Source organism: Gordonia jacobaea (assembly GCF_001186365.1).
GTDB lineage: Bacteria > Actinomycetota > Actinomycetes > Mycobacteriales > Mycobacteriaceae > Gordonia > Gordonia jacobaea.
This window is the reverse complement of record NZ_LDTZ01000016.1, coordinates 1-57193: the sequence shown is the minus strand read 5'-3', so window position 1 is coordinate 57193 and position 57193 is coordinate 1. Positions and strand designations below refer to the sequence as shown.

Here is a 57193-nt window from a genome sequence, read left to right as displayed (position 1 = left end):
ACGGGCACGCCGAGAACCCGGACGTCGGAACCCTTGTAGATACCGACGGTCCGCGCGAACGTCGCGTTAATCTTGGTGGTCCCCATCGAGCTGAAGACCCACCACAGCGCACCGGCGACGATCAGCGCGAGAATCAACCCGAGCACGATGATCACGATGTGGCGTGGGGTGAACCAACGTCCGGGACCGGAGGTCTTGGACAGATCCGGGGTGGTCATCCGGTTGCCTCCGTTCCACCGTTGTTCTGGTTCGCCTGCTTGTTGGGCAGGCGCGTCGTGTTCTGCTGCGGCAGCGCAGGCGGCAGGAGGTTGGTCACCACGGACTCGAACCACCGACCGTTGCCGAGCACGTTCGCGTAGAGCCGATAGAACGGCGCCATGTACGTGATCGTGTCCTGAAGGTTCTTGTTCTGCTCCTTGAGCAGATCGTTGACACCCTTCAGCGAGTCGAGCGCCGGGCCGATCTGAGCCTCGTTGTCCCGAACGATCCCACTCAGCGAATCACTCAGTGCCGTCGTCGTTTTCAGCAGCGCCGAGATGTTCTTCTGGCGGTTGTTGAGCTCGTCGAGCAACTGGCCTGCACCCGCGATCAGCTTCACGAACTCCTGGTTGCGATCGGCGAGAATCTTCGACGTGCTCTTGGTCGCCTCGAGAAGCTTCTGCACCTCTTGGTCGCGGCTGGCGATCGTCTGCGACAGACGCGTGACGCCCTCGAGCGCAGGTCCGACATCGCCCGACGTTCCGGAGAACGTGTCGGAGATCGCCTTCATCGACGTCGCGAGCTGATCGGTGTTCAAGGTCTCGACCGAGTCGGCGGCGTCGGAGAACGCCTCGATCACGTCGTAGGGCGACACCGTATCGGTGAGCGCGACACTCGGGTCGGCGATCTTGCTGCCACGGGGATTGAGCGACAGATACTTCTGCCCCAGCACCGTCTTGATCTGGATCGACGCCTGCGTCTGATCGCCGATCCACGTGTTGGTCACGCGGAATTTCACGTCGACGCGGTTTCCGTCGAGCGAGACGTCGCTGACCTCACCGACCTTCACGCCCGCGACGCGCACCTCGGCGCCCTTGCGCAGCCCGGCGGCCTCGGTGAACTTGGCCGTGTACTGGGCACCCGCACCGACGAGCGGCAACGAGGTCAGGTAGAACGCCGACACCGCCATCATGAGCAGGATCAGGATACCGATCGCACCGATACTGACGGGGCTGCGATGCCCACCGAATCGCTTGTGCCCCGGCTTCTTCTGGGCTGTTCCGTCTGCCATGCTCACCCCCCTGGCTGGTTGTCTTTCCAGCAACGGCTTGCCGCGCTGGTGTAAAGGACGTGGTTGATGTACGGAAGCGGGACGAGCGGCTGCGTCAGCAGCGTCGACTTGCCGTTTCCTGCGACGACGTCGATTCCGCACAGATAGAACTGGAACCAGGAACCGAATGTCGCCGCACGGCCGATCTTCTGGAGCTTGATCGGCAGGTTGGTCAGGATCTGCGCGACGTCGTCGCGACGCTTGTTGACCTGGTCGGCCACCTGCTTGAGGCCGGCGATGTCGCCTTGGATGGACGGTCGCGTCGACGTGAGGATCGACGCCGTGACCGCTGTCAGGTTGGAGACCGACGTGATCGCCGAACCGACCGAACCGCGCTGTGCGGCAAGGCCCGTCACCAACTGCTCGGTGTTGTCGAGGAGCGCGGTGAACTGCTCGTCATTACGGTTGACCGTGTCGAGAACCTTGGTCAGGTTGGTGATCAGGTCGCCGATCACGGCGTCCTTGTCGGCGATCGAGTTGGTCAGATCGGCAGTATCGCTGATCAGGCTCGACACGTTGCTCGACTCACCCTGGAAGACCTTGATGATCTCGTCGGAGAGCTTGTTCACGTCTTCGGGCTGAAGCTGGCGGAACAGCGGCTTGAAGCCGTTGAACAGCTGCGTCAGGTTGACCGCGGGATGCGTGTTGTTCTCGTTCGGGTTCGCGCCGAAGGTGTGGCCGGGGTTCACGGTCTGCGACGCATCGCCCGCACCCTTCTCCACCGAGAGGTAACGCAGACCCGTGAGGTTGCGGTACTTGATGTAGATCTGCGCACCCTCGGGCAGCTGGCGGTCGACGTTGAACGAGACCTGTGCCCGGTTCTTGTCGTAGACCTCGACGTTGCTGACCTGCCCCACACGCACACCGGCGATGCGCACGTCGTCGCCCTTGTTGAGCATCGACGCGTCGGAGAACACGGCCTTGTAGTCGTTGTCTGCCCCACCACCGATGTTGGCGATGGTCAGCGCGAGCAGCGCAGTCGCGACCACGGTGACCACAGCGAAGACGATCAGCTTGGTCAACGGCCCCACAATGGACTTCATTTGATGTGCACCTGCGCTCCCTGCAGTGGCGCAGCACCGATCATGGTGGTCCAGGTGGGCACGTCGTCGGGTTCGGTCCCGCTGGCCGCGCCGTAGATCACCTTCAGCTGCGCCCGGTAGGTCGGATCGTCGAACGAGTTCTCGCGGATTGTCCCGACAGGGGTCTTCGTGAACTGCGGTTGCGGCAGCTTCTGGACAGTCGTCGGGCCGGGGTTGCGTGACGGCGGCTGGTACGAGCCGTCGGCGAGGCTACCGCCGGGGTACTGCGGGAACGGGCGGCCGTTGGTCGGCGGGTCGTAGCAGACAGCCGGGGCATCCTGGTCGAAGAACCGCGGCTCGTCCTGGTTGGGCAGATAGCGACCGCGCGGATTGACGAACTGCAGATTCACGCGCACACCGGGATTCTTGGTGCCCTTTCCGACGATCTTCTCCGATTCCGGGATCAGCGTCGCGAAGTTGTGGAAGGCGCAGACGAACGTCGGCGACTGCTTGGCGAGTCCGGTCAGGAACGGCTCCGAGTCGGTGACGAGATCGACGAGGTTGTTGCCGTTCTGCTGCAACCAGTTGGTCGTGTCGGTCGACGCGGTTCCGAGCGTTGCGATCAACGTCCGCAGATCGCCCTGACGATCGACGATCGTCTTGTTGGTCGTGCGGAAGTTGTCGAGCGCGTCGATGACGTCGGGCAACGCCGTCGAATAGGTCTTCGAGAACGACGCGAGGCCCTGCAACGTGCCCTCGAGCGAGTTGAGATTCTTCGGTGTCGACAGACGACCGAAGATGGTGTTGAGCTCTTCGAGCGTCGTACCGATCTGCTCACCGCGACCCGAGAGCGCCTGAGAAAGCGCGGTCAGGGTCACGTTGAGGTCCTGCGGCGGGATCGCGTCGAGGACAGGCAGCAGACGGTCGAGGAGATCCTGGACCTCTTTCGCGTTGCCGCTCGTGTCGGTCTGGATCGTCGCGCCGTTGGCCAGCGTCGGACCCGACGCCTGCTCGGGCACCTGAAGTGCGACGTAGCGCTCACCGAACAGCGTCTTGGGCAGGATGCGCGCGGTGGTGTCAGCAGGCAGTTGCGCGGCCATCTCGGGCTTGAGGCCGAGCGTCACGTTGACCGTGCCATTTCCTGCGGGTTCGATGTCGCGCACCTCGCCGACGAGGACGCCGCGCGCTTTCACGTCAGCATTCGTCGGTAGCGCGTTACCCACGGAGTCGGTCTTCAGCGTGACGTCGGTGAACGTCGTGAAGTCCTTGTTGAATTTCATGATCGTGAGCGTGAAGAACAGTGCGACCACGATGAAGAACACCAGTCCGAGCAACCGGCGACGAATCACTGTCATCGCCTAGCCCCCCACTCTCACAGTCGTCGTCGTCCCCCAGATGGCGAGGCCGAGAAAGAAGTCGAGCACGGCGATGAGGACCAACGCCGCTCGAACCGCGTGTCCGACGGCCACGCCGACACCCGCGGGGCCACCACTTGCGTAGTAGCCGTAATAGCAGTGCACGAGAATGATCACGAACGCGAAGACCAGCACCTTGCCGAACGACCACAACACGTCTTCTGGCGGTAGGAACAGGTTGAAGTAGTGGTCGTACGAGCCGCCGGACTGTCCGTTGAAGACAGTCGTCACCACTCTCGAGGCGAAGTACGCCGATAACAGTCCCAGGACGTACAGCGGGATGACCGCGATGAAGCCTGCGATGACACGCGTCGACACCAGGAACGGGATCGACGGGACGGCCATCGACTCGAGCGCGTCGATCTCTTCGGAGATCCGCATGGCACCGAGCTGGGCCGTGAAACCGCAGCCGACCGTCGCCGACAACGCGAGACCTGCGACCAGCGGCGCGACCTCTCGGGTGTTGACGTACGCCGACAAGAAGCCCGTGAGTACCTGCGAGCCGATCTGGTCGAGCGCGGCGTAGCCCTGCAGACCGACCACGACGCCGGTGAACCCCGACATCAACACCATCACGCCGACGGTGCCGCCGATCACGGCGAGACCGCCGGAACCGAACGCCACTTCGGCGAGAATGCGCAAGACCTCGCGCGTGTAGTGCACCAGGGTGCGCGGAATCCACGCGAGCGTGCGTCCGTAGAAGGACATCTGCTCGCCCGCACCGTCGAGCAGCTTCAGCGGTTTGCCGAGCTGTTTGCGCGCCTCGTACATGTAGTACTCGGGGCGGCTCTTGGCGATAGTCACTCCACCGGCCATGGTCAGCTCCCCTTCGGCGGGACGATCTGCAGGTAGACCGCAGTGATGATCAGGTTGGCCAGGAACAGCAGGAGGAAGGTGATGACGACACTCTGGTTCACCGCGTCACCGACACCCTTGGGTCCGCCCTTCGGGGTGAGTCCCTTGTACGACGCCACGACGCCCGCGATCACACCGAAGATGGCTGCTTTGAGGAGTGAGATCCAGAGGTCGGGAAGCTGGGCCAGCGCACCGAATGACGCGAGATACGCACCCGGCGTTCCGCCCTGGACGACCACGTTGAAGAAGTAGCCACCACCGATACCGACGACGGCGACCAGACCGTTGAGCAGGATCGCAACCAACACCATCGCGAGCACACGAGGTACGACGAGGCGCTGAATGGGGTTGATTCCCAGCACCTCCATCGCGTCGATCTCTTCGCGAATCGTCCGCGATCCGAGGTCGGCGGCAACCGCCGAGCCTGCTGCACCCGCGATCAACAGCGAGGTGACCAGCGGCGAGCCCTGCTGGATGACGACCAGCACCGACGCGGCGCCGGTATACGACTCCGCTCCGAGCTGCTTGATCAGCGAACCGGTCTGCAGAGACACGATGGCGCCGAACGGGATCGCGATGAGGGCAGTCGGCAGGATCGTCACGCTGGCGATGAACCATGCCTGCTGAATGAACTCGCGCCACTGGAATGGGCGCACGAAAGTCTGGCGTGCTACATCGACGAAAAGCTGGACGATATTGCCTGTCTGGGCGAGTGCACCTTCACCGGCCCGCGCGATTCTGTCGACGCCACGCGTGGTGGCATTCGTCATACCTAAGAGCCCCCGCCGTAGTGACGCCCACCCTCGGGACGTTCCGACTCGAGTTGCTGAGTCTTCGCTTCCTCAGGCACAGCCCACTGTTGGGTCTGCGCATCGTCTCCGGCGTAATCGTTTCCGTACCCACCCTGATTACGGTCACCGTGATCGATGACATCGGTGGAGGTGTCGACCATGACGTTTTCGCTACCGACCTGCGCCTCGCCGTCGGTGTCGGACCATTCGACGCCCTGCGTGTTGGCGGCGTGGGCGCGGGATTCCTCGCGGATCTGGTCTTCCTGCTCCATCGACTCACGGATCGCGCGCTGCGCGTTCTCCGGCAACGACGGCAACAACTCCAACACCCGCTCGCGGTGACGGGCCACGGCCTTGCGCTCCGGCATACCCGGATTCGGCTGCACCTGCGGAATGATCTCCGAGAAATCATCCTTCGTACCACCACCACCGATGCCGGCGGCCTGCATAGCCTCTTCCTGCTTCTGCACCGCCTCGTCCTTCTCCTCCGACATACCGATCGGACCAAACCGATCACCGGAGAGGAACTGCTTGACCACCGGCTGCTCCGACGTCAGCAACTGCTCACGTGGCCCGAACATCACCAGTTCCTTACGGAACAACATGCCGATGTTGTCCGGAATCGTGCGGGCGATGTTGATGTTGTGCGTGACGATCAGGATCGTCGCGTCGATCTGAGCGTTGATGTCGATCAGCAACTGGGAGATATAGGCGGTGCGGACCGGGTCGAGGCCCGAGTCCGGCTCATCACACAAAATGATCTGGGGGTCGAGCACCAACGCGCGCGCCAACCCGGCGCGCTTGCGCATACCACCGGAAATCTCACCCGGCAGTTTGTCTTCGGCGCCCGCCAGACCGACCAGATCGATCTTCTCCATCACGATCTTGCGGACATCGTCTTCCTTCTTCTTCGTGTGCTCACGAAGAGGGAACGCGATGTTGTCGTACAAACTCATCGATCCGAACAGCGCGCCGTCCTGGAACAACACGCCGAACAACTTGCGGATCTCGTAGAGCTCCTTGGCCGAACACTGGGTGATATCGGTGCCGTCGATCACCACCGAACCCTGCTCGGGATGCAACAGACCGATCAGCGTCTTCAAGAACACCGACTTACCGGTACCGGACGGCCCCAGCAGTGCAGACACCTCACCCGACGGCAAGGTCAACGTCACATCACGCCAGATGTTCTGAGAACCAAAAGACTTGGTGAGCCCCTCGACGCTGACCTCAACACCCACTACATCCTCCAAGAAACTCGGGTCCCGAAGCGCGGCAGCCAAGGCAACACATCGGACGCAGGCGGCACAACGCAGGTGGACTCAACTGTGGTTGGGGTCACTCTAGCGGACAGTTCCCCCGTAGCCACACCGCCTCTCGGCGGTTCTCAGGTTTGGCCAATTACCGGCCGGTAACCTGACTGCCCAAGAGAGTATCCCATGCCACCGACATAACAAAAGTAGGTCGCCGGTCACATTGCACGGCAACTGTGGGCCAGGCAGAGACAGCAACGAGCCCGGGACAGCAATGCTGTCCCGGGCTCGTATGAAGAGCGTGGCTGGGAGCCCTGAGAGCCCGTCTTACTTGACGGACACCTTGGCGCCGGCCTCTTCGAGCTTGGTCTTGGCGGCCTCGGCGGCCTCCTTGTCGACCTTCTCCAGGATCGGCTTGGGAGCACCCTCGACGAGGTCCTTCGCCTCCTTCAGGCCGAGGCCGGAAACGACCTCACGCACGACCTTGATGACCTGGATCTTCTTGTCGCCGGCACCCTCGAGGATGACGTCGAACTCGTCCTGCTCGGCAGCAGCCTCGGCGCCGGCAGCAGCCGGGGCACCTGCAGCGGCAACGGCGACCGGAGCGGCCGCGGTGACCTCGAAGACCTCTTCGAACTTCTTCACGAAATCGCTGAGCTCCAGCAGGGTCAGTTCCTTGAACTGATCGATGAGCTCGTCAGCGGTGAGCTTCGCCATGGTGGCGTCCTTCCTGTAAGTCCCCACGCGGGGCATCTTGTCTTGTTCAATCCCCGCGCGGGGGAATGCTTGTGTGCTGGCGGATGAGTACCGAAGTACTTATTCGCCTGCGGATTCCTTCTTCTCCTGCAGGGCGGCAGCGAGTCGTGCCACCTGCGACGCCGGCTGATTGAACAGTCCGGCGGCCTTTGCCAAGTTGCCCTTCATGGCACCGGCGAGCTTGGCCAGCAAGACCTCACGGGTCTCAAGGTCGGCGATCGTTTCGATCTCGGCAACGGACAGCGGCTTGCCATCCATGTACCCGCCCTTGATGACCAGAGCCTTGTTGTCCTTGGCGAAGTTCTTGATCGCCTTCGCGGCCACCACCGGCTCACCTTCGATGAAGGCAATCGCGGTCGGGCCGGAGAACAGCTCGTCGAGTCCCTCAACGCCCGCCTCAGCAGCGGCACGCTTCACAAGGGTGTTCTTGGCGACGGAGTAGGTTGCGCCCTCGCCGAGGGAACGTCGCAGATCGGTGATCTGGGTGACGGACAATCCACGGTATTCCGTGACGACCGTCGCCGTTGAGCCCTTGAACTGCTCGGCGATCTCAGCGACTGCTGCGATCTTTTCGGACTTGGCCATACTTCGCCTCCTTCCTCATCACTCGAGTTGGTCAGAGTTCGGACCAGATACCCGCAAGGAGGGGCGAAACGAATAAACGCCCCGGCACGCAGATGGCACGGGGCGTAGCTTCTCGGCAGAGCGCCAGGCGCTCACCACTATTCCTCGTTCTCCCTGCGTGGGCCGCCGACCTCGCGTCTTTCGACGCTGCAGTCGTCCTTCGATCGGAATCGCTCCCGATGACCGACGGTCTCTGGTTGAACCGATACGACGTACATGTACACGTCACACCGAAGTAATAGGCTACCCGACCATGGGGAATGCATCCAAATCGTCCGCAGACGGTGTACCAGAACCCAATGTCCCAGAGCCCAACGCATCTGTTGTCACCGAACCCAACGCACGAGCGGCGATCGCGGCCGACGCCATTCTCGGCCGACATCTGAGGCACGCATGGTGGGTCCCCGGCACCCGCCTCGCGACGATCGCCTGGCCGCTCGGGAGACTACCGCTCGACGTCGTCCGGAGTCGCTTCGGATTCTGGCACTACTGGTGGCACGCACACCTTCTCGACCTCATCGTCGACGCCGCGATCCATCGCCCCACCGACGACATGTCCTACGACCCGCACCTCGCCGACGTCGCCAACCGACTGCTCCGCGGAATCCGGCTGCGCAACCTCGGCCGCTGGACCAACAACTACTACGACGACATGGCCTGGCTGGGCCTGGCGATCGAACGTGCCGACCGCCACCTCGAACTCCACCATCCCAAAGCGCTACGCACCCTGAGTAAACGCATGTACGACGCATGGGAGCCCGAGCGCGGCGGCGGAATCCCGTGGCGCACCGTCGACACCTTCTTCAATGCGCCGGCGAATGGTCCGGCGACCATCCTGCTCGCGCGCACAGGCCACCTCGACCGTGCGCTGGCGATGTGCGACTGGATGGACACCACCCTCGTCGACCCCGACTCCCACCTCGTCATCGATGGCATCAAGCCGCAGGGCGACGGATTCGAACGCGTCACCGCCATCTACACCTACTGTCAGGGCGTCGTACTCGGGTCCGAGGTCGAGGCGGCACGCCGCACCCGTGAGACCGTTCACCTCGACCGCATCGATCGACTCCTGACCGCGGTCGAGGCACACGAGTGCCCCGACGGCGTGATCCGCGGGGCGGGCGGCGGCGACGGCGGATTGTTCATGGGCGTACTCGCGCGCTATCTGGCTCTGGTCGCCACCGATCTCCCTGCCGATCTCCCCGGGGCGGATGAGTTGCGTCGACGCAGCGCTGCACTCGTACTCAGCAGCGCCGACGCCGCGTGGTCCACGCGTGCAGAAGTCGACGACACCGTGGTCTTCAGCGCCGACTGGCACCAGCAGGCGATTCGGCCGACCAGGGGCGGTACCGACGCCGCATTCATCGCGGGAGCGGTCAATTCGTCGTCGGTTCCCGAACGCGATCTGTCGGTTCAACTGTCCGGTTGGATGGTCCTCGAGGCCGCTGCCGCAATAGATCTCGGCCTATCCGAACAAAATGTTCGCCCCTGACCTGCGATTATGGCACTGAGCGCCAAATTGACGCCCCCTAGTTAGCGTTCTGAGACACGACATGCACTATTGTCGAGGTCCGGAGTGATGTGGACCACATTTGGGTGGGGTTGTGGCTGTGCCACAACGCGGTTCGTGTCACTCCTACCGACACGATGAAGTGACGGCATCCGCGGCGGCACGCCCACCGGACAACGACCGGCTGACGCAGGTGCAGTGACCTCAAAGGCAGGCTGATGCACCATGGCGTTTCAGTTGAGACCGACAGCGGACGAGCACGCGGCGACAGAGCGCGCGCGCATCGAGCCATTTCCAGTTGACCCTTCATCACTGCGCCGATCCAGCACCGACACACCCGTCTTCGGCACACTCCCCCTCGGCGATCCCACCGGAGGCGCCAGTGCGATGCGCTGGCGCGAGCAGGTCGACGGCCCGCAGGTCTACCCCCGCGTCTCGATCGACCGCGATGTCACCCTGACGATGAGCGACGGCGTCGAGTTGCGGGCGACGATCGTTCGGCCTGCCACAGGTTTCGGCGAGGTGGTCACGACGCCCTATCCGGCGATCATCAACATCAACCCCTACAACCGCGCCGCGATCGACTTCATCGACACCACGATGCACGCACCCGTCCTCGGAGGTGCCGTGCGCGCGGCTGCGCGATCGGTCGACGCGACAGGCACGGCACTCGAGGGGCTGACCACTCTGACCCAGGTGCTCGCGGGCGGCGTGATCGACGTCTTCGGGATCAATCGAAACCTGGTGCGCAGCGGGTACGCCCAGATCATCGTCGACGTTCGCGGCACCGGCGCCAGCCACGGCAAATGGGAGATCCTCGGGCCGCGTGAACAGCAGGATTCCGTCGAGATCATCGACTGGGTCTCCGAGCAGGAGTGGTGCAACGGCAAGATCGGACTGGCGGGGTGGTCGTACTCGGCCATCAACTCGCTGCAGGCCGCCGACAAGCGGCCACCCCAGCTCGGCGCGGTGTTCGCGGTCGAGGGTTGCGACGACATCGTGCGCGACATCTACATCACCGGCGGCATGCCCTCCGCCTTCATCCCGGCATGGCTGTCGGTGGTGAACATCCTGAAGTGGGTACCGAATCCGTCGACGCTGATGCGAGATGTTCTGCGCGGCAACCACTTCCGTTGGCTTCGTGACCGCGTCGCGTCACCGGCCACCGAAATCCCCTCGCTCCTCTGGGGTTTCCTCACCGCCCGCGACGACCGCATCTTCGACGACCCGTACTTCGACGCCCGCGATCCGCAGGTCGACCGGATCGAGGCGCCGACGCTCACCGTCGGTGCATGGCACGACCTCTTCGGACGCAGTGCCACAGGCATTTACGAGCGCCTCAACCTCGAACCGGGCCGCAAGCAATTGATCGTCGGAGACGGTTATCACTTCGACGTCGGGTCCGGCTACGGCGGCAAGTTCGCGCCACCTCGTCTCGACGTCCTCGAACGCGCGTGGTTCGACCGCTGGCTCAAGGGGCACGCGAACGGCGTCGAACACTACGGACCGGTGACACTGCGCCAGCAGGGCGGCACGTGGACTGCTGGTCAGTCGTTCCCGCGCCAGGGCGTTTCGCCGCGTCGGCTCTACCTCTCCAGCGAGTGTTCTTCCAGCGCAACACATTGCGTGCACGACGGCAGCCTGCAATCCACCCCGTGCTCCGACTACGCCTCGCTACATGTCCGCCCGGATGTTCGCGGCCTCGTCTCACGCGACATGACGCAGGTGACAGCGGGCGCGACGATGGCCCTCGGCAGGCCATTCAACGCCGACGCCCGATTCCAGGAACGCGGTGCACTCTCGTTCACCAGCGCTCCCGTCACCCAGCAGACACCGATCAGCGGTTCGATGAATCTACGGCTCAACGTCGCCACCACCGCACACGAGGCAATCTGGGCCGTCACCGTCAACGACGTCGCGCCGGACGGAACGTCGAAGGTACTGACCAACGGCGCCCTGTCGGCGTCGAATCGGGCGCTCGATCCCAGCAAATCGACCTACGCCTCGGACGGCAGTCTCGTTGGCGCGCACCACTTCTTGTCGCGCAAGCGCAAACTGCCCGTACCGCCCGACGCCCCGGTACGCATCGACGTCGATCTCGTCCCGACCGACGCCGTCCTCGAACCCGGCCATCGGCTACGAGTCGACGTGTACGCGGCAAGTTTCCCGCGTTACCTGACCGTCGTGCCGGACCTGGTCAAGGCGCGCGGCCGCAGGCAACGCCTGATCCTCGACCCTGAGCATCCGAGTCACCTGACTTTCCTTGCAGGCGAAGGGCTCTGAGGCACGTTCGTCGAAGAGGCACGTTCGTCGAACGCCTCACAGACCCGAATCCGCGAACACCACGCGGTAGACGAATTCGGCCTCCGGTCCGAGGACCAGCCCGACCAGTTCGGTCAGTGTCGTCGCGAACTGCCGACCATGGGCCGGGCCGTCCGAATCGTCGAGGTGATGCGCGATCTCGTGGAGCACGACCAATTCACGCAGCGCCCAGCGACCCTCGGCGGAGTCGGGGATGGCGATCTCACGCAGATCCGAGTCCAGGTGCCGCGCGTAGTGCGCCGAGCGGTGTCCGCGGCGCGCCCGCACCGTCACCGGCGTCGACGCGGCGTCGAAACGCTGCGCCACCGACAGCATCGACAGCACGCGACCGACGTAGTCGCGTATGGAGTCGACCGAGGCGAACTGCGCCTCGACGGGCAGGGTGAGTTCCGTGCCCGCGAGCTGCACCGTGTGCGTACCGCCGGCACGCTCGAACAGCCGGAACACCATGCGCTCGGCCTCGTAGAACCGTTCACGTCGGGTGTCACGCGGCGGCACGACGCTCCCCGACCGTTCGCACCCGGCGACCGCACATTCCGGGGCCGACCCCGCCGTGACTAGGCTCGACGAGGTCAGCACTTCGCACCTCGACACGCAGGGAGTCCACGCGATGACGCCGCGCTCGCACACCATCGGGAAGTCTGCCGCGATCGCGATCGTCGGCGCCGCGATCGTCGGGGGTGCACTGACCGGCTGCAATTCGTCGTCGGGTGAGGTCTCCACGGTGTCGGCGCCCTCGACGTCGTACGTCGACAACCCGGTCGACCCCGCCCAGCTCAACCAGGTGCTCGACCGCATCGCCGCCACCGGACTGCCCGTCACCGGCCGTCACGACGCGACCGCCGCGCGGTGTCCGGCGGCCGGATGCAGCAGTGCCGTCGAGTCCGATCAAGTGATCCTCATGCAGTTTCCGAGCACCGGCCGCGCGCAGCTCTACGCGGGCGCACATCCGGGAGATTTCCAAGTCGTCGACCTCGTGCTGACTTTTCCCGCGGGCACCGACGCGGCCCAGAACGAACGCTATACCCAAGCACTGCAGGGCGAGATGCGCTGAGCCGCGCACCCTAACCCTCGAGTGCCCCGCGGGCAGCACCGAACTCGCGATCGGCACCGATCTTCGCCCGACGCCCCGCGCGGTCGCCGGCCTGACGCGCGCCCTCCGAGTACCCGGACGACGCACTCGTCGGCCGCCAGGTGCCGCGCGCCGTCGACTCGGTCTTGTAGAAGCTGCTCACCTCGAGTTCCTTGTCGCGCAACGCAAGTGCGGTCGACGTCGAGCCCGCGGGAAGTTCGCGAGAGTCGTCACGCGCCACCGCCTCCTCCCGTGCGGCGTCGCGCGCCTCGGTCAATCGCACGCCGATCCGCTCGGCGAACGCCGACTGAAAGTTCAACCGTGCGGTGATCGGGGCGAGCGGTTTACGTTCGACAACTCTCCGCGACCGCCAGCCCGTCCCCTTGCGCACCACCCGCGCCGACGTCTCGCCCCGGTAGTCGCCCGACCGCAGGTAACCGTCGCTCGCCGCGACCATCTGGATCAGCAGCGACGTGTAGAGCGCCTCGCACGTGTCGATGTCGGCCTCGTATCCGTACGCCAGCACGAAGGTGTTGTTGCCCGCGACGTCGACCGTCACGTCGTTGGCACGCGCGATCGCGACGAAAAGCTGCACGTACGTGCGTAATCCACGTTTTCCGGTCTCGCCGATCGCGACCTGTCTGGTGATCGGCGTCGTCTTTCGCCGTGCCGCTGGATCGTGCGCACGGGCGACCGCGAGGTCGATCGAGGCCGCCGTCGCCAATCGTTGCGCTGCCTGCATGAAGGTCTCGGCCTCATGCTCGTTGTCGGTGTTCTCGGCCTGCCGCAGCAACCCCGCGATCCGGGTGAGGAGTTTGTCGTCGCGCATACAGATCAGACTAGATCGACTGCCGTTTGGTTCCACTCCGCGCAGGATTTCTCGAATCCCTTGACTTTCCCAGTAGGAAAGTAGACACTACTTTCCTATACGGAAAGTGGCTCACCAGCACTCACGGCCAAAGACCTCCAATCGAGGAGACCCTCATGGACATCACTCCCGACCAGGCGCGTGAGGCGCTCGGGTCCGTCGACGGAGCACGTCGCCGGGTCGCCGACGACCTCGGCCTCCCCCGCAGCTACTGGTGGGCGATGGCCGCCTCATGGATCGTTCTCGGTGTCATCAGCGCATTCGCTCCCCCGTGGGTCACGACCGTCGCCACCATCGCGTTCGGCGCCGCGCACTCGGCGATCGCGTCCCGACTCTTCGACGGCCGACGCGCAAGCACGCATGTACGCCCCGCCCGAAGCGTCGCCGATCGTCGCATCCCGCTGATCGTCATCGGCATACTGCTGACCGCGGTCGCCGTGACCGTCGCGGCAGCACTGGTGCTCGACGCCGACGGCGCACGGCACCCGTCTATCGGGGCGGCCGTGTTCGTGGCGGTGATACTCGGATTCGGCGGACCGCAGATCTTCGACGACATCCGCAGGCGAGTGGGCGCGTGAGCACACCGAAATTCGACGAGCTGATCCACCCGAGCACCCGACTGACGCTCGTCGCGACCCTCGCCGCCGCCGATTGGGCCGATTTCGGCTACCTCAAAGAACGACTGGCCCTGTCCGACTCAGCGCTGTCCAAGCAGCTCGCCACCCTGGAATCCGCAGGCTACGTGAGCACCGAACGTCCGAGCACCGGCCGTCGACGCAGCGTCCGGGCCCGCCTGACTGACGCCGGACGCGAGGCCTTCAACGGCCATGTCGCCGCGCTCCAGGCCATCGTCGGCGGCACGCAACAAGACAGCGTGCAACAGACCAGCACGGAATAGACCACGCCGCGCCCGACCCCGAACTCACCGAGCGGCGCTACAGCCCGAACTTGTCCTGCATCTCCCGCAGCGTCTCGGCGGACTTCATCAGTCCCTCGTGCTCGGCATCGGACATCTTGATCTCGAGTCGGCTGCCCGCGCCGTTGCGGTCGATGAGCGTCGGGAGTGACAGACATACGTCGTCGAGTCCCTCGTACCCGCCCGTGACGGTCGAAATCGGCATCACGCGGTGTTCGTCGTTGAGCACCGCCTCGATGATGCGCGTGGTCGCGAGCCCGATGGCGTAGTTGGTCGCGCCCTTGCCCTCGATGATCTTGTACGCAGCGTGCACCACCTCGTGCTGGATGCGTTCGCGCGCCGGTGCGTCGATGGCCTGGCCGCCAGGCAGGGGCTTCCACTCGAGCAACGGCACCCCGCCGATCGACGCCGAACTCCACAGCGGGATCTCGGAGTCGCCGTGCTCGCCGACGATGTAGCCGTGCACGTTCTGCACCGCGACGCCGACGTGCTGCGCGATGAGGAACCGCAGACGCGACGAGTCGAGCACCGTGCCCGATCCGAACAGCTGATTGCTGGGCAGCCCACTGTATTTCAGCGCCGCATAGGTCACGATGTCGACAGGGTTGGTGACCATGATGTAGATCGCGTTAGGCGCAACCTTGATGGCACCGGGCAGGATGTTCTTCGTCAGATTGATTGTGGCTTCGGCCAATTCGAGCCGCGACTGCCCGGGCTTCTGCTTCGCGCCCGCGGTGAACACGACTACGTCGGCGTCCGCGCAGACCGACACGTCGTCGTCGCCGATGATGTCGGCGCGCGGCACGAATTCGAGTCCGTGCGAAAGGTCGAGGACTTCCGCGGTCACCTTCGACGTGTTGATGTCCATCAGCGCGATCGTGCGCGCGACACCGCGAATCAACGACGCATACGCAATGGCGGTACCCACAGCGCCTGCGCCGATGATGGCCAACTTGCTCGGTCGGGCTTGTCTCACGTTCAACCGCCTGTGTCTCGTGCTGCCCCGAAATCCTGCCCCTGGTGCCGATTATCGTCGGCAGACGCCGCGCCCGCAGCCTGATCGCCGATCATTTCACTCGCCGTCCATACCGCAGTTTCACGACGGGTATGACCATCACACTCATGAATTCGTCGCGATGTCCGTTTCTGGCATGCGAAATCGCCACGGAGAGCTTATGTTCTGCTGGTCTTGCGCATCGCAACGTGGCGTCGCACCATCACTTACCGGGGGAGCTCACCCATGCCTGAAGGCCATGACACCCTTGCCGAGGATCTTTCCGACGACGAGGCCCACCTCGCGAGACTCGGCTACACCCAGGAACTTCACCGCTCGTGGTCCGGTTTCTCGAACTTCGCGATCTCGTTCTCGATCATCTCGATCCTCTCGGGCTGCTTCACGTCGTTCGGACTCGGATGGAACAACGGCGGCCCGGCCGCGATCGCATGGGGCTGGCCGATCGTCTCGATCTTCATCCTGCTGATCGGATTCTGCATGGCCGAGCTCGTCTCGGCATACCCGACGTCGGGCGGAATCTATTGGTGGGCAGCCAAACTCGGCGGCGCCAAGGCCGGCTTCTACACCGGGTGGCTCAACCTCATCGGCCTCGTCGCCATCCTTGCCTCGGTCGCGTATGGCGCAGCCACCTTCCTCGACCTCACCATCGGCACATTCAGCCAGTCGTGGCTCGACGGCTACAGCCTGACCCGAGTGTTCGTCATCTTCCTGATCATCCTGGCGTGCTCAGCCCTGATCAACATCTTCTCCGGTCACCTACTCTCGATGCTCAACAACATCTCGGTCTGGTGGCACGTATTCGGTGCTGCCGCAGTCATTCTCATCCTCTTCCTGCTCCCTGATCAGCACGCGTCCTTCTCCGACGTCTTCGCCAAGACCGTCAACAACAGCGGCATCTTCGAAGGCAAGACGTCGGGCTTCGGCTTCATCCTGTTCGTGCTGCCCATCTCGGCGATCCTCACCCAGTACACGATCACCGGCTACGACGCCTCCGCCCATCTCTCCGAGGAGACCAAGGGTGCGGCCAACGCTGCGGCACAGGGCATTTGGCGTTCCATCGCCTACTCGGCCGTCGGTGGGTGGATCTTGCTGCTCAGCTTCCTGTTCGCCGTCCAAGACGCAGACGGTGTCTCCAAGGGTGGCGGCGCCGTCGCGACGATCTTCACCCAGGCACTCACCTCGAAATGGGCGGGCGTCGTCCTGATCATCTCCACTGCGGGCCAGCTCTTCTGTACCGCCGCGTGCCAGACGAGTGCGTCGCGAATGATGTTCGCGTTCAGCCGCGACGGCGCCGTGCCCGGCCACAAGCTCTGGTCCAAGGTCCGCTCGAATGGCATGCCCGCCAACGCTGTTGTCGTGACAGCTGTCATCGCCGCGATCATCACGCTGCCCGCACTGGTGCCGGTCGACATCAACGGCGCACCCGTACCCGTCGCCTTCTACGCGGTTGTCTCGATCGGCGTCGTCGGGTTGTACCTGTGCTTCGCGGTCCCGATCTACTTCCGCTGGAAGGCGGGAGACTCGTTCGAGGCCGGCTCGTGGACGCTCGGCTCCAAGTACAAGTGGATCGCACCGATCGCTCTCATCGAGATCGCGCTGACCTCGCTCGTCGCCATGTTCCCCACCTCGCTCGGCGGCATGCCGTGGGACGCGAGCTTCGAGTGGAAGTACGTCAACTACACCCCGCTGCTCGTCGGCGGCGCACTGATCCTGCTCTACGGCTACTGGCACCTGTCGGTGAAGAAGTGGTTCACCGGACCGATCAAGCAGGTCGACGCCGCGCCCGTCGACGCCTGAGGCGGTGCGTGATTAGCCTCGAACGTGGCACAGTCACGCCGCGCACGCGGCCCGTCGGAAGAGGACAGCGTTGTCACTTCACGAAATCGAGTTCACGTCGGCCAACGGTCGCGACACCATCTTCGGTTGGGTCTACGAACCCGCGACCAAGACACGAGGCATCATCCACATCGTCCACGGACTAGGTGAGCACTCGCGCCGCTACCTACGGCTCATCACCAAGCTGCTCGACGCCGGGTTCGTCGTCGTCGCCGACGACCACGCCGGACACGGCAAGACGGCCATGACCTCGGGAGTCTGGGCCGACGCCGGAGACGACGCCGACAAGGTCGTGGTGGCTGACGAACGCACCCTGCGCGACAAGGTGCGTGAGCTCTACCCCAACCTGCCCTACGTCGTCTTCGGGCACTCGTGGGGTTCGATGATCGCGCGAGGTCTCGTGTCCGACGACAGCGACTGGCTCAAGGGCCTCATCCTCTGCGGCATCGCCGCCCAGATCCACGGCATCGACGACGTCCTCGACCGCGACGCACTCGCCGCGGAGTCCGACCCGACGTCGACAGCGACGGAGACGTACGCGGGCCAGATGTTCGAGGGATTCACCGCGCGCTTCGGCTCCGACGCCTTCCCCACTGCGTGGGTGGCTCGCGATCCCGGGGTCGTCCGCGACCACGCCCGCGATCCGTTCAACAACTTCGGCGCACCCATGTCCGTGCGATTCATCCGCGGATTCGTCGATCTCTACGACGCCGTCAACGCCGACACCTGGTATCCGACAGTCCGCTCCGACCTGCCCATCCTCATCCTTGCCGGCGACGCCGACCCGGTCGCCAACTTCGGCGAGGGCGCTTATCACGTCGGCAATCGGCTCGCCGCGAGCGGACACGCCGACGTGCGCACCCGCATTTACACCGGCTACCGGCACGAGGTACACAACGAACCACCGATCCGCGACGAGGTCGCCGACGAGATCATCGCCTTCGCCGAGCGCGTCGTCGGATAGGCAGCTCGTCGTCGGATAGGTCCCAACGCAGAAGCCCCCGAACGCCACTGGCGTTCGGGGGCTTCGAAACTGTTGCGCTACAACAGATGACGCTCTCAGTCCTGAGGAGCCTCGGTGAAGTTGCGCGTCACGGCCGGGTCGACCGGGATGCCCGGGCCCGTCGTCGTCGAGACGGTCACCTTCTTGATGTAGCGGCCCTTCGCGGCCGACGGCTTCGCACGCATGATCTCGTCGTACGCAGCGCCGTAGTTCTCGGCGAGCGCGCTCGGCTCGAACGATGCCTTGCCGATGACGAAGTGCAGGTTGGCTGCCTTGTCGACGCGGAAGTTGATCTTGCCGCCCTTGATGTCGTTGATTGCCTTGGTCACGTCGGTGGTGACCGTGCCGGTCTTGGGGTTCGGCATCAGGCCGCGCGGTCCGAGGACACGCGCGATACGGCCGACCTTGGCCATCTGATCAGGGGTGGCGATCGCGGCGTCGAAGTCGAGCCAGCCGCCCTGGATCTTCTCGATCAGGTCCTCGGCGCCGACCTCGTCGGCACCGGCTGCCACGGCCTCGGCGGCCTTGTCGCCTGCGGCGAACACGATCACGCGGGCGGTCTTACCCGTGCCGTGAGGCAGGTTGACGGTGCCTCGAACCATCTGGTCTGCCTTACGCGGGTCGACGCCCAGCCGGATTGCGACCTCGACGGTCGAATCGGTGTTCTTCGACGACGTTTCCTTCGCCAGCTCAGCAGCCTCCAGCGGGCTGTAGAGCTTGTCCTTGTCGACCTTTTCGGCCGCGGCCTTGTAGGCCTTGCTGCTCTTGCTCATTGCTCTGTTCTTTCTCCGTATTGATGATTCGGGTTGGTGGTGTGTGGGCCGAGCCGGCCCTCCCACTCAGCGGCTTTCTAGCCTTCGACGGTCAAACTTGCGCGAGTTCGCAAGCTCACTCGACGGTGATACCCATCGATCGCGCAGTACCGGCGATGATCTTCGCGGCCTGGTCGATGTCGGTGGCGTTGAGGTCTTCGGCCTTGGTCTTGGCAATCTCGCGGACCTGGTCCATCGAGACCTTGCCGACCTTCTTGGTGTGCGGCTCGCCCGAACCCTTCTGCAGACCGGCGGCCTTGAGCAGCAGCTTGGCCGCAGGCGGGGTCTTGAGCTTGAAGTCGAACGAGCGATCTTCGTACACGAAGATCTCAACCGGCACGACGTTGCCACGCTGCGACTCGGTCGCCGCGTTGTACGCCTTGCAGAATTCCATGATGTTCACGCCGTGCTGACCGAGCGCCGGACCCACTGGCGGGGCCGGGTTTGCCTGGCCTGCCTGGATCTGGAGCTTGATGATCCCGGCGAGCTTCTTCTTCTTGGGAGGCATCCTTGTTCCTTGTTTGTTTCTTGCAGATCCACGTCCGCTGGAGGCGTGGAAGCTTGTGTGTTGCTCCGTACGGAGCAGGTATCAGATCTTCTCGGCAGGTATCAGATCTTCTCGACCTGGTTGAAGCCGAGTTCGACGGGCGTCTCGCGACCGAAGATCGACACGAGCACCTTGACCTTGCGCTGCTCGGCGTTGACCTCGCTGATCGACGCGGGAAGCGTCGCGAACGGGCCGTCCATGACGGTGACCGACTCGCCGACCTCGAAGTCGACCTCGACAACCGCCGTTGCGGCCGCTGCGGCCTGCTCGACACTCTCGGCGCCCTTGGCCGTGGCCTTCTTCGCGGGAGTGCGCGGCAGCAGGAACTGCAGCACTTCGTTGAGACTCAACGGCGACGGCTTGCTGGTCATTCCGACGAAGCCCGTGACACCCGGGGTGTTGCGCACCGCGCCCCACGACTCGTCGTTGAGGTCCATGCGCACCAGGATGTAGCCGGGCAGCACCTTGCGGTTGACCTTCTTCTGCTGGCCGTTCTTGATCTCGGTGACCTCTTCGGTCGGGACCTCGACCTGGAAGATGTAATCGCCGACGTCGAGGTTCTGCACACGGGTCTCGAGGTTGGTCTTGACCTTGTTCTCGTAACCGGCATAGCTGTGGATGACGTACCACTCGCCGGGTGCGCGACGCAGTTGCTTGCGCAGTTCCTCGGCGGGGTCGACCTCTTCCTCGGCTTCGACAGCGTCGGCATCAACCGCGGCGTCCTCGGCAGCTTCTGCCTGCTCGACGGCCTCTTCGCCACCGTCGACGGCAGCGGCGTCGTCCTGTGCGGCCTCGACCTGCGCCTCGGTGCCCGGATCGTCGGTCTCGTCCACGGTCGCTTCGCTCCCGGCGTCGGTGACGTCGGTCTCGACCGCGTCGGTCGGGTCGAACTCGTTATCCGGGGTGCTCACTGCAGCCCACGCTCCTCTTTCATGAAGTTGGTCGTCCGTCGGATGACCCGGTCGGGAGCGGGCTCACCTGAGTGAGCCCGAATCAGCCGAGGATCCAGAGAACTAGCTTGGCGAAGCCGATGTCGATCCCGAAGATGAACGCGGTCATCACCACCACGAACACGAGCACGATGATCGTGTACGTGATCGTCTCGCGCCGCGTAGGCCAGATGACCTTCTTCATCTCCGAGACGACCTGCTGCATGAACACCCAGATCCGCACAAACGGATTGCTGCTCTGCTCGGACGCCTTCTTTACCTTGCGTTCCTTGACGGCGACCGCGGATCCACCTTCGGAATCCGCATCACCATCTGTCGTGTCGACGGCACTCGCCGACGAGCGACGACCGCGTCCCGAACGCTTGCCCTTCGGACGAAGATCGTCCGACGACGCATCCGAGGTTGCGGCATCCGCGTCCTCGACGGCGTCGTCGCGGGTCTCGAGCTCCTCCGCTGCCGAATCGGCGGCGTTGGACTGCCCGTCGTTTTTGGCGCGGGCCGCTCGATCTCGCTTGCTCACCTTCGAGGTCCTCTCGTCAACGTGTGCCCTCTCCAGGGCAGGGGCGACAGGACTTGAACCTGCAACCTGCGGTTTTGGAGACCGCTGCTCTGCCAGTTGAGCTACGCCCCTTTGCGACTGCGTCGACTCTTGCGAGTTCTGCAGTCGCCGGTCATGGTCGACCTGCCGGAACCAGCCTACCGATCCGAAATCGATGGGCCGTCGCCGACAAAACCAACGCGCCACCCTATGGGCGGCGCGCAAGTCAAGGGTAAACCTGACACTTCAGTGTAGAACACCCGCCCCGCTTAACCCAAAACACTTCCTGTACCGATCCATCCCGACCTGCGTCGATCCGCGAATTTTTGCGGTTGCCCAGACGCTCGGATTCCGCGCGTCTGGGCAACCGCAAGTTTTCGGCGCCCGGGCAGGAACCTTCGGACATGGAACCTCATGACGACTCACCACGTCCGATATCGCATGACCACGCTCGCGCAGCACCTGTCGACGCACGACGGCGTCATCACTCTCGCACAGGCTCGAGCGCTCGGCGTCAGCAGGCACGCCGTGCAGCGTCGACTCTCCGCGGGCACGTGGGTGCGCGAGGCGGAGGCCACCTTCCGCGCCGTCGACCATCCGCGCACATCGCGAGTCCGAGTCCGGATCGCGGTCGCATCCGTCGGCAAATCCGCGGTGCTCGTCGGGTCGTCGGCCGCATGGTGGCACGGCCTGACCAGTGCTTTTCCGTCGAAGATCAGTGTCGCCACCCAGGTCAAGGGCCGCCACGCCGGTGCGTAGTCGGGCGTGGAGGTCACACATCGCCGTCTGCACGAACCAGACGTCGTCGTGGTCGACGGGCTGCGCGTGGCGTCGGTGGCAACCACCCTGCTCGACGTCGTCGCCGCCGGCGACACCTCGACCGTCGACAACGCACTCCTCACCCACCGCGTCACCATCACCGAACTCGACGACGCGCTACGCCGCTACCCGCGTCGTCGTGGGGCACCCGAGGCCCGACGACTCTTCGACGCACTGCGGTCCGGTGCCAGATCCGAGGCCGAACGCACCACGACCGCACTGTTCGACGCACACGGCATCACCGGGTGGACGGCCAACACAGAGGTCCTCGGGTACCTGCTCGACTTCGTGTTCCGCGACGCGCGACTCATCGTCGAGATCGACGGCTTCGCGTTCCACCGCGACGCCAAGACCTTCCAACGCGACCGGACCAAGCGCAACGCCCTACTCGCCGACGGCTGGCGAATGTTGAACTTCACCTGGGACGACATCACTCGACGCCCCGACGCCACGGCCCGCCAGGTTCTCGACGCCCTCGCCGCAGCGGCTGCCTAGCGGCAACGCCCCCGCCTACTTCCGGTTGCCCAGACGCTCGGATTCCGCACGTCTGGGCAACCGCAACCCCTGCCGCCCTACAGCTCGACGCACCTAACACGACCCCGCGAGGATCTCGACGGCCTCGGCGTAGCGGTCGGGTCCCGCGGCGGCGTAGCTGAGGCGCACGTACGGCCCGGTCGGCTCGGCCGGGAACCACTCGCGGCCGGCCACCACCGACAGCCCACGCGCCAACGCCCGCGCGGCGACGACGTCCGGGTCGGTGGGCACGTCCCCAGCGCCGACGTCGGGCAGCCGAACCCACAGGTGCAAACCGCCCGGCGGTGTCGTGGCCGTCAACGACGGTTCGGCGCGCAGCGCGTCGAGCAAAGCGTCGCGACGCCCGCCGAGTCCGCGTCGCAGCCGCTGCAACGATGTGCGCCATGCGGGCCTGGTCACGACGTCGAGCGCGGCGAGCTGCAGGATCGGCGACACATACAGGTCGGAGAGCGCCAGCGCACTCTCGATGCGCTGCCGCACCGGGCCGCGCGCCATCACCGCGGCGACCCTGATCGACGACGACATGCTCTTCGTCAACGACCTGAGGTAGATGACGTGCCCGTTCTCGTCCGCGGAGACGAGTGTTCGCGGCACGGTGTCGATACCGAAGTCGTGGGCCCAGTCGTCCTCGACGACGAAGGCCCGATGCGCGGCCACGACGTCGAGCACCTCGGCCCGCTGCTGCGCCGACCACTGCTCGCCGGTCGGGTTGGCGTAGTTGGGCTGGGCGTAGAAGACGCGCGCACCCGACGTCGCGAACGCGGTGTCGAGGTCGACGGCGCTCGGTGCGCCCCCGGTGCGCGCGACGGGAACGATCACCAGACCGGCCTGGCGTGCCGCGGCGATCGCACCCCAGTACGTCGGCGACTCCATCACGATCGCCTCACCTGGAGCGGCGATCGCCCGCATCGTCGCGGCGAGCGCGGCCTGCCCGCCCGAAGTGATCACGACGTCGGAGTCACGCCAACCGCCGGCACCGCCCTCGACCCCGGCAAGCTCGCTCACGAACCAGCGACGCAACTCCGGAACGCCCGCGACAGGCGGTCGCGTGAATGCCTCAGCCCTTCGCGACACACGACGCACCGCTGCCGCGACAGGTTCCTGCGGTAGCAGCTCGTCGTCGGGGTAGCCGCCGTGCATGGCGATGGTGTCGTGCGGGACCATCCGCAGCGTCGACCCTGTTGCGGGGATTCCGGAACGTTCCGGCCCGAGCGCTGCGGTTTGCCACCCAATGTCGCGCCTCAGGGCGGAACGTCGAGAAGCGACGAATGTTCCCTCACCAGAACGCGTTTCGACGATGCCGTCGGCAACGAGCGCCGCGAGAGCACGCTGGACCGTAACCGGACCGGCCCCGAACTGCTTGGCCAGCGCACGCGTCGACGGCAGTCGCGATCCCGGCTGCTCACGCTCGGCGAGCAATCTCAGGTATTGCGCGATCCGCGAGCTGCTATCGTCAAACATGAGAGACAATAGTAGCGCTATCGCACCAAGTTCGACGCCGCTATCGCACCAGACACCGTCGAGCGGGCTGGTCTGGGGCTTCGTCGGGGTGGCCGCGTTCTCGTTCTCGGTGCCACTGACCCGTATCGCCGTCGGTTCCGGCGGCGACGCAGGACTCGACCCGCTGCTGGTCGGATGCGGCAGGGCCGTCGTCGCGGCAGCACTTGCCGTCATCGCGCTCGGAGTCACGCGCACCCGCTTCCCCACCGTCCGGCAGTGGCTTCGCCTGCTTCCGGTCGCCGCGGGCGTGGTCGTCGGGTTTCCGCTGTTCACGTCCCTGGCCCTGCGACACTCCGATTCCGGCCACGCCGCGGTGATCGTCGGACTGCTTCCCGCGATGACCGCCGTCGTCGCGGTCACGCTGACCCGCGAACGTCCCGGCGTGCGGTTCTGGATCGGTGCGTCCGCGGGTGCCATCGCAACGGTCACGTTCGCGCTCCTCGCACACGGCGGAGCGTCGTCGAGCGGTATCGACGACGTCTACCTGCTCTGCGCCGTGGTGCTCGGCGCGGTCGGGTACGCCCAGGGCGGCATTCTCGCGCGCGAACTCGGCGCGTGGCAGACGATCTGCTGGGCGCTGGTGCTCGCGCTGCCTGTCATGGCGATGGTCTCTGCCCGCTCGATCCACCTGCAACCGCCGACGGACATCAGCGCGGCGCAGTGGGCGTCGTTCGGATATCTCAGCGCCGTCAGCATGTTCCTCGGGTTCTTCGCCTGGTATCGCGGACTCGCGATCGGGCCGATGACCGTCGTCAGTCAGACGCAACTCGTCCAACCCGTCCTTTCGGTGGCGTGGGGCGCGCTGCTGCTGCACGAGGGGGTTTCGCTCGGGGTCGTAGCCGGTGGCATCGCCGTGATTGCCTGCGCTGCGTTCACTGTCAGGAGTCGATCCCGCGACAGTTCCATGCGCCGCAGCCCGATGTCCCGCCTCACTGTTCGTCGGCTGCGTATCGTGAGCTGATGACACAATCTGCGGGACAACGACGCGGTTTTGCCATCCTCTCGCTCGCCTCGGGCGCTCTCGGCGTGGTGATCGCCATCGTCTCGGCGGGCAAGCAATTCCCCGTCGGACTCATCGCGCTGGTGCTGCTGCTCGTCGCTGCGGGACTGGCCGTCGACGGCTTGTTCAATATCGGGAACCGACGCCTCGCCGAACTGGTCATCGCGGTGATCCTGGCTGTGGTCGCCATCGTCATCGTCGTGCTGCGCAGTTGGTGGTTGCTGATCGGCACGCTCGTCGTCATCGCGCTGTTCGCGATCGCCATCGCGGCGGCGTCGCGAGCGTTCCGCGTCTCGGTGCCGTTGCCCGTCGTCGCACCCCCGAGCGCCCCGGTGCTCATCTACAACCGACGCTCCGGCGACGGCAAAGCCGACCGCCTCCACCTCGCCGACGAAGCGGAACGTCGGGGTTACCGGACCATCGAACTGGTCAAGGGCGACGATCTGCGAGCCCTCGCGGAGGGCGCCATCGCCGACGGCGCCGATGCACTTGCGATGGCGGGCGGCGACGGTTCGCAGGCGGTCGTCGCCGACGTCGCGGCGACGCACGATCTGCCTTACGCATGCATTCCGTCGGGCACCCGCAATCACTTCGCACTCGACCTGGGCGTCGACCGCGACGACGCCGTCGGAGCCCTCGATTCCTTCGTCGAAGGTGGTGAACGTCGCGTCGACCTCGGCGTCGTCAACGGACAGGTCTTCGTCAACAACGTCTCGCTCGGCGTCTACGGCGAGGCCGTCCAACGCGAGAGCTACCGCAACGCCAAAGCCAAAACGCTGCTCGACGTCGCGTCGCAGGTCCTCGGACCCAACGCCGACCAGCCATCGGTCTCCTGGCACGACCCCAACGGCACAGAACACGAGTCCGTCGCCGCAATCATGGTGTCCAACAACCAGTATCGCCTCGGGCACATCATCGGATCGGGTACCCGCCCGAGCATCGAAGACGGACTGCTCGGCGTCGCAGTCATCGCCGACCCGACGTCGCGTCCCGGTTCGACACGGCTACAACATCTGTGGAGCGAATGGGTGGCGCCGACGTTCGAGATCGATTCGGACACCGACCTCAACGCGGGAATCGACGGCGAGGCCGCAACACTGACCGCGCCCGTGCGCTTCGAGATCCGCCACCAGGTGCTGCGCGCCCGCATTGCCCGCCAGCACCCCGGCGCCTCACCGTCGGCCGACGTGCCCGACGGCGCGCTCGACTCGGTGCGCGCCCTCTTCCGCATCGCCCTCGGGCAGCCGGTCCACGTGGCGACCCATCAGGCCGCCTGACCACTCCCGCGCGCCGAGCCCCACCCGCTGGTCGAGCCTGTCGAGACCACCCGCCGGTCGAGCCCCCACCCGCCGGCCGAGCGCATTCTCCGCTGGTCGAGCTTCCCTCGCTGGTCGAGCCTGTCGAGACCACCCCGCCGAGCCGCAGGCGTCAGTTGAACTGCACGTGCGCCTGGGCGCGGCCGAAGATCTTGCGGTCGCCCTGCTTGGCGACGATGCTGATCACGCCGCGTCGAGTCTCCGGGTCGAGCGACTTGATCTTGCCCGTGAAGTCGACGTTCGCGTAGGTGTCGGGATAGACGTACACCGGGCTGGTGAATCGCACGTTGTACTCGTAGACCGCGGCCGGGTCGCCGACGAACTCGGTGATGAAGCTCGCGCCGAGGCCCATCGTCTGCATGCCGTGCGCGACGACAGTCTCGAGTCCGATGACCTTGGCCAGCTCGTCGGAGAAGTGGATCGGGTTGGGATCTCCCGCGACACCCGCATAGTTGACCAGATTTCCGCGCGTGAGGGTCTTGGTCATCGGGGTCAGCTCCTGGCCGACCTCGAGGTCGTCGAAGTTGATCGCCGAGTACGGCTTCGGCGCAACGACCGGGTCCGGATCGTTGTAGCGGTCGAACGGTCCGTGCACGCTACGCGGCAGCGTCGGCTCCTTGTCGACCTTCATCATGACGTGCTCGAGCTCGTCGAGGACCTCGGGATCAGCGTCGACGGCAGCCCGCGCGACAAGGCTGGTGAATGTCGTCATGACCGGCTCGTCGTGCTGATTCCAGATGATGTTCTTGGTGACCATCACGTCCGCGCCACCCATCTGCCGGAACGACTCCAGCGAGACGTCGCAGATCAGTCGGTCGCCCACCTTGATGGGCTGGTGAAAGATCAGTCGCTGGTCGGTCTGCATGATCTGCCACAGGTCGTAGCCGGTGACGATGTCTTCGAAGAGCCGACGCTGCGCGATGATCCCGAGCACCGAGACAAATGTCGGCGCGGCGATCAGGGTGTCGTGACCCATCTCCGCAGCCGCTGCCTCGTCCCAGTGGACGGGATGTGCGTCCTGCACCGCACGAGCGTGCTTGCGGATTTCTTCACGACCGACCTCGTAGTAGTCGTCGACCGTGTAGTTGAAACCGACCATCGACGTGGTGTGCGCCGCTATCTCTTCCGGAGTCAGTTTCACACCGTTCTTCAACGCGTCGATCCGTTCCTGGATCTCGCTATCGGTGATCTGTGACATCGGTGGGACTCCTCACGCTGCACTTGGCTGTACGTCCGACGGACGGAGGGCTGACCGCTCATCGTCGAGACGCATACTCGCTGGCAACTGTACTGAACTTGTTCATCTGAACGACAACTGCGGGCTGCCTCGTGTGAGACAGCCCGCAGTTGCACAAAACTCGTGGGTGCGCATCTCGCGACGACGCACAACGCCGAACTACGCAAACCGGATTCGACGATCCGATCGCGCACCGACAACCTGACTGACACCGTCATCCGACGACGCTCCGGGCCATCGGCCTCAGCGACAAATCAGCGCGACTCTTTGTGCGCCTGGTGCTTGCCGCAGTTCGGGCAGAACTTCTTGATCTCGAGGCGATCGGGATCGTTACGACGGTTCTTCTTGGTGATGTAGTTGCGGTGCTTGCACACCTCGCAGGCCAAGGTGATCTTGGGCCGGACGTCAGTTGAGGAAGCCACTGGGTTCGCCTTCTTTCGGGTGGGTCTGGGTCGTCGGAGCACTAGGCGCCGCCTCGCCCGACCCGGGCCGCGCGACAAGCCTTACGTGTAGCGGTGGAGGGACTCGATCCCTCGACCTCACGATTATGAGTCGTGCGCTCTAACCAGCTGAGCTACACCGCCATGGTGACATGAACGCCGTCAGCGTGGACGCAGTCCTCGCGGTGGCGTTGCGGCGTCGGGCGTTCAAGTCCTACCGAGCCCCCTGACGGAATCGAACCGTCGACCTTTTCCTTACCATGGAAACGCTCTGCCGACTGAGCTAAGGGGGCGTTTCCGGCAGCCCTTGCGGGCGTCCGGAGAGCCTTAACGAGGTTACACACCGATGCGGCGGCTCACCAAATCGCTGCTTTCACAGCTCTCCGATGGACCGCCGACCAGACGTTCACCTCGTTGTGGCAGATGCAGGATTCGAACCTGCGTAGCTTTCGCGACGGATTTACAGTCCGCTCCCATTGGCCGCTCGGGCAATCTGCCGTGCTGTTTCCCACGACCTTCACGACCGTAAGAACAACGCCGAGAAGAATACAACGAACCCCTGTCTTCGACGCAAACCCGCAGGTCAGCCCGACGCCCTACGGCTGGTCGAGCTGCTCCTCGCTGGTCGAGCTTGTCGAGACCACCGCCGGCCGAGCTACCCTCTCGCTGGTCGAGCGCCCCTCCGCTGGTCGAGCCTGTCGAGACCACCCACCGCCGGTCGAGCGCCCGCCGCCGGGTCGAGCCCCAACGGCTGGTCGAGCTTGTCGAGACCACCCACCGCCCGAGCTGCCCCCCGCTGGTCGAGCTGCACCCCGCTGGTCGAGCTTGTCGAGACCACCCCACTCGCCCCGGGCCCGAGCGGCGTCGGGCTACGCTGTGATCCATGGCTGATTCATCGTTCGACGTGGTGAGCAAGATCGACCGCCAGGAGGTCGATAACGCCCTCAACCAGGCCGCGAAGGAACTCTCGCAGCGCTACGACTTCCGCGGCACCAACACCGGCATCGACTGGTCCGGCGAAGAGACGATCGTCATCACCTCCGACGCCGAAGAGCGCGCCCAGGCAGCTCTCGATGTGTTCAAGGAAAAGCTGATCCGCCGCGACATCTCGCTCAAGGCGTTCGACGCCGGCGAGGTCCAGTCGTCGGGCAAGACCTACAAGATCTCGGGCAACCTCGTGCAGGGCATCGACTCCGAGCACGCCAAGAAGATCTCCAAGAAGATCCGCGACGAGGGCCCCAAGGGCGTCAAGGCTCAGATTCAGGGCGACGAACTACGCGTGTCGAGCAAGAAGCGCGACGACCTCCAGTCCGTCATCGCACTCCTCAAGGGCGAGGACTTCGGCATCGCCCTGCAGTTCGTCAACTACCGCTGAGCTGGACAGATGCGCGGGCCCGCCCTCGCTCCGAGCCTCCTCGCTGCGCTCGTCGATTCTCACTCGGCGACCCGCTAGTCAGATGCGCGGGCCCGCTCTCGCTCCGAGCCTCCTCACTACGCTCGTCGATTTTTGACTCGACGACCCGCTAGACCCCCCGGCGCGCCATCTCCTGCAGGCGCCGGATGCGCTCCTCGGTCGGCGGGTGCGTCGAGAACATCTTGGCCATGCGGTCGGTGGCGCGGAACGGACTCTCGATCATCGCGTGGCTCTGCGCGGCGATGTCGGGCTGCGGGGGTAGCGGCGCCACCTGGATGCCGCCGGAGATCTTGGCGAGCGCCGACGCCAGCGCCAACGGATCGTTCGTCAGTTCGGCACCCGACTTGTCGGCCTGAAACTCCCGCGACCTCGACACCGCGAGCTTGATCAACGTCGCAGCGAACGGCCCGAGCAGCGAGATGAGGATCAGCGCGATCGGGTTCGGTCCGTTGTTGCGGTTGCCCGACATCCCGAAGAACATCGCGAAGTTCGCCAGACCGCTGATGATCGCTGCCATCGCGCCCGCGACCGAGCTGATCAGGATGTCGCGGTTGTAGACATGCGAGAGCTCGTGCCCGAGCACCGCGCGCAGTTCCCGTTCGTCGAGGAGCCGCAGGATTCCCGCCGTGCAGCACACCGCCGCGTTCTTCGGGTTACGGCCCGTCGCAAAGGCGTTAGGCGACTCCGTCGGACTGATGTACAGCGCGGGCATCGGCTGCCGCGCCTGCGTCGCGAGCTCGCGCACCACCCGGTACATCACGGGCGCCTCGACCTCCGTCACCGGCTGCGCGTGCATCGCCTTCAGCGACATCTTGGCGCTGTTGAAGTACACGTAGCCGTTCACGGCGATCGCAAGGATCACCGACCCCCACAGAATCGTCGGACTCCGGAAACAGGCACCGATCGCGACGATCAACGCAGACATCGTGCCGAGCAGAAGTGCCGTCTTCACACCGTTTCGCATCAGATCCTCGTTCGAACTCGCCTCCGACGCGATGCCGGGGCTCTCAGTTTCTCAAACGATCCAGGGTCCGGTTGGGTTTCCGTGCGGCGTCGGCGAGTTACCCGGTGCGCGCGATCGTGTAATCGACCAGCGACGTCAACGCGGCATGCGCGGGCCCCTCGGGAAGCGCGCCGAGAACCTGCCCCGCCTCGTCTGCGTATCCGCGCAGCGTCGCGTTGGCCTGGGTCATGCCACGCGACTCGACGAGCAGGCCGAGCGCCTCGGCAACCTCGGCGTCGTCGGTCAGCGGCCTCGCGGCACCACCGTCGACGACGAGCAGCTCGCGCAACCTATTCGACGCCGCATCGTCGTAGGCCAATGCGTAGAGCACCGGCAATGTGTGCACACCCTCACGCAGGTCGGTTCCGGGCGTTTTGCCCGAATCGCCTGTGGCTGAACGGATATCGATGATGTCGTCGGAGAGCTGGAACGCCGTGCCGACGATGTCGCCGAGTCGGGAGAGCCGCTCGACGTCGTCCAAGGTTGCACCGGAGGTCATCGCACCGAACCGTCCGGCAGCCGCGATGAGCGAACCGGTCTTCTCCCACACCACCTTCAAGTAGTGATCGATCGGGTCGACGTCGCGGGCGCCGATGGTCTCGCGCATCTGACCCGTCACCAGCTCGGCGAAGGTCTCGGCGATGATCCGCACCGGGTCGGGCCCCAGCGTCGACACCAGGCGCGACGCGCGGGCGAACAGATAGTCGCCGGAGAGGATCGCGATGCTGTTGGACCACCGCGCATTGGCGCTCTGCGCGCCGCGTCGCATCGGGGCCTCGTCCATCACGTCGTCGTGATAGAGCGTCGCGAGGTGGATCATCTCGACGACCGTCGCGGCCGTGATCACCTCGCTCGCGTCCGGACGCGGCCCGAACTGGGCGGCCAGGATCGCGAACATCGGACGGAAACGCTTGCCACCCGCCTTGGCCAGGTGGCTCGCAGCCTCGGTCATGACGTCGTCGCCGGATGCCAACTCGGACAGCAACAATTCCTCTACCTGGCCCAACGATGTCCGCACCATGCCCGCGAACTCTTCGGAACCCAGATCCAGACCCGCGAAAGTCGACTTCACTCCGCCGAGCCTAGTCGGTGGGCGCGTGTGGCGAGCGTGCCGGGAGGCCACATACTGGTCGAGTGACGAGCCAGATCCCCGAGAGCGCCGACGTCCTCGTCGTCGGCGCGGGACCGGGCGGGTCTGCCGCCGCCGCCCACGCCGCCGCCGCCGGACTCGACGTCGTCCTCCTCGACGCCGCCACCTTCCCCCGCGACAAGACATGCGGCGACGGCCTGACGCCGCGCGCGACCGCCGAGCTCATCGAACTCGGATTCGCCGACCGCCTTGCCGCCAGCCCCCACATCGACGGCCTCGAACTGCACGGCTGGGGAGCCACGCAGCGCGTGCCGTGGCCGGCCGGCCGCTTCCCCGCGTACGGCAGCGCCATCACGCGGATGGAACTCGACGACGAGCTGCGCGCACTCGCCGTCACTCGCGGCGCCCGAATGTTCCAGGGCGCCAAGGCCGTCGACGTCGAGATGTCCGGCGATCGGATCTCAACGGTCACCGTCGACAGCCCGGAACGACAGAACACGATCCGCGTGCGCGAGGTCATCGTCGCCGACGGCGTGCGCTCGACGCTCGGCAAGAAGCTCGGCCGAGAATGGCACCGCGACACCGCATTTGGCGTCGCAGCACGCGCCTACGTGCCATCGACACGCGCCGACGACAACTGGATGGGCTCGCACCTCGAACTACGCGCCCCCGACGGCGAGCTGCTACCCGGCTACGGGTGGCTCTTCCCGCTCGGGAGCGCAGGGGGCGGGCCGGATCAGCACGACACCGCGAACGGCCTGCTGAACGTCGGTGTCGGCGCACTGGCGACGTCGAAACGCCCGGCGCACATGGCGTTACGGCCCATCCTCGACCACTACGCGCGCATGGTCGGCGACGAGTGGCAGATCACCGGGAAGCCTGCTCGCCTGACGTCGGCGCTGCTGCCGATGGGTGGCGCGGTGACGGGTGTGTCCGGACCCAACTGGATGCTCATCGGCGACGCCGCCGCATGCGTCAATCCGCTCAACGGCGAGGGCATCGACTACGCCCTCGAGACCGGCCGCCTCGCCGCCCAGCGCCTCGGCAGCCCCGACCACACCGTGCAGTGGCAGCAGACCCTCGTCGAGCATTACGGTCTGGCGTTCTCGGCCGCTCGACGCCTCGCCGGCGTGCTGACCGTCCCTCGCGCCGTGCCGCTGCTCGGGCGGCCGGGCATTCGGTCGGCAAAGCTGATGTCGCTCGTCGTGCGCGTGATGGGCAACCTCATCACCGACGACGACGCCGATCTGGTCGCCCGGGCCTGGCGTGCCGCAGGCCACGTCTCCACGCGCATCGACGACCGGCCTCCGTTCGCCTGAATCCACCCCGCAACTCCATGTCGAGGCGTCGACCATTGGTTTGAGACGTTTTGCGTGATACGTTCCATTGAGAATGTGTCATGCACCACAACGTCGACAAGGGAGCCCCTCATGCCTCTGCGGACCCTGCCTCTGCGGACACTGCCATCGCGGCTCTCCGGCACCATCTCCGCGCGCCGACGCGAGCGGTACCGTCGCCGCGACGAACTCGCCGCCGTCGATCCCGCCGACGACCCGCGCACGTACGCCCTTGAACTGTCGGGCAAGGAGTTCGTCTGGGCCACGACGCAAGCGCTCAGCTTTGCCCTGTTCCGCACCTACGCGGTGCCGTCGATCGGCGAATTGCTCTACAAGACAGTCCAATTCACCGACGAAACCCAGAAGCGCTACGACGACACGGTGCTACTCCTATCTGCACCCGTCGAGCACGGTTTCGCTCCGGGCAGCCAGCGGCACGCGGCGGTCCGTCGGATCAACCAGATGCACGGCCGCTACGACATCTCCAACGACGACATGCTCTACGTCCTCGCGACGTTCGTCGTCTGTCCACCCCGCTGGATCAATGCCTACGAGTGGCGCACACTCAGCCAACGCGAGATCGACGGGCTCACCAACTACTACCGCCTACTCGGAAAGCACATGGGAATCAAGGACATTCCCGACACCTACGCCGAGTTCGAGTCCCTCATGGACACCTACGAGCAACAGCACTTCGACTTCCGCGAAGGCTCCCGCGCCGTTGCCGACTCGACCCTCGACCTGCTGACCACCTTCATGCCGTACCGACTCCTTCCCGCCCCGCTCGTCCGACGACTCGCCCGCGCACTCATGGACGAACCCCTCCTCGACGCCTTCCACTACCCGCACCCGACACGCGCCGAGCGTGTACTCGTCGCCGCAGGACTCAAAGCCCGCGGCCTGGCAATCCGCTACTTCGCCACACCCCGCACCGAACCGGTCTTCGGCATCGACACCGCCGAGGTCCGCGGCTACCCGAACGGCTACCGCGTCGAGGACCTCGGCACCTTCCCCACGGGATGCCCTGTCGCGCACAAGAGCTCGGCCTAGCGCCCCCCGAATCCGGCCCGCTGACCGGGCCCCGCCCCGCTGATCGAGCTTGTCGAGATCACCCTCCCGCAGCCACACCGACCCGCCGCACGCCCGACCCGGCCCGCTGACCGGGCCCCGCCCCGCTGATCGAGCTTGTCGAGATCACCCACCGCGTGCAGTGGTCTCGACCTGGGTGCTCGCTGCGCTCGCGTCCGCTCGACCAGCGGAGCTGCGGTTTCGCCATCGTGCCCCCGTCCGCTGATCGGGCCCGCGCGACACCTTGCTCGACGCCCGCCAAACCGCCACACCCGCGGCGCGCGTACACAACTCGGTCGTCAGCGCGACGCCAAGACAATAATCTCCTCGGCACCCCGCTCACGTCACGATTGTGTACGCACCCGGCCGCCCTAGGCCTTGCGCGCCGTGCACCCCCAGCGATCTCGCCGGTCAGGTTCTGCCAGCGCACGTCGCTGAGCCCCGCGGCGCTCAAGAGCTGCGCCGAGCAGTGCCCGGCGGCTAAATGTGTGTCGAATCGAAGGATCTGTGTGCTGCAGCACCCACATCTTTCGATAAGACACACATCTACGAGGCCAGCACCCGCGCGCGCCCGAACCCGGCCCGCTGATCGAGGCCCGCGTGACACCTTGCTCGACGCCCGCCAAACTGCCACACCCGCGGCGCGCGTACACAACTCGGTCGTCAGCGCGACGCCAAGACAATAATCTCCTCGGCGCCCCCCTCACGTCACAATTGTGTACGCATCCGGTCGCCCTAGGCCTTGCGGCCCGTGTGCACCGCGGCGATCCCGCCGGTCAGGTTCTGCCAGCGCACGTCGGTGAACCCCGCGGCGCGGATCAGGTCGCCTAACCCGAACTGGTCCGGCCACGCCCGAATCGACTCCGCCAGATACACATACGCCGCCGGATTGCTCGACACCTTGGTCGCCACCACGGGCAGCGCCTTCATCAGATACTCCATGTAGACGGTGCGAAACGGCCCGAAGGTCGGGGTCGAGAACTCGCAGATCGCAAGTCGCCCACCGGGTTTCAGCACACGGCTCAGTTCGGACAGCGCAAGTGGAACGTCCTGCACGTTCCGCAGCCCGAACGAGATCGTCGCGGCGTCAAACGATCCGTCGGCAAACGGCAACGCCAGCGCGTCGGCCGCGACCTTGGGAACGTCGCGGTCGGCGCCCGCCTTCAACATGCCCAGCGAGAAGTCGGCGGCGATGCACGTCGCCCCCGACTCCCCCAGCTCGACGGTCGAGACCGCGGTCCCCGCCGCGAGATCCAGGACAACGTCCGACGGGCCCAGCGCCAGTGCCTTGCGTGTCGCTTTGCGCCACCGACGGTCCTGCGCGAAGGAGAGCACAGTATTCGTGATGTCGTAGCGCTTCGCGACGCCGTCGAACATCGCGGCGACCTCGGCAGGCGCCTTGTCGAGACCTGCGCGGTCGGTGATGGCCATGCCGACCACGCTACTACCCGGCCAACAGCTCCGAATCGGTCAGTCCGCTCTGCCCGGCGATCACCGCGCGGTAGTGCCCGACCAGTTGCTCGCAGATCGCAGGCCAGGTCCGATCGCGCACCGCCGCAAGCCCCGCCCGCCCCATCGCCGCGCGATGCGTGTCGTCGCGCAGCACGTCGATCACCTCGGGCAACTTTGCCGAGTACGACGCCGGCTCGAGCAGATACCCCGTCCGCCACGCCGAGACCAGATCACGCGGCCCACCGGCGTCCGGCCCGACGACCGGCAGCCCGCTGGCCATCGCCTCCTGGATCGCCTGGCAGAACGTCTCGTGCTCGCCCGCATGCGTGAACACGTCGAGGCTCGCGTACGCACGAGCCAACTCGACGCCGCGCAACTCCCCGGTGAACACCGCGTCGGGCAGCAGTCGCGTCAACCTCGCGCGCTCCGGTCCGTCGCCGACGATCACCACCCGCACCGAGTCGTCGTGCGCGAGCGATGCCAACCGCTCGACGTGCTTCTCCGGCGCCAACCGGCCGACGAATCCGACGACCAACCGCTCCCGATCACCCATCCACTCACGACGCAGCGCCTCGTCGCGCCGAGTCGGATTGAACAACTGCGTGTCGACGCCGCGCCCCCACCGATACAGGCGCGGAACACCATGTGCACCAAGCGATTTTAGCGTCGCACTCGACGGAACCAACGTACGGTCACACATCTCGTGCAGACGCTTGGTGTAGCGCCACGCCGCGCGTGAGGCCACGCCGAGCCGGTACGCATCGGCAAAACCCGCGATGTCGGTCTGGAACACCGCGACCGTGGGGATGTCGAGTCGTCGAGCAACCACAGCCGCGGCCCCGCCCACCACGAACGGCGACGCGAGATGCACGACGTCGGGCTGAAAATCACGCAAGGTCCGATACAGCACCGGCGCGGGCACACCCACCGGCAACGACGACACCCGCGGCACCTTCACCGACGGCAACAGATGCACCGGCGTGCGCCGACCCACCAATCGCGGACCACGTTCGACGCCGCGCGCCGAGTCGGGAGCGATCACCACGGCCTCGTGGCCCTGACGTTCGAGGTGGTCGATGACCCGGAGAACCGAGTTCACGACCCCGTTGACCTGCGGAAGGAAACTCTCGGCGGCGATTGCGACGCGCATGCCGCAAGAATCAGCGGCCGAGGTTTCCGGCAACCTCGGCCGACGTGTCGGGTCTCGAAACTCCGCGTGAAGTCTCGGCAGCCGACGACTTGGACATAGCGCCAGTCGAAGACGCCTCGGCCTCGGCCTGCGCACCGGAGCTCTGTGCACCGTCGTCGCCCCGCGCACCACCATCGGCCTGGGCACCGGCACTCCCCGCGTCGACCTCGTCCCGCGCAGCGCCGTCGGCCTGGGCACCAGCGCTCCCCGCGTCGGCCTCGTCGCGCGCGGTGCGCAGCGCGGCGCGGCGTCGGCCCCAGCGTCGGGAGAACTCCGCGACGCCGAGCATCAGCGCCCCGACGACGATCCAGCCCAGCACAGCCACCGACACCGCGGGCACGATCGAGAGCACAGCCGTGCGCCCTGTCGGTTTCGCGAGGTCGGGGTTGGCGGTGCTGTAGTCGACGCGAATCCGCTGTCCCGCGGTCAGCTCCGTCGGATACAGCAGCCCGAGCCGCGGACTGTGCACCGAGCCGTCGGGCGTCTGGAAGTACGCGTTGGCGTGCAGCCTGTCGGCATATACGACGTCGGCGGTGACCGTGGCCTTGTGCTTCTCGATCTCCGCGTCGTTGCGGAAGCACGCGACGATGAGCACCAGGCACATCGCGGTCACAACCATCCCGAGCGTGAGCAACACCTTCTGCACACGTCGCAGGATGGTCGGATTCATGGCTGCCAGGATAACCGCCGGGTCCGACGCCGCTTCCGGCCGCAGCTCCCCGCGCAGAAACTACGTGCTGTGGGCCGTCGACCTGTACCGGTACACCCCGACCACCCCAGGGGTGCACTTTTCTGCGCGCACCCCAGCCAGCCCAGGCCGCACGGCCCAGCCCAAAACCAGGCCCAGCCCAAAACCAGGCCCGACCCCTACCCCGCCACCCGCGCGGCGATGGCGGCGTGGACGTCGCGCAGTCGGCCGCGGTCGGTGACCACCTCGACGACCTCGATGCCCCCGGCGTCGTCCGGCAGCTCCTCGCCAAGCACGGCGGCGAGCTCCGAGAGCGACACCCGACGATGCGCCACCCGCATCCCGGCGCACAGAGCGGCCAGGTCGGTGCGGTGCGGCGTCCCGAAGACCCGCTCGTACGCCCCCGACAACGCGCCGGAGTCGAGCCGCGGATCGCCCTGCTCGAGCAGCCCGAAGATCCCGCCGCCGTCGTCGTTGGCCACGACGATCCGCAGCGACGACGGGCGCGGCTCACCCGGCCCGATGATCAGCCCGGTCGAGTCGTGGATGAACGTCAGGTCGCCCATCAGAGCGACGGTCGACGCCGCGCCCCCGGCCAGCGCAGCGCCGATCGCCGTCGAATTGGTCCCGTCGATCCCCGCGACGCCGCGGTTCGACAGCACGCGCACGCCCTCGGACACCCGACCCGCCAGCGCGACGTCGCGAATCGGATTACTCGCCCCGACCACGAACTGATCACCCGCCGACAACGCCGCGCTCACCACGCGCGCGACGTGCAGCCCGGTCGGCGGCCCCGGCTCGTCGAGCACAGCGTCGACAGCCCCCAGCACGCGCTGCTCCAGGGCGGCGCACTCTTTCAGCCATTCCTCGTGCGGCTCGCCGCTGACCTCCGCGCGCGTCCCGGTCGCGTAGACGTTGCCCGACACGTCCGGCCAGCGCGGCCCCGTGGTCAGCGCATAGACGCGCACCTCCGGGTCGGCCAGCAGCCGCGACACCCCGCGATGCAGCGTCGGACGCCCGCAGATGATCGCCTGCTGCGGCTTGATCGACCCCAGCGCCAGCGGGTGCAGCGGCGTCGCGGCGTGCGGCGCTGTCGGCTCCGCGACGGTCGGCACGCCCGCCAACTCCGGATGCACACCCGACCCGTGCCCCGAGATCACCACGGTGTCCAGCGAGAGATCGATCGGCAGCGGGACGTCGAGCTTGGCCACGGGCGCCTGCGTCCACGGCACGCCGCCAGGTCGTCCGGAGAACGCGCCGAGATCCTCGGACGTACTCGTGACGTCGGGCACCAGCGGCTCGCGCAGCGGAATGTCGAACTGCACGGGCCCGGGATTTCCCGTCCGCGCACCACGCGCAGACGCCAACACACGCCCGACGGCCGAACGCCACTGACTGTTCGCGTCGAGGCCCTCCTCGGCCAGCCCGATGCTGATCGCCGCCCGCACCTGCGTCCCGAAGATCCCGAACTGCTCGACGGTTTGATTGGCGCCAGATCCCAGCAGCTCATACGGCCGATTCGCACTGACAACGACGAGCGGCACCCGCGCGTAGTTCGCCTCGAACACCGCGGGCCCCATGTTGGCGACGGCCGTGCCGCTCGTCATCACGATCGGCACCGGCTGCCTCGACGACACCGCCAACCCCAACGCCAAAAACCCCGCCGACCTCTCGTCGATCCGCACGTGCAGCCGCAGCCGACCCTCCCGATCCGCCAGGTACAGCGCATAGGCGAGCGGCGCGTTGCGCGACCCTGGACACAGCACGGCCTCCCGCACACCTCCGCGGATCATCTCGTCGACGATCACCCGCGCCTGCAACGTCGACGGATTCGGCCCACCCGCCTCCGCAGGCGTGGAACTCGCCGCGCCAGGCATGGAGTTCGTCGACTCTGTCGAGGAATTCATGAGCTCCAGCCTATGTCCGCACCTAAAGTGATCTCCGATACGTGCCGTCGGCTCGACGGAAGGTTGGCAAGTGGGCTTCTACACCGATCACGTTCTGCCGCGCGTCATCAACGTGACGTGCGGGTCGTCGATGCTCGACCCTCTTCGACGCCGCGCATGCACGCCACTCTCTGGCCGGGTCGTCGAGATCGGCTTCGGCTCCGGCCGCAACGTCGGCCTCTACCCGGCCGCCGTCACGTCCGTCGACGCGATCGAACCCTCCGACGTCGCGTGGAACATGGCCGTCGAGCACGTCACCGCCTCGCCCGTCCCCATCCGCCGCGCCGGACTCGATGGCCAGCGCCTCCCCTTCGACAACGACACGTTCGACGCCGCGCTCTCGACCTTCACCCTCTGCACCATCCCCGACGTCGACGCCGCACTCGCCGAGATCGCCCGCGTCGTGCGCCCCGGCGGCACCGTCGTCTTTCTCGAACACGGCACCGCGCCCGACGACGCCGTCCGACGCTGGCAGCGACGCCTCGAACCGATCCAGAAACGCACCGCAGGCGGCTGCCACCTCACCCGCGACATCCCGAAACTGTTGACGGACAACGGTTTCGACCTCACCGCACTCGACCAGTTCTACCAACACGGCGCACCCCGACCCTTCGCCGCACTCAGCCTGGGCAGCGCAACCGCCCCCTGACCCAAACCGCCCCCTCGCTCCACCCGACCGCTCGCTCGCCCCCTCGCTACGCTCGACTAATGACCCGCTGGTTCCTGCTCGCCGCCTTCACGGTCGGCGTCAGTGTCCTGCTGGACCTCATCGACGTCGACGCCGCACCCCTGTTCGCCGGACTGCTCGTCGCCGCACTCCTCGCGATCGTCGGATACGCCCCGCGCCCACGCACGCTCGCCGACACAAGCACCCAAACCGCGGCCGCACCACACCCCGACAGCGCAACAGAACCCGCCGACAAGGCCAAAAACGACGCCACCGACCCGCCGATGGTCCCCCGCGCGGCGATGTTGGCGGCGCAGGGCACGGTCGGCGTCTACATCGGCACCATGGCCGATCCGACGACCATCTCGGGCCTCGGCTCCGCCTGGCTGCCGGTCCTCGTCGTGGGGCTCGGCACGCTCGCGCTATCGGTCGCGGGCGGCGCGCTCCTCGGCCTGCACCGCGACGTCGACGCCCTGACCGGCTCACTCGCTCTGGTGGCCGGCGGGGCGTCGGGTCTCGTCGCGCTGACCCGCGATCTAGGTGGTGACGAGCGCGTCGTCGCGGTCGTCCAGTACGTCCGGGTCGCACTCGTGACCAGCACCATTCCGCTCGTCGCGTCGCTGGTGTTCCACGCGTCGTCGTCGAATGTCGTTGTCGCCCGGCCGACCTGGACAGAACAGGCCGCGGGCGTCGCGCTCCTCGCGATCTGCATCGGGGTCGGCCTCCCGCTCGGAAAACTCATCCACCTCCCCGCAGCGGGCCTCCTCGGCCCGATGGCCCTCGCAACGGCAGCAGAACTCACCGGGATTGCAGGCGACGCCGCCGTTCCCTCGGTCCTGCTCGCCGCCGCATACGCGGTGATCGGCTGGCAGGCGGGCCTCGGGTTCACGCTCCCCCGACTCCGCGCCATCGGCCGCATCCTGCCCGCCGCAGTCGTGCTGATCCTCGCGATCGGCGTCGGCTGCGCGCTGCTCGGCGTGCTCCTCTCCTGGTGGACGGGCGAGTCGATGTTCGACTGCTACCTCGCCACCACCCCGGGCGGTATCTACGCGGTGCTCGCGGCGGCGACTGCCGCGGGCTCCAACGTCGCATTCGTCGTCGCGGCGCAGATCCTGCGCGTACTGCTCATGCTGTTCGTCGCGCCCTTCGCGGCACGCGCGGCCGCCCGCAGGCTCACCCCCTGAAACCCGTGCCTGACCTGCGACGCTGCACCCGTACAACGACGCAGCCCATTGTTACTGTGACTGGAGTCGCATATACATTGAACTCATGACCGGTGAAAGCCAGCCCGAAAACATCCAGTCGTCAGCCTCGACGAGCCCGTCCGTGGCGCCCGATATCCGCGAATTCGACGTCGTCGTCTTCGGCGCCACCGGATTCGTCGGTGAACTCACCGCCCGCTACCTCGCCGAGCATGCTCCCGCCGGAACACGCATCGCGCTCGCGGGGCGTTCTGAGACCAAACTCGCCGACACCCGACGCCGCCTGCCAGACGCCGCTCGCAACTGGCCGCTCATCGTCGCCGACTCGTCGTCGCCCGCATCGCTCGACGCCATGGTCGCCCGCACGCGCGTCATCTGCACCACCGTCGGGCCGTACCTGCGCTACGGCGAGGCACTCGTCGTCGCCGCAGCCAGCGCGGGCACCGACTACGTCGACCTCACCGGCGAGGTCCCCTTCGTGCACTACTCCATCCAGAAAGCCCACGAGATCGCGGAGGCCACCGGCGCACGCATCGTGCATTCGTGCGGATTCGATTCCGTCCCTTCCGATCTCGCCGCTTACGAGCTCTATCGCGGAGTCACCGATGCCGACGCGGGCGAAATGACCGACACCACCATGGTCGTGGCTGCGATGCGCGGCGGCGTCTCGGGCGGAACCATCGACTCGATGCGCGTGATCGCCGAGCAGGCAAAGGATTCCAGCGTCCGACGCCTCCTACTCAACCCACAGGCGCTCTCGGGCGCACCCGCCCAGACCCCGCGAGCCGCGCTGTCGTCGGAGCCGAGCGACATCGGAATCATCAACGCGCACAAGGTCGACGAATCGCTGCGCGGAACCCTCGCACCGTTCTTCATGGCTTCGCACAACACGCGCATAGTTCGACGCTCCAACGCACTCCTCGACGGCGCGTACGGCAAGGACTTCCACTACGCCGAGACCATGTCCGTCGGCGGTGTCCCGGGAGTGTCGACGGTCATCGCGGGCGCCGTCGGTATCGGGTCCGGCGCGTTCCTCGGCGCGATGTCGTTCACCCCGACGCGCGCGCTCCTCGACCGCGTGCTTCCGAAACCGGGCTCCGGTCCCAGCGAAAAGGCGCGGGAGAACGGCTATTTCGTGATCCGCACCTACACGCGCACCACGACCGGTCGACGCTTCCGCTCCACCTTCTCGATGAAGGGCGACCCCGGATACAAGGCCACGGCCGTCATGCTCGGCGAGAGCGCACTGACACTCGCACTGAACCGCCACCAGTTGCCCTCGCGCGCAGGCGTTCTCACACCCGCCGTCGCGATGGGCGACGCACTGATCGACCGACTCCACACCGCGGGCGCGACAATCGAGGTCACCGAACTGCACTGAAGCCAAACACCTGAAGCCAAACAGCTAAAGCAAAACAACTGCACCCCGCCCCAACACCCGCACGGCACCAAATAGCCGCACCGCCGCGCCGACGACCCCTAGATCAGCCGTCGCTTGTGGCGCAGCATCATTCCGTCCGCCTCGTCGAACAGGGTCCGCAGCGTCCTGGCGTCATCCGGCCCACACTGCGCCCACCCGATCGCGACGCCGAAGTGCGGCACTCGTGCACGTAGAAGTTCGACGCGCGATCGGAACTGCGAGACCTCATCCGGTCCGCCGCGCGCAACCAACGCGAACTCGTCGCCTCCAACCCGGGCGGCCAAATCGCCACCGTCGAGCACCCACCTGAACGACTCGCCGATACCGGAGAGGTGACTGTCACCGACGAAGTGTCCGTGAAAGTCGTTGATTCCCTTGAGGTTGTTGACGTCGATGAAGGCGACAATCACATGGTCTCCCGACGCGAGGGCCTCGTCGACAAAGGTCTGTCCGCGCTCGGTCAGTCCTCGACGGTTGAGCAGACCCGTGAGCTCGTCGGTCACCGCCATATGCGCGATGGTCTCGGTGGCCGCCCCGAGGCGACGCTCGGTGCGTCGCCAGGTCAGCGCGATCACGAGCGCGAGCACGTCAGCCTTGAGCAACTGCACGGCTACGACGCCCAGCGGAGCGGCCTGCGGATAGCGCCACGCCAACAGCAGCGCCGCCACATTTAGCCCGACGATCAGCGCGAGCGCGATGCGCGGATACGGGACGAGTGCCCCGATCCCGACGATGACCAGCAGCGTTCCGATCGACGGGTAGGCGACGTGCGTGCAGAGCACGTAAGCGAGAGGATTCGCGGCAACAAGCAGCGCAGCCGCAGTGACCAGCACCGGAGCGGTGCGCGACGTGATCGCCCCCGGCCGCCGCCAGATCATCCACGCGGCAACGCCGAGCACGACGGCCGTGACCGCCGCAACCGATGATGCAGGACGTGCTCCGGGCGTTGTGTCGAGAGTGACCTGCACAAACGTAACCACCGCGAACAGGAGTGCTCCCAGCGCGACGGTGATCGCCAGGCGGTCGTCGACCACCGAATGCCGGTCCATGCCTGTCAATCTCCCTGGTACTCATGACCCCTGGGATATGGACAACCCCCGACGTAGACGCCCCCGACCCTGGTACCTCGAAATGTTACGGCTGACCAGGCTTCAGCTCAATAAATAGCGAATCCAGCTCGGCACACAGACGGTCGCCGTCGTGGAGGGTGCCCTTCACGAAGGCCTTGCGCCCTTCACGCTTGTCGACCCAGGTGCGGCACGTCAGCGGCGTCGACAACGGTGTCAGCGAGCGGTATTGGACCGTCAGATATGCGGTGCGGGTGACCCCGTTGATCGCGAGCGCCGACGCCATGCCGCCGAGATCGTCGAATGCGACCCCCACCTGCCCTCCGTGCGCCGCGTTGTTGCCACCGAGGTGAAACGGCCTGAAGGTGACCTCTGCGACCACTCCGTCGGCGCTCGCCGACGAGATCACGTACGGCGGGAGCGTGATGTTGCCTCGTGCAGGAAGGTCTACGCGGGTTCCCGCGGGAGTGTGCCACTCGTCGACCTGGACCTTCTCCAGTCGTTCGTTGAGGGCGGTTATCTGCTCGAGTAGCTCGTCGGTCTCCGCGCCCTCGGGACTCGCGTAGCGGGCGAGGTCCATGAGCCGTCGGATCTGCTCGTTGAGCTCGGCGTATCGGGGTCCGCCGCGGTCGGTCGTGACCTCGATCCTTGCGCGGAATCCGCCCTCGTGGGGCGACTCCTCTTCGGAGCGGATGTCCCAACCGTCGCGCGTGTCAGATGCCATCTGGCCACCGTATATGGCCGGTCAGCCCTCGTGCTTGTCGGATTCGGAACCGCTTGCGAGCTGGGTCGGACGGGGCGCTTCGCGCCGGTCACGCTGCCTGATCACGGCACCGACCACCAGGGCGACGACCACCGAGATCGTCACCCAGGCGACGATCACAATCGCGATCACCTCGAATGACATGCATCAAGGGTGCCAGATGGGGCTTCGCGAAGGCCACTCATCGGACAACTAAGGTCAATATTCATGACCTCCGGTGAGACCCAGCACGCATCAGACCAGCCCTTCGACCCCAGCCAGTGGACCACAGTCGAAGGCTTCGACGACCTCACCGACATCACCTACCACCGCCACGTCGGCACGAGCCGCGCCGACGGAATCGTGCGCATCGCCTTCAACCGGCCCGAGGTTCGAAACGCGTTCCGCCCCCACAGCGTCGACGAGCTCTACCGCACCCTCGACCACGCTCGACGCAGCCCCGACGTCGGAACAATCCTGCTCACCGGCAACGGCCCGAGCCCCAAGGACGGCGGCTGGGCCTTCTGTTCCGGCGGCGATCAGCGCATCCGTGGACGGTCGGGCTACCAGTACGCGACCAGCCACGACTCCGACGTCACTCGCGCCGACGCCACCGGGGTCGACGAGGCGCGCGTCAAGGCCGAGGGCGGCCGACTGCACATCCTCGAGGTACAACGACTCATCCGCACCATGCCCAAGGTCGTGATCGCCGTGGTCAACGGTTGGGCCGCCGGCGGCGGGCACTCGCTGCACGTCGTCTGCGACCTGACGCTCGCCTCGCGTGAGCACGCCCGCTTCAAGCAGACCGACGCCGACGTCGGCTCGTTCGACGCCGGATACGGCAGCGCCTATCTCGCCAAGCAGGTCGGCCAGAAGTTCGCCCGCGAGATCTTCTTCCTCGGCGAGGCATACGACGCCGAGACCATGCACCGCATGGGCGCGGTCAACCGCGTCGTCGACCACGCCGACCTCGAGCGCACAGCCATCGACTGGGCACGGGCGATCAACGGCAAATCGCCGACGGCCCAGCGCATGTTGAAGTTCGCGTTCAACCTCACCGACGATGGACTGATGGGCCAGCAGGTCTTCGCCGGCGAGGCCACTCGCCTGGCGTACATGACCGACGAGGCCGTCGAGGGCCGAGATGCGTTCTTGGAGAAGCGTTCTCCGGAGTGGGACGCCTTCCCGTACTACTACTGAACCCGCACCCGGAGGACTACTACGGCGCCGACCCGAACGGCTCGGGTGCGCCGAAGTAGATGCCCTGCGCGAACTGGAAACCCAACTCTTCGACGCCGGTGAAGTCGGCGTGGTGCTCGACGCCCTCCGCGACCGTCGAGATGTTCATCGTCTCGGCCATTTCGCAGATTGCGTGCACCACCGCTCGGTCGGTCGGATTGTTTGCGATAGCCGAGATGAGCGCCCGATCGACCTTGACGACGTCGACCGGTAGGTCCCGCACGTATCGCAGCGCCGAGAATCCCGAGCCGAGGTCGTCGATCGAGATGGTGCAGCCGCTCTCGTGTAGTCGTTCGACGGCACGCTGTGCCTCCGTGTCGAAGTCGATGACCTCGTTTTCCTGGACCTCTATCCAGATCTGACCAGGGCCGAGGCCGTACTTGTCGATCTCGGTGACCACGTGATCGACGATCGTCTCGTCGACGAGCTGCTGCCGCGAGAGGTTGATGCTGACGAACGCGTCCGGGCCGCACATCGGTTTGATCGACTCGTGGAGCGCTCGGACAGCCTGAGTCACCCCGTTGCGACCGATGGGCAGGATCGTCGACGTCTGTTCGGCGACGGCGAGGAAGTCGCCGGGCAAGAGCACTCCGTCGGCGGTGATCCACCTCAGCAATGACTCGAACCCGACGGTCGCGCCATCAGCAATCCGCACGATCGGTTGGTAGAACTGTCGGAACTCTGCCTGCGACGAGTTGGTCAGCCTCACCGCGAGGTCGAGGTCGTCTTCAAGCCGCTCATAGATTTCGGGTCCGGCGATTGCCATTCGACGCTGCGATTCCAGAGCAAGGCAGAGCGCGGCGTCGGCCGACCGGACGAGGCTGTCGGCCCCAACGTCTGACGCCGAGGCACCTGACACCGATCCACTCGAGATGCCATAGGCGAAGTCGACGAAGACGCTCACCCCGTCGACTTCGGCCGTCGTGGCGGTGAGGCCCGCCTGTAGAGCGACGAGCAGGGCGTCGACGCCGGGGTCCTGCGGTAGCCGCAGGAGCCATTCGAATCGGTTTCGGGTGTCCAGACCGACGTCGCGCCCCAGCGTTTCCACGAGTTGAGAAACCACCGTGCGCGCTGCCGCCTCGGTCTGCTTACGGCCGAAGACCGCGCACGCCCGGCGCTGCGGATCGGCGAGGATGGCGACGACAATTCCGGGAACGTCATGCCCCCCGTACTTGTCCGCCGCCCTCTCCACGCGTGCAGTTTACGATTATCCAAGCGGGCAGGTGTGAATTGGATCCAAGTACCGCTATTCAAGTTCAATTGATCACCGCTTTGGTCTAGCAAATATAGGGTCTGATCTGCGGTTTTGTCGCCCGAGAATCATGGCTTTCAGCCCTCCATCAAGCGCTTTTTTGTGGCCGTCCGTCCTCGGTTCGAGCCAATCAGGGAAGCCTCGACTAAGGTCGACGACGTCAGATTCCCGGCCGGAGGACTTGCCACGTGACGTCGCCCGACCCAACGGACTCCTGCGTCTCCGAGCCCCGCAGCGGACAGGAGACACCCCGCCGTCGACGACGACTCTCCGGCCGTCTGATCAGTTGGGTGCTCGTGATTGTCGTTGTGGTCGTACTCGCCTTCGACGGGGTCGGTTATCAACTCTTTTATCGGGATCATTCCGACCCGCTACGCAAGGTCGACGCCATCGTCGTGCTCGGCGGCGAACACGACGGCCGCGAAGACTACGGTCTACAACTCGCCCGCGAGGGCTACGCCAACACGGTGCTGATCTCCGACCCCTACCTGAACGACGGCTATCACCGGGGCGGCGCGGAACTGATGGAACGCGTCTGCTCGGCGAGCACCGAATCCATCGAAGTCATCTGCTTCAACCCGGATCCCTCGACGACGCGTGGTGAGGCCATGTTCACGGAGCGGATGGCGAAGGAGCGACACTGGCGCTCGGTCATAGTGGTCAGCTGGCGCTACCACCTCTTCCGCGCCCGCTACATCTTCGGCCAGTGCTTCGCAGGCGACGTCGTCATGCGGTCCGTGCCGCGCGACTACGGCCGGTCGATCCCACTATGGACGGCGACCTTCGCCTACCAGTACGTCGGCTTGGCCAAGGCTGCCGTCCTCGGCTGTTGACGTCGAAGTGCGCGAGTCGGCTCGCGCGAGTTCTGACGTGTAGACCAGAAATACGATGAGCAGCGACAGATCTGCGGTCGACACCGGAATGGTGATCGTCGAAAAGTCGAGCTGCAATGCGACCACCGAGAATCCGATGAATCCGCCGCCGTAGAAACCCCATTCCCAGCGGCGCGAACGCAGGCACTGATAACCGAGGTAGCAGCCGTAAATGAGCATCGCGACAAATGCCAGACCGACCAGAATTCCACCACGATAGACAGCCAGCAGGGGTGCGTTCGCGACGTAGTTGGTGGTGAATGACGTTTCAGGATCGATGAACTCGGCCAGTCCCCAGCCTTTTCCGAAAACCCAGTGCCCGGCGACGGTACTCGGATACTCCTTCAGTGCATCCAGACGCGCACTCGACCCCTCGTCCTGGCTACCGAACGACGAGAACACGCGCTGGCGCAGTTGCGGCACCGCAGCCAGCGCGGCAAAGGTGGCCACACCGAGTCCGACGATGGCAAGCCGCTTGCGATTCGACATCGTCTGGAACATGAGCATGAGCACGACACCGACGATCACCGAGAACAGACCCGCACGGCTCAGCGTGAGCAAAAGCGCCAACGCCAAAATCACACCGAGCACGTTGCGTGCGCGCCCGTCGAACAGGACAACACACATGACCAGCGCTACGAAGAATCCGATTCCGGCGGCATTGGGGTCGATATACGTCCCTGCAAGCCGCTGCGTCGCACCTCCGGAGTGATAGACGAAGCGCAGCGCACTGGGGTCGTAGCCGAATAGCTTGAACGGCTTCATCACTCCCGGATAGACCAGCACCCCTGCTGCGACAATCGCGCAGGCGGCGCTGGCCACCACGTACACGCGACCGAACGTCCGTAGCTGGAGTCGCGGAAGGCGCAGAAGCGCGACGATGAGAATAGTTACCGTGAACCATTTCACATATTGGGCTATGTCGGCGAAACCGACGTAGGTTGCCAACATCGAGATTCCACTGACCACAATGAGAACGATCACGAACCAGTCCATTGTGGTCAGCGAGCGCACCTCGATGGGGTGGATCGCGGTCGCCAATATCACAGCGACAGCGAACGCCAATGTCAACGGAACGTGAACACCAGGTAAATGCGCGACCGGCATGAATCCGAGAACAGCGGCGAATGCCCAGAGAAACCAGGTCGGATGCGCCAGGCCAACGTAGGCACCGACAACGACCAGCAGTAACACGATGACAAGAAATGCGGGTTTGGTTCCCACCATCAACGAACCAAACGCCACCACGGCGGCGCTGAGCACCAACAGGGTGCCGAGGATCCATGAGCGCCTAGCTGATTCCACGAGCCACATAGTGACACACCCGATCGTGTAACACTGCGCTCGTCGCGATCGACCAATGGCTGAGGGCAATCCCACACAGCAATTGCCCAAGAACCATGATCCAATCAACTGTCCATTGTTCGACGGTTGAACGAAGCGCCCGCGCGGCGCTGCCCCAGAGAAGGGAACCGGTCAGGTGCCACTCGGCGATTACTGGCGCATCATTGTGCGGTTTTGGTGGGTTCTCGTAGTGGGAGCGCTGGTTGGGGCTTTCGCGGCTTTCGCTTATAGCACGTGGATCTCTCCCGGAAAATACGAATCCACCGCTCGGTTGTTCGTGACCGCGGAGGGTGGAACGTCAGTCGGCGAGAGCTACCAGAACAACCTGTTCGCCCAGGACCGGGTCAACAGCTACGCAACAATTGCGACGAGCGATCAGGTCGCGCAGCGAGCCGCCGAAACTCTCGGCGGCCAGGTCGGCGCCGGGGACCTTCGTGGGAGCGTAACGGCCGTCCCGGTCAAGGACACCGTGATCCTGACGATCACCGCCTCCGCTGACGACGCGAAGCGAGCTCAGGCGTACGCCCAGGCGATTGCCAATTCCACGACCGCAGTGGTTCAGGAACTCGAGACGTCGCGTCGCGGCGACTCCCCTTCCGCGACAGCGGTTCTCTACGACGACGCGAGCCTCCCGTCATCCAAGAGCGGTCTGTCGTGGTGGCTCTGGCTCATCATCGGAGCGGTTGGCGGATTACTGATCGGCGTGCTCGTCGCCGTGGCGATCGGCATCTACCAACGTCGTCGCATCGACAGCGAGTCCGACATCGCCGATACCACCGAGAAGTCCGGCATTCTCGCCGTGATCCCCACCGACCCGGAGCTCACCGACCATTCGTCATTGGAGCCCGCCACCGGACCGACGTCCGACGCGTACCGCCGCCTCGACGCCAACCTCCGATTCATCGCCTCGGGAAGTACTCGACATCGCACCGCGCCGTCGGCGATCACCGTCGTCGGCCCTACCCGCGGCGTCGGCACGACGACCACCGCGGTGAATCTTGCGTCGTCGTTCGCCGCGCGCGGGAAAACCGTGCTGATCATCGACGCCGACCTCGCCGATCCGACCCTCACCGCCGACCTCGGTCAGTCGCCGACCGAAGGCCTGACGACCGTGGCAGTGGGCGAGGTCTCCCTTCACGATGCGACGCTGAGTCTCCACGACGGCGTCGACCTCCTACCGAGTGGGCCGGTTACGTCTGACCCCTGGGGCGCCATCGGCGGAGACGGCTTCGACGCCGTCGTTCAGTCCGCGATCCATTCCTACGACTACGTGATCATCGATGCCGGCCCGCTGTCCGCGTCGCCGGAGCCCCTCACGATCGCCGCTCGCACCGACGGCGCACTGCTCGTGACTCGACGCGGCGTCACCACGAGGAAGCAACTCCGCACATCGACGAAGGCGATCGAGAGTGTCAACGCTCCGCTGCTCGGCGTCGTGCTCACGTTCACGGCCAAGGTCACTCGCAAGCAGGCTGACAGCGCGGCAACGGACAACAACAGCGGTTCACCGACAAGCGATTTCACCGCCGAGCGGGTGTCGGCATCGAAGGTCGACGCAGCCGAGGTGCACGCGGACTCGTGAGCCCTGCCGCACTAGTCTCGACCTTCATCACGCGCCGTCGCGCAACGTCTGCGCTCGCGGTCGGCCTGGTCTGCGTTCTCGCGATCGCAGTGTCGGGATGCGCACGATCGACCGACGACACCCCGCTGACGCTCTCACCGGCGGCTGCTGCGTACCCCGCGTCACCGCTGCCATCGGCATCGCTGACGACGCCCCGCGACACCGGCAAACCGGGGGCGGTTCTGGCCGTCGAGGATCCGCCCCGCGGACCGATCAAGGCCATCAACAATCGTGACGCCGTCGTCAAGCGAATCGTCTACCGTTCGACTTCCGGAATCGACAACTCCGCAACCGAGGTGTCCGGAATTCTCGTCGTCCCCAAGGGCACCCCGCCCGCAGGCGGCTGGCCACTCGTCGCATTCGGCCACGGCAACTCCGGCATCGAGAGCACCTGCGGCCCTTCCGAATACGCCAATCTACTCGGCAACGACACCATCATCGAGGCGTTCCGACTCAACGGCTATGCCGTTGTCATGTCCGACTACCAGGGCCTCGGGTACGGCAAGGACATCCATCCCTTCCTCAACGCGAAGACGTATGGCAACAACCAGATCGACGCCGTCAGAGCTGCACAGGCGATCGCGCCCGACGTGAGCAATCACTGGGTGTCATTCGGGGTTTCGCTCGGCGGCATGGCGGCGTGGGCTGCCGGAGACCGCCAACCCGACTACGGGAGCGACACCAATCTCGACGCGACCGTCGCATTGGTTCCCGTCGGAGATATGAGGGGCCTCGCCGACCGAGCCGCGCAGGGGACACTGACACGCGATCAATACCCGCTTCTCGTCTATGCACTCGACTCGCTGGCGAAAACATTCCCCGACCGTTTCAACCTCGACGACTACCGCTCCGAGCGGGTCAAGTCGGAGTGGGACACCTTGGTCCAGTGCGTTCCCGATTCCACCGGAGATCTGACGGCTACCCAGCGCGCCCTGAGTGAACTGACACCGCAAGACCTGATGCCCAAGAGCGCTGCTGCCACCACCGCGCTGCGCGATCAACTCGCCGACTACGCCCTGCCCGTAGGCCGCACCAACTCGCCCGTTCTCGTCATGTACGGCACCGATGACCCGCTCATCCCTCCGCAGTGGACGGAGCGGGTCATCGGAAAGTCCTGCGAGGCAGGTGAAAACCTCACAATCGTCAAACGCGTTGGGGATACCCACGCCGGACTCGATTCCGCGCAGGCAATTCCCTGGATGAAGGGCGTATTGAACGGCGACAAACCCGAGAGCAATTGCGACAACCGCCCATGAAATCACCATCGACGCGGACCGTCGGCGAATACGCACATATCCTCCTGCGCGGCGGAATTGTGTTGATCTGTGCCGCAATCGCAGGCGGACTCGCAGGCTGGCTGGCAGCCGAGATGACACCGAAAACCTATGAGTCGCAAGCACGCTTGTTCATCGTTGCCCCCGGTTCGGCAACCGTGTCCGGCGCCCGCACGAGTGGTCTCGCCGGACAGCTACGCGCATCCTCCTATCGTGAACTGGCCACCAGCGACCAACTGTTGATGCGTGTCGCTGCCGCACAGTGGCCGGGTATCGATCCGGGGACTCCCCCTGCCGACCTCCGCGAGCGCGTCGTCGCGTCGATAGAACCGACGAATGCCGTGCTGACCATCACGACAACTGGGGATACACCACAAGCCGCACAACAACTTTCCGCGGCGCTCGCCGGAGAGATGCCCAAGCTGGTTGTCGAAGTCGACAACCTGAATGGCCGCGCACCCTACGAGCTGAAGACGATCGACGCCGCCACCGATATGGGCGTGAGCTCGCCGAAGTTGCTCACCTATATAGGCCTCGGCGCCGCCATTGCCGTCGTGTTCACCGCGGTGGCACTCCTCGCATTCAGCCTGCTACGCAACAAAGTCGACGATGCGCTTGGTGTGTCGAACACCCTCAGAGCGACCCGAGAGTTGGAGAAATCGCAGTGAATCGCCCGACCGTACGCGTGCGGATGTTCGTGAGTTGGTTGGCGCTGGCCATCGCGGTCGCGGCAGCAGTGACCGCCTGCGGCTCCGACGAGCAGTCTGCGACGACATCGCCCGGACGTCCTCCCGGCGTTCCGGTGGAAGTGCCACGCGCCGCCACCACCGGGCCCGGAACGGTGTCGTGGGCGCAAACCATGCCGATCCTCGACCGCCGGATCTCGGCGGCAACGAGTCTCGCTGTGCGCGTGGAGTACTCCTCGACCGATCGCGACAACAATCCGACCGTTGTCACCGGCGGCCTATTCGTGCCGGCAGGCCAGGCACCCCAGGGCGGATGGCCGATCATCGGATTCGGCCATGCGACTGTCGGTGTTCTCAGTGAATGCGGGCCGACGCTGGACTCGAGCCTTCGTGGCGCGGCCGATCTCGTCTACGTTCTGCTTGCCCAGGGATACGCGGTGGCAGTCAGTGACTACCAGGGGCTGGGCACCCCCGGCGACGCAGAACCCACGCACCCGTACCTCGACGCGACAACCGAGGGACACAACATCATCGACTCGGTGCGCGCGATGAGGCAGATGTCGCCGTCGAATACCTCCGACAAGTGGGCGGGATTCGGGGTGTCGCAGGGCGGCCAAGCCGCGTGGGCGTCGAACGTTCTCGCCGCCTCCTACGGTAAAGGCCTCGACCTCGTCGGCAGCGTCGCCATCTCGCCTCCCGCCGACATCTCGAAGCTGTCGGACAAGGCCTGGTCGTCGAATCTGACCAAAGATCAGTACGGGCTGTACCAGTGGTTGCTGTTGGCACTCAAGCACGAGAACCCCGACCTCGACCTCGACAGCTATCGGCGAGGCTCCGCCACCACGAACTGGAACGCGTTGTCGCAGTGCGCAGCCCGCTACAGCCAGGAGCGACAGCAGGCCGCTGATGCACTCACCGATGCAGACCTCCGTCCGGACTCCACCACGAGCCGCGAACAACTCGAACAACTCTTGCGTGAGCGAGGCCTCCCTGAGGGCCTACCCACCGCCCCGATTCTGGTCATGTACGGCGGAAAAGACACCCTGATCGACGCCGACTGGACTACCGCCGTCATAGGCGCGAATTGCTCAGCGGGAGCCAATCTCGTCGTGTCCTTCCAACCCGATCGCGGACATGCCGACGTCGATCCCGGCATTGCCATCTCCTGGCTCGAGCAACGAATGCAAGGATCGAGGACCCCATCGGGATGCACGAATATCTGACGCGACACGTTTCCGCTCTCGTTGTATCGTTGACAAGTGAGTGATCACTCCGCGACAGCACCTGAGGAGTCTGTCGAAAAGAGCGCATCATCAGGTCGTCACCGCATGCCTGAAAACAACACGCACAATCCCCCACAGATGCGGGACCCGCAGGTCACCGAGGCTAAGGACACCACCGAAGCCAAGCCTTTTCGAGCACGAATTCGCGGACTCGACGGTCCCCGCGGAATTGCGTGCATGCTCGTGCTGGCCCAACACGTCGGTGGCCACTATTCTCCGAACACGTTCTTTTCCGGCCACTTGCAGATATTCGGTCAATCCCTGATCTTCTTCTTCGCGCTCTCCGGATTTTTGCTGTATCTGCCCATTCTTCGCCGCCTGTTCACCGGTGGCCAGTCACAGCCTGACGTGGCGTCGTACACCCGACACCGAATACTGCGGGTATTCCCGGCATATCTGGTCATCTTCCTCGTCGCGAGCTATCTCATGCGGGCGGTATATCTGGAGAACGCTGCGGTCGCGGAATCAAGCGGGAAGTTCGCCGGAATCGGGATGATGACCGATCCGGCCATGATCGCGGCCAACCTCACGCTCGTGCAGAGCTACATCCCGTCGATGCTTCAAACGGGCATCAACCCGTCATGGTCGTTGACCATGGAGATCGTGTTCTACGTGGCATTGCCACTCATCGGCCTGCTGGTCTTCACGTTACGACGCCGATATGGGTGGAATCCGCTCTTGCTGGCCCTCATCGGCCCCGTTGTCCTGGTGATTCTGGGTACCGTCGGGAAGTTCTTTGCCCTGTGGCTCGCGAGCCGACTCGGCATCACCGACATCATCATGCAGAACTGGGGGCCCAACTGGGTTGCCGTCGTGCTGCGCAGCTTCATCGCTTCGTCCGACAACTTCGCATTCGGCATGATCGCCGCGATTCTGTTCGTCGGGGCAGAGACCGGACTCATCTCGCGTCGTCGCCTGAAACGAGTGCGACCATGGACCGGACTCGCCATCCTCCCGCTGATTCCGATCACCTATGTGCTCATCGCCATGGGCTCGCCCTTCTCCAGCACCGCGACGGCCCTCGCATCCGGTTTGATCATCTTGTTCATCGTCATTCCCTTTGCGCGCGGCGAGGATTCAGCATTTGCCCGGGCACTCGACTGGGCCCCGTTCGAGTACTGCGGCCGGGTATCACTGAGCATCTACCTGTGGCATTTTCCCGTGCTGTTGGTCCTGGGCAGGTGGGGATGGATGCACGGCGACACCTGGTCGGGCCTGGCGTTCAATTTCGTTGTGGTCAGTGCGGTGAGCATCGCGCTCGCGACGCTGTCGTTCTATTTCGTCGAGAAGCCTGCGATCAACTACGCCATTCGGGCCCGACGTCGCTGAGATGGTCCCGGTCCCGTGAGCGGCGGGGTGCGGGTGATCGGCATCCTGGTGGCCGCGCTGATGGTCGTGCAACTCGGCGGCGCCGTCGTCGGCTATCGCCTCTTCACCGATCCACCCACACAGCCGCCGGTCCATTCAGACGCCATTGTGGTGCTCGGCGGTGAGCATGATGGCCGCGAAGCTTTCGGAATCGACCTCGCCCGTGCAGGTTTCGCGGACACCGTACTGCTCTCCAACCCGTATCCGGACGACGACCCCACGATGCGTGCGGCCTGCCAGTCGTCGGACCGCCAGGTCAGGATCGTGTGTTTCACGCCGCGGCCGTCGACGACAACCGGCGAGGCGCTGTTCACGCGCGAGCAGGCGCGGGCCCATCACTGGAGCCGAGTGACGGTCGTGAGTTGGCGCCATCATCTGTTTCGCGCCGGTGTGATATTCCGGCAGTGCCTCGGCATCGACGTACAGCTCGTCGCAGTTCCCCGCACCTACCACTTCTCGCTGGGGGCTTGGGCTTTCGTCTACGCCTACCAGTTCGCCGGAACCACCCGGGCAGCGCTGACCGGGTGTCCGCCCGACTGACGGGTCCTCACCTCACTCCGGAGAAACCCTGACTCACAACGACGTATACGAGGACGGCAACAGACGCTACCGCGAGGATGTACAGCATCACGAGTGCCGCGGACTTCAGTGTCGACCACAGCAACTGCGTGACCTCCGAATCGCGTCGTCGGGATCCCGAGTCCATCGATTGGCGACGGGCGCGATTCGTCGTTGCGTCGACTGCCGCTGCCACAACCAACGCGTAGGGCGCGAGAACGGCACATCCGCCGAGCACCAGAACGGAACGCACCTGGCCGGAGAACGGCAGCCCCCACGCTGCGCCTGCACAGGCGGCGGCGAGCACGCCGAGGAGTAAAACTCTGCCGAGCGCATCGGACTCGCCTCGCGACGCCGAAAAATACCACCACACCACTGCCGCAACGAAACCCGTGAGCAGCAGTCCCGACACTTCGACGATCATCGCTGCGACACCACCCGGCCGGCGACGTAGGCAATCACCGACGCAGGTGGAGTAATCGCGAGGACCACCAGCCCCTGCCAGATGGGGTAGTACATCAGCCCGAGCACTGCGGTCGAGGCAAAACCCGACAGCCCAACCGCGATTCCCGTCACGAAGAACTCCGAGCGCTGCCCGGACATGCGAACAAGCGCATAAATGAAGCAAGCACATATGGGCGCTACCGTCGCAATTACGATCGGCGACACCGGAAAGTACCGATCGATGAGATATCGCCCGGCCGCAGCGCACGCCGCACCGACACCCACCAGCACGGCCTGCCTTCGCATGGCATTCGTCACCGGCTTAGATCGCGATGCCACCACCGGGTCAGGCTACCCGATCTCAGGTTGTGCGGCCCGCCGAGCGCACCGCGCAGCACTTAATCGAAATAGTGACAGAGAACGTTACGCGTCCTATTTCACACCAATTCCGACTTGCACCGTGAGCGCGAATCGTTAGGATTTACTGAGAGGACGCTCGGCGTTGATGAAGTCCTTAAAAGCTCGATCACACATACACTCGATCGCTCTGCACCAAATCCTGACCTTCAATGAATTTGCGCCTGCAACAAATTTCCGCCTGACCGTCAGCAGGTGTCAGTAACAACCACTTACCCGTCGGAGGACTTGTGGCCATTCGTCCTTTGCCTTCATCACCCCGTACGGATAGTCCATACCCTCGGTATCTT

General features: G+C 65.4%; 57 protein-coding genes and 4 tRNA genes (1 of these 61 cut by a window edge). 25 read left to right on the top strand and 36 right to left on the bottom strand.

Annotated elements, in window-relative coordinates:
* From ABW18_RS09095 to rplJ, 9 genes are all read right to left on the bottom strand, one after another.
* Positions 1–218, bottom strand: partial view of an MCE family protein gene (locus tag ABW18_RS09095; protein WP_049698691.1) — the 5' end (the start) only. It extends 1099 nt beyond the left edge of the window; the window shows 218 of its 1317 coding nt (coding positions 1–218); it begins with the start codon at positions 216–218; the stop codon falls past the left edge of the window.
* Positions 215–1270, bottom strand: a complete 1056-nt coding sequence (locus tag ABW18_RS09090) for an MCE family protein (RefSeq protein ID WP_005209189.1) — start codon at positions 1268–1270, stop codon at positions 215–217. Before ABW18_RS09090 ends, ABW18_RS09095 begins: the two co-directional genes overlap by 4 nt.
* 2 nt (positions 1271–1272) lie before the next feature.
* Positions 1273–2352, bottom strand: coding sequence for an MCE family protein (locus ABW18_RS09085; RefSeq protein ID WP_049698690.1), 1080 nt, complete (start codon positions 2350–2352; stop codon positions 1273–1275).
* Positions 2349–3686, bottom strand: a complete 1338-nt coding sequence (locus tag ABW18_RS09080) for an MCE family protein (RefSeq protein WP_049698689.1) — start codon at positions 3684–3686, stop codon at positions 2349–2351. Before ABW18_RS09080 ends, ABW18_RS09085 begins: the two co-directional genes overlap by 4 nt.
* A gap of 3 nt (positions 3687–3689) precedes the next feature.
* Positions 3690–4562, bottom strand: coding sequence for an MlaE family ABC transporter permease (locus ABW18_RS09075; RefSeq protein WP_005209184.1), 873 nt, complete (start codon positions 4560–4562; stop codon positions 3690–3692).
* A gap of 2 nt (positions 4563–4564) precedes the next feature.
* A complete protein-coding gene (locus tag ABW18_RS09070; protein ID WP_005209182.1) occupies positions 4565–5371 on the bottom strand; it encodes an MlaE family ABC transporter permease in 807 nt (268 codons plus the stop codon).
* 2 nt (positions 5372–5373) lie between these two features.
* Positions 5374–6633, bottom strand: coding sequence for an ABC transporter ATP-binding protein (locus ABW18_RS09065; RefSeq protein ID WP_049698688.1), 1260 nt, complete (start codon positions 6631–6633; stop codon positions 5374–5376).
* A 339-nt stretch (positions 6634–6972) separates the two neighbouring features.
* Entirely contained in the window at positions 6973–7362 is a 390-nt protein-coding gene (rplL, locus tag ABW18_RS09060) for a 50S ribosomal protein L7/L12 (protein WP_049698687.1), read from the bottom strand.
* 99 nt (positions 7363–7461) lie between these two features.
* Entirely contained in the window at positions 7462–7986 is a 525-nt protein-coding gene (gene rplJ / locus ABW18_RS09055; protein WP_049698686.1) for a 50S ribosomal protein L10, read from the bottom strand.
* Positions 7987–8278: 292 nt separating this feature from the next.
* Between rplJ and ABW18_RS09050 the strand changes: the two genes are divergently transcribed.
* Both ABW18_RS09050 and ABW18_RS09045 read left to right on the top strand, forming a co-directional pair.
* Complete coding sequence (locus ABW18_RS09050; protein ID WP_049698685.1) at positions 8279–9517, top strand: glycoside hydrolase family 76 protein; 1239 nt, start codon at positions 8279–8281, stop codon at positions 9515–9517.
* Positions 9518–9760: 243 nt separating this feature from the next.
* Positions 9761–11818 (top strand): CocE/NonD family hydrolase, encoded by a 2058-nt coding sequence (locus ABW18_RS09045; protein WP_049698684.1) that lies wholly within the window; start codon positions 9761–9763, stop codon positions 11816–11818.
* Positions 11819–11854: 36 nt separating this feature from the next.
* Here ABW18_RS09045 and ABW18_RS09040 read toward each other — a convergent pair whose 3' ends face one another.
* Positions 11855–12355, bottom strand: coding sequence for a TIGR04338 family metallohydrolase (locus ABW18_RS09040; RefSeq protein WP_049699012.1), 501 nt, complete (start codon positions 12353–12355; stop codon positions 11855–11857).
* 112 nt (positions 12356–12467) lie between these two features.
* On the opposite strand from ABW18_RS09040, the gene ABW18_RS09035 reads away from it, so the two are divergent.
* Entirely contained in the window at positions 12468–12911 is a 444-nt protein-coding gene (locus tag ABW18_RS09035) for a hypothetical protein (protein WP_049698683.1), read from the top strand.
* A gap of 10 nt (positions 12912–12921) precedes the next feature.
* On the opposite strand, the gene ABW18_RS09030 is transcribed toward ABW18_RS09035, so the two are convergent.
* The gene (locus ABW18_RS09030; protein ID WP_049698682.1) at positions 12922–13758 is read right to left on the bottom strand and encodes a DUF2786 domain-containing protein; all 837 of its coding nucleotides are present in this window, start codon (positions 13756–13758) and stop codon (positions 12922–12924) included.
* 155 nt (positions 13759–13913) lie between these two features.
* Between ABW18_RS09030 and ABW18_RS09025 the strand changes: the two genes are divergently transcribed.
* Both ABW18_RS09025 and ABW18_RS09020 read left to right on the top strand, forming a co-directional pair.
* The gene (locus ABW18_RS09025) at positions 13914–14375 is read left to right on the top strand and encodes a hypothetical protein (protein WP_049698681.1); all 462 of its coding nucleotides are present in this window, start codon (positions 13914–13916) and stop codon (positions 14373–14375) included.
* Entirely contained in the window at positions 14372–14695 is a 324-nt protein-coding gene (locus ABW18_RS09020) for a transcriptional regulator (protein WP_049698680.1), read from the top strand. Before ABW18_RS09025 ends, ABW18_RS09020 begins: the two co-directional genes overlap by 4 nt.
* Before the next feature lie 37 nt (positions 14696–14732).
* Here ABW18_RS09020 and ABW18_RS09015 read toward each other — a convergent pair whose 3' ends face one another.
* On the bottom strand, positions 14733–15689 hold the full coding sequence (locus ABW18_RS09015; protein ID WP_231894108.1) for an L-lactate dehydrogenase: 957 nt from the start codon (positions 15687–15689) through the stop codon (positions 14733–14735).
* Positions 15690–15953: 264 nt separating this feature from the next.
* Here ABW18_RS09015 and ABW18_RS09010 point away from each other — a divergent pair, with 264 nt between their 5' ends.
* On the top strand, positions 15954–17525 hold the full coding sequence (locus ABW18_RS09010; RefSeq protein WP_049698678.1) for an amino acid permease: 1572 nt from the start codon (positions 15954–15956) through the stop codon (positions 17523–17525).
* 70 nt (positions 17526–17595) lie between these two features.
* A complete protein-coding gene (locus tag ABW18_RS09005; RefSeq protein WP_049698677.1) occupies positions 17596–18528 on the top strand; it encodes an alpha/beta fold hydrolase in 933 nt (310 codons plus the stop codon).
* Between the two features lie 95 nt (positions 18529–18623).
* On the opposite strand, the gene rplA is transcribed toward ABW18_RS09005, so the two are convergent.
* The 5 genes from rplA to ABW18_RS08980 form a co-directional block, all read right to left on the bottom strand.
* Positions 18624–19340 (bottom strand): 50S ribosomal protein L1, encoded by a 717-nt coding sequence (gene rplA / locus ABW18_RS09000; RefSeq protein WP_005209149.1) that lies wholly within the window; start codon positions 19338–19340, stop codon positions 18624–18626.
* Positions 19341–19455: 115 nt separating this feature from the next.
* Positions 19456–19887 (bottom strand): 50S ribosomal protein L11, encoded by a 432-nt coding sequence (gene rplK, locus ABW18_RS08995; RefSeq protein WP_005209147.1) that lies wholly within the window; start codon positions 19885–19887, stop codon positions 19456–19458.
* 101 nt (positions 19888–19988) lie between these two features.
* The gene (gene nusG / locus ABW18_RS08990) at positions 19989–20837 is read right to left on the bottom strand and encodes a transcription termination/antitermination protein NusG (RefSeq protein WP_049698676.1); all 849 of its coding nucleotides are present in this window, start codon (positions 20835–20837) and stop codon (positions 19989–19991) included.
* Positions 20838–20919: 82 nt separating this feature from the next.
* Positions 20920–21396 carry a preprotein translocase subunit SecE gene (gene secE / locus ABW18_RS08985; RefSeq protein ID WP_049698675.1) on the bottom strand — a complete coding sequence of 159 codons (477 nt, stop codon included), beginning with the start codon at positions 21394–21396 and terminating at the stop codon, positions 20920–20922.
* 38 nt (positions 21397–21434) lie between these two features.
* Positions 21435–21507: transfer RNA gene (locus ABW18_RS08980), tRNA-Trp, on the bottom strand.
* 321 nt (positions 21508–21828) lie between these two features.
* On the opposite strand from ABW18_RS08980, the gene ABW18_RS23145 reads away from it, so the two are divergent.
* Both ABW18_RS23145 and ABW18_RS23140 read left to right on the top strand, forming a co-directional pair.
* A complete protein-coding gene (locus ABW18_RS23145; RefSeq protein ID WP_231894107.1) occupies positions 21829–22173 on the top strand; it encodes a type IV toxin-antitoxin system AbiEi family antitoxin domain-containing protein in 345 nt (114 codons plus the stop codon).
* 6 nt (positions 22174–22179) lie between these two features.
* On the top strand, positions 22180–22728 hold the full coding sequence (locus tag ABW18_RS23140) for an endonuclease domain-containing protein (protein WP_231894106.1): 549 nt from the start codon (positions 22180–22182) through the stop codon (positions 22726–22728).
* A 93-nt stretch (positions 22729–22821) separates the two neighbouring features.
* Here ABW18_RS23140 and ABW18_RS08970 read toward each other — a convergent pair whose 3' ends face one another.
* Entirely contained in the window at positions 22822–24228 is a 1407-nt protein-coding gene (locus ABW18_RS08970; protein WP_049698674.1) for an aminotransferase-like domain-containing protein, read from the bottom strand.
* Between ABW18_RS08970 and ABW18_RS08965 the strand changes: the two genes are divergently transcribed.
* Together ABW18_RS08965 and ABW18_RS08960 are read left to right on the top strand one after the other, a co-directional pair.
* Positions 24227–25228, top strand: coding sequence for a DMT family transporter (locus tag ABW18_RS08965; protein WP_049698673.1), 1002 nt, complete (start codon positions 24227–24229; stop codon positions 25226–25228). The two genes, ABW18_RS08970 and ABW18_RS08965, sit on opposite strands and share 2 nt — an antisense overlap.
* Complete coding sequence (locus ABW18_RS08960; protein ID WP_049698672.1) at positions 25228–26544, top strand: diacylglycerol/lipid kinase family protein; 1317 nt, start codon at positions 25228–25230, stop codon at positions 26542–26544. Before ABW18_RS08965 ends, ABW18_RS08960 begins: the two co-directional genes overlap by 1 nt.
* Positions 26545–26695: 151 nt before the next feature.
* Here the strand turns inward: ABW18_RS08960 and ABW18_RS08955 are convergent, their stop codons facing one another.
* The 5 genes from ABW18_RS08955 to ABW18_RS08935 all read right to left on the bottom strand — a co-directional run bounded on the left by ABW18_RS08955 (position 26696) and on the right by ABW18_RS08935 (position 28758).
* The gene (locus tag ABW18_RS08955; RefSeq protein ID WP_049698671.1) at positions 26696–27781 is read right to left on the bottom strand and encodes a fused (3R)-hydroxyacyl-ACP dehydratase subunits HadA/HadB; all 1086 of its coding nucleotides are present in this window, start codon (positions 27779–27781) and stop codon (positions 26696–26698) included.
* A gap of 293 nt (positions 27782–28074) precedes the next feature.
* Entirely contained in the window at positions 28075–28242 is a 168-nt protein-coding gene (gene rpmG / locus ABW18_RS08950) for a 50S ribosomal protein L33 (protein WP_003929651.1), read from the bottom strand.
* 88 nt (positions 28243–28330) lie between these two features.
* Positions 28331–28404 (bottom strand) — tRNA-Met (locus ABW18_RS08945).
* A 76-nt stretch (positions 28405–28480) separates the two neighbouring features.
* Positions 28481–28553 (bottom strand) — tRNA-Thr (locus ABW18_RS08940).
* Between the two features lie 124 nt (positions 28554–28677).
* Positions 28678–28758: transfer RNA gene (locus ABW18_RS08935), tRNA-Tyr, on the bottom strand.
* Positions 28759–29143: 385 nt separating this feature from the next.
* On the opposite strand from ABW18_RS08935, the gene ABW18_RS08930 reads away from it, so the two are divergent.
* Positions 29144–29635: a YajQ family cyclic di-GMP-binding protein gene (locus tag ABW18_RS08930; RefSeq protein ID WP_049698670.1), complete on the top strand. Its 492-nt coding sequence runs from the start codon at positions 29144–29146 to the stop codon at positions 29633–29635.
* 148 nt (positions 29636–29783) lie between these two features.
* Here ABW18_RS08930 and htpX read toward each other — a convergent pair whose 3' ends face one another.
* Together htpX and ABW18_RS08920 are read right to left on the bottom strand one after the other, a co-directional pair.
* The gene (htpX, locus tag ABW18_RS08925) at positions 29784–30638 is read right to left on the bottom strand and encodes a zinc metalloprotease HtpX (protein WP_005209130.1); all 855 of its coding nucleotides are present in this window, start codon (positions 30636–30638) and stop codon (positions 29784–29786) included.
* 97 nt (positions 30639–30735) lie between these two features.
* The gene (locus ABW18_RS08920) at positions 30736–31749 is read right to left on the bottom strand and encodes a polyprenyl synthetase family protein (protein ID WP_049698669.1); all 1014 of its coding nucleotides are present in this window, start codon (positions 31747–31749) and stop codon (positions 30736–30738) included.
* Positions 31750–31811: 62 nt separating this feature from the next.
* On the opposite strand from ABW18_RS08920, the gene ABW18_RS08915 reads away from it, so the two are divergent.
* Positions 31812–33086, top strand: coding sequence for a geranylgeranyl reductase family protein (locus ABW18_RS08915; protein WP_049698668.1), 1275 nt, complete (start codon positions 31812–31814; stop codon positions 33084–33086).
* 111 nt (positions 33087–33197) lie between these two features.
* The gene (locus tag ABW18_RS08910; protein ID WP_414651979.1) at positions 33198–34154 is read left to right on the top strand and encodes an oxygenase MpaB family protein; all 957 of its coding nucleotides are present in this window, start codon (positions 33198–33200) and stop codon (positions 34152–34154) included.
* 753 nt (positions 34155–34907) lie between these two features.
* Here the strand turns inward: ABW18_RS08910 and ABW18_RS08905 are convergent.
* The 4 genes from ABW18_RS08905 to menD form a co-directional block, all read right to left on the bottom strand.
* Entirely contained in the window at positions 34908–35603 is a 696-nt protein-coding gene (locus ABW18_RS08905) for a demethylmenaquinone methyltransferase (protein ID WP_049699010.1), read from the bottom strand.
* Positions 35604–35616: 13 nt separating this feature from the next.
* Positions 35617–36774 (bottom strand): glycosyltransferase family 4 protein, encoded by a 1158-nt coding sequence (locus ABW18_RS08900; protein WP_049698667.1) that lies wholly within the window; start codon positions 36772–36774, stop codon positions 35617–35619.
* A 10-nt stretch (positions 36775–36784) separates the two neighbouring features.
* The gene (locus ABW18_RS23470; RefSeq protein WP_200903242.1) at positions 36785–37483 is read right to left on the bottom strand and encodes a DUF3592 domain-containing protein; all 699 of its coding nucleotides are present in this window, start codon (positions 37481–37483) and stop codon (positions 36785–36787) included.
* Positions 37484–37680: 197 nt separating this feature from the next.
* Positions 37681–39378: a 2-succinyl-5-enolpyruvyl-6-hydroxy-3-cyclohexene-1-carboxylic-acid synthase gene (gene menD, locus ABW18_RS08890; RefSeq protein WP_049698666.1), complete on the bottom strand. Its 1698-nt coding sequence runs from the start codon at positions 39376–39378 to the stop codon at positions 37681–37683.
* Positions 39379–39478: 100 nt separating this feature from the next.
* Between menD and ABW18_RS08885 the strand changes: the two genes are divergently transcribed.
* From ABW18_RS08885 to ABW18_RS08875, 3 genes are all read left to right on the top strand, one after another.
* On the top strand, positions 39479–40096 hold the full coding sequence (locus ABW18_RS08885) for a class I SAM-dependent methyltransferase (protein ID WP_049698665.1): 618 nt from the start codon (positions 39479–39481) through the stop codon (positions 40094–40096).
* Positions 40097–40155: 59 nt separating this feature from the next.
* On the top strand, positions 40156–41298 hold the full coding sequence (locus tag ABW18_RS08880) for an AbrB family transcriptional regulator (protein ID WP_049698664.1): 1143 nt from the start codon (positions 40156–40158) through the stop codon (positions 41296–41298).
* Positions 41299–41383: 85 nt separating this feature from the next.
* Positions 41384–42697: a saccharopine dehydrogenase family protein gene (locus ABW18_RS08875; RefSeq protein WP_049698663.1), complete on the top strand. Its 1314-nt coding sequence runs from the start codon at positions 41384–41386 to the stop codon at positions 42695–42697.
* A gap of 98 nt (positions 42698–42795) precedes the next feature.
* Here the strand turns inward: ABW18_RS08875 and ABW18_RS08870 are convergent, their stop codons facing one another.
* The 3 genes from ABW18_RS08870 to ABW18_RS22985 form a co-directional block, all read right to left on the bottom strand.
* Positions 42796–43785 carry a GGDEF domain-containing protein gene (locus tag ABW18_RS08870; protein ID WP_049698662.1) on the bottom strand — a complete coding sequence of 330 codons (990 nt, stop codon included), beginning with the start codon at positions 43783–43785 and terminating at the stop codon, positions 42796–42798.
* An 85-nt stretch (positions 43786–43870) separates the two neighbouring features.
* Complete coding sequence (locus ABW18_RS08865; RefSeq protein ID WP_049698661.1) at positions 43871–44527, bottom strand: PaaI family thioesterase; 657 nt, start codon at positions 44525–44527, stop codon at positions 43871–43873.
* 21 nt (positions 44528–44548) lie between these two features.
* Complete coding sequence (locus ABW18_RS22985) at positions 44549–44710, bottom strand: hypothetical protein (protein WP_197494623.1); 162 nt, start codon at positions 44708–44710, stop codon at positions 44549–44551.
* Positions 44711–44773: 63 nt separating this feature from the next.
* On the opposite strand from ABW18_RS22985, the gene ABW18_RS08860 reads away from it, so the two are divergent.
* Positions 44774–45745, top strand: coding sequence for a 1,4-dihydroxy-2-naphthoyl-CoA synthase (locus tag ABW18_RS08860; RefSeq protein ID WP_049698660.1), 972 nt, complete (start codon positions 44774–44776; stop codon positions 45743–45745).
* Between the two features lie 19 nt (positions 45746–45764).
* Here ABW18_RS08860 and ABW18_RS08855 read toward each other — a convergent pair whose 3' ends face one another.
* The gene (locus ABW18_RS08855; protein WP_049698659.1) at positions 45765–46976 is read right to left on the bottom strand and encodes an EAL domain-containing protein; all 1212 of its coding nucleotides are present in this window, start codon (positions 46974–46976) and stop codon (positions 45765–45767) included.
* 248 nt (positions 46977–47224) lie between these two features.
* On the opposite strand from ABW18_RS08855, the gene ABW18_RS08850 reads away from it, so the two are divergent.
* Complete coding sequence (locus ABW18_RS08850; RefSeq protein ID WP_049698658.1) at positions 47225–47869, top strand: YdcF family protein; 645 nt, start codon at positions 47225–47227, stop codon at positions 47867–47869.
* Here the strand turns inward: ABW18_RS08850 and ABW18_RS08845 are convergent.
* Positions 47804–49222 (bottom strand): O-antigen ligase family protein, encoded by a 1419-nt coding sequence (locus tag ABW18_RS08845; protein WP_049698657.1) that lies wholly within the window; start codon positions 49220–49222, stop codon positions 47804–47806. The two genes, ABW18_RS08850 and ABW18_RS08845, sit on opposite strands and share 66 nt — an antisense overlap.
* A 166-nt stretch (positions 49223–49388) precedes the next feature.
* On the opposite strand from ABW18_RS08845, the gene ABW18_RS08840 reads away from it, so the two are divergent.
* The 6 genes from ABW18_RS08840 (at position 49389) to ABW18_RS08815 (ending at position 56024) form a co-directional block, all read left to right on the top strand.
* Positions 49389–50834, top strand: a complete 1446-nt coding sequence (locus ABW18_RS08840; protein WP_082938126.1) for a tyrosine-protein kinase domain-containing protein — start codon at positions 49389–49391, stop codon at positions 50832–50834.
* Complete coding sequence (locus tag ABW18_RS08835) at positions 50831–52129, top strand: lipase family protein (protein ID WP_049698655.1); 1299 nt, start codon at positions 50831–50833, stop codon at positions 52127–52129. The genes ABW18_RS08840 and ABW18_RS08835 overlap by 4 nt, the downstream gene beginning before the upstream one ends.
* Complete coding sequence (locus ABW18_RS08830; RefSeq protein ID WP_049698654.1) at positions 52126–52815, top strand: YveK family protein; 690 nt, start codon at positions 52126–52128, stop codon at positions 52813–52815. Before ABW18_RS08835 ends, ABW18_RS08830 begins: the two co-directional genes overlap by 4 nt.
* The gene (locus tag ABW18_RS08825; protein ID WP_053117421.1) at positions 52812–54056 is read left to right on the top strand and encodes a lipase family protein; all 1245 of its coding nucleotides are present in this window, start codon (positions 52812–52814) and stop codon (positions 54054–54056) included. Before ABW18_RS08830 ends, ABW18_RS08825 begins: the two co-directional genes overlap by 4 nt.
* A gap of 105 nt (positions 54057–54161) precedes the next feature.
* Entirely contained in the window at positions 54162–55445 is a 1284-nt protein-coding gene (locus tag ABW18_RS08820) for an acyltransferase family protein (protein WP_231894338.1), read from the top strand.
* Positions 55446–55460: 15 nt separating this feature from the next.
* A complete protein-coding gene (locus ABW18_RS08815; protein WP_231894339.1) occupies positions 55461–56024 on the top strand; it encodes a YdcF family protein in 564 nt (187 codons plus the stop codon).
* Positions 56025–56031: 7 nt separating this feature from the next.
* Here the strand turns inward: ABW18_RS08815 and ABW18_RS08810 are convergent, their stop codons facing one another.
* Together ABW18_RS08810 and ABW18_RS22690 are read right to left on the bottom strand one after the other, a co-directional pair.
* Entirely contained in the window at positions 56032–56466 is a 435-nt protein-coding gene (locus ABW18_RS08810; RefSeq protein WP_049698653.1) for a hypothetical protein, read from the bottom strand.
* Positions 56463–56645 (bottom strand): hypothetical protein, encoded by a 183-nt coding sequence (locus ABW18_RS22690; protein ID WP_152930047.1) that lies wholly within the window; start codon positions 56643–56645, stop codon positions 56463–56465. Before ABW18_RS22690 ends, ABW18_RS08810 begins: the two co-directional genes overlap by 4 nt.
* Between the last annotated feature and the right edge of the window lie 548 nt (positions 56646–57193).

What these genes read in the sequence shown, in the direction of transcription:
- ABW18_RS22985 (WP_197494623.1), bottom strand. Translation starts at nt 44,710, where the DNA reads ATGTCATTCGAGGTGATCGCGATTGTGATCGTCGCCTGGGTGACGATC.
- ABW18_RS09085 (WP_049698690.1), bottom strand. Translation starts at nt 2,352, where the DNA reads ATGAAGTCCATTGTGGGGCCGTTGACCAAGCTGATCGTCTTCGCTGTG.
- ABW18_RS09075 (WP_005209184.1), bottom strand. Translation starts at nt 4,562, where the DNA reads ATGGCCGGTGGAGTGACTATCGCCAAGAGCCGCCCCGAGTACTACATG.
- ABW18_RS09035 (WP_049698683.1), top strand. Translation starts at nt 12,468, where the DNA reads ATGACGCCGCGCTCGCACACCATCGGGAAGTCTGCCGCGATCGCGATC.
- rplJ (WP_049698686.1), bottom strand. Translation starts at nt 7,986, where the DNA reads ATGGCCAAGTCCGAAAAGATCGCAGCAGTCGCTGAGATCGCCGAGCAG.
- ABW18_RS08870 (WP_049698662.1), bottom strand. Translation starts at nt 43,785, where the DNA reads ATGGACCGGCATTCGGTGGTCGACGACCGCCTGGCGATCACCGTCGCG.
- rplK (WP_005209147.1), bottom strand. Translation starts at nt 19,887, where the DNA reads ATGCCTCCCAAGAAGAAGAAGCTCGCCGGGATCATCAAGCTCCAGATC.
- ABW18_RS08820 (WP_231894338.1), top strand. Translation starts at nt 54,162, where the DNA reads ATGCCTGAAAACAACACGCACAATCCCCCACAGATGCGGGACCCGCAG.
- rplA (WP_005209149.1), bottom strand. Translation starts at nt 19,340, where the DNA reads ATGAGCAAGAGCAGCAAGGCCTACAAGGCCGCGGCCGAAAAGGTCGAC.
- ABW18_RS08900 (WP_049698667.1), bottom strand. Translation starts at nt 36,774, where the DNA reads ATGCGCGTCGCAATCGCCGCCGAGAGTTTCCTTCCGCAGGTCAACGGG.
- ABW18_RS08865 (WP_049698661.1), bottom strand. Translation starts at nt 44,527, where the DNA reads ATGGCATCTGACACGCGCGACGGTTGGGACATCCGCTCCGAAGAGGAG.
- ABW18_RS09070 (WP_005209182.1), bottom strand. Translation starts at nt 5,371, where the DNA reads ATGACGAATGCCACCACGCGTGGCGTCGACAGAATCGCGCGGGCCGGT.
- ABW18_RS08910 (WP_414651979.1), top strand. Translation starts at nt 33,198, where the DNA reads ATGCCTCTGCGGACCCTGCCTCTGCGGACACTGCCATCGCGGCTCTCC.
- ABW18_RS08845 (WP_049698657.1), bottom strand. Translation starts at nt 49,222, where the DNA reads ATGTGGCTCGTGGAATCAGCTAGGCGCTCATGGATCCTCGGCACCCTG.
- ABW18_RS08880 (WP_049698664.1), top strand. Translation starts at nt 40,156, where the DNA reads ATGACCCGCTGGTTCCTGCTCGCCGCCTTCACGGTCGGCGTCAGTGTC.
- ABW18_RS09080 (WP_049698689.1), bottom strand. Translation starts at nt 3,686, where the DNA reads ATGACAGTGATTCGTCGCCGGTTGCTCGGACTGGTGTTCTTCATCGTG.
- ABW18_RS08930 (WP_049698670.1), top strand. Translation starts at nt 29,144, where the DNA reads ATGGCTGATTCATCGTTCGACGTGGTGAGCAAGATCGACCGCCAGGAG.
- rplL (WP_049698687.1), bottom strand. Translation starts at nt 7,362, where the DNA reads ATGGCGAAGCTCACCGCTGACGAGCTCATCGATCAGTTCAAGGAACTG.
- ABW18_RS08970 (WP_049698674.1), bottom strand. Translation starts at nt 24,228, where the DNA reads ATGTTTGACGATAGCAGCTCGCGGATCGCGCAATACCTGAGATTGCTC.
- ABW18_RS22690 (WP_152930047.1), bottom strand. Translation starts at nt 56,645, where the DNA reads ATGTCCGGGCAGCGCTCGGAGTTCTTCGTGACGGGAATCGCGGTTGGG.
- ABW18_RS08965 (WP_049698673.1), top strand. Translation starts at nt 24,227, where the DNA reads ATGAGAGACAATAGTAGCGCTATCGCACCAAGTTCGACGCCGCTATCG.
- ABW18_RS09090 (WP_005209189.1), bottom strand. Translation starts at nt 1,270, where the DNA reads ATGGCAGACGGAACAGCCCAGAAGAAGCCGGGGCACAAGCGATTCGGT.
- ABW18_RS08810 (WP_049698653.1), bottom strand. Translation starts at nt 56,466, where the DNA reads ATGATCGTCGAAGTGTCGGGACTGCTGCTCACGGGTTTCGTTGCGGCA.
- ABW18_RS09010 (WP_049698678.1), top strand. Translation starts at nt 15,954, where the DNA reads ATGCCTGAAGGCCATGACACCCTTGCCGAGGATCTTTCCGACGACGAG.
- ABW18_RS09050 (WP_049698685.1), top strand. Translation starts at nt 8,279, where the DNA reads ATGGGGAATGCATCCAAATCGTCCGCAGACGGTGTACCAGAACCCAAT.
- ABW18_RS08860 (WP_049698660.1), top strand. Translation starts at nt 44,774, where the DNA reads ATGACCTCCGGTGAGACCCAGCACGCATCAGACCAGCCCTTCGACCCC.
- ABW18_RS23145 (WP_231894107.1), top strand. Translation starts at nt 21,829, where the DNA reads ATGACGACTCACCACGTCCGATATCGCATGACCACGCTCGCGCAGCAC.
- ABW18_RS09030 (WP_049698682.1), bottom strand. Translation starts at nt 13,758, where the DNA reads ATGCGCGACGACAAACTCCTCACCCGGATCGCGGGGTTGCTGCGGCAG.
- htpX (WP_005209130.1), bottom strand. Translation starts at nt 30,638, where the DNA reads ATGCGAAACGGTGTGAAGACGGCACTTCTGCTCGGCACGATGTCTGCG.
- ABW18_RS09025 (WP_049698681.1), top strand. Translation starts at nt 13,914, where the DNA reads ATGGACATCACTCCCGACCAGGCGCGTGAGGCGCTCGGGTCCGTCGAC.
- ABW18_RS09045 (WP_049698684.1), top strand. Translation starts at nt 9,761, where the DNA reads ATGGCGTTTCAGTTGAGACCGACAGCGGACGAGCACGCGGCGACAGAG.
- ABW18_RS08830 (WP_049698654.1), top strand. Translation starts at nt 52,126, where the DNA reads ATGAAATCACCATCGACGCGGACCGTCGGCGAATACGCACATATCCTC.
- ABW18_RS08955 (WP_049698671.1), bottom strand. Translation starts at nt 27,781, where the DNA reads ATGTCACAGATCACCGATAGCGAGATCCAGGAACGGATCGACGCGTTG.
- ABW18_RS08905 (WP_049699010.1), bottom strand. Translation starts at nt 35,603, where the DNA reads ATGGCCATCACCGACCGCGCAGGTCTCGACAAGGCGCCTGCCGAGGTC.
- menD (WP_049698666.1), bottom strand. Translation starts at nt 39,378, where the DNA reads ATGCCTGGCGCGGCGAGTTCCACGCCTGCGGAGGCGGGTGGGCCGAAT.
- ABW18_RS08875 (WP_049698663.1), top strand. Translation starts at nt 41,384, where the DNA reads ATGACCGGTGAAAGCCAGCCCGAAAACATCCAGTCGTCAGCCTCGACG.
- ABW18_RS08960 (WP_049698672.1), top strand. Translation starts at nt 25,228, where the DNA reads ATGACACAATCTGCGGGACAACGACGCGGTTTTGCCATCCTCTCGCTC.
- ABW18_RS23470 (WP_200903242.1), bottom strand. Translation starts at nt 37,483, where the DNA reads ATGAATCCGACCATCCTGCGACGTGTGCAGAAGGTGTTGCTCACGCTC.